General features: G+C 54.6%; 48 protein-coding genes and 1 pseudogene (1 of these 49 running past the window's edge). 16 read left to right on the forward strand and 33 right to left on the reverse strand.

Annotated elements, in window-relative coordinates; translation table 11 throughout:
- The 3 genes from AC27KL_RS22190 to AC27KL_RS22200 form a co-directional block, all read right to left on the reverse strand.
- The coding region (locus tag AC27KL_RS22190; protein WP_487171084.1) for a hypothetical protein at nucleotides 1-518 on the reverse strand (518 nt) is incomplete at its 3' end.
- A gap of 331 nt (nucleotides 519-849) precedes the next feature.
- Nucleotides 850-1,266 carry a MerR family transcriptional regulator gene (locus tag AC27KL_RS22195; RefSeq protein WP_036706279.1) on the reverse strand — a complete coding sequence of 139 codons (417 nt, stop codon included), beginning with the start codon at nucleotides 1,264-1,266 and terminating at the stop codon, nucleotides 850-852.
- A 176-nt stretch (nucleotides 1,267-1,442) separates the two neighbouring features.
- A complete protein-coding gene (locus AC27KL_RS22200) occupies nucleotides 1,443-2,384 on the reverse strand; it encodes an aldo/keto reductase family protein (RefSeq protein WP_487171203.1) in 942 nt (313 codons plus the stop codon).
- Between the two features lie 141 nt (nucleotides 2,385-2,525).
- On the opposite strand from AC27KL_RS22200, the gene AC27KL_RS22205 reads away from it, so the two are divergent.
- Nucleotides 2,526-4,082 carry an FAD-dependent oxidoreductase gene (locus tag AC27KL_RS22205; protein WP_487171085.1) on the forward strand — a complete coding sequence of 519 codons (1,557 nt, stop codon included), beginning with the start codon at nucleotides 2,526-2,528 and terminating at the stop codon, nucleotides 4,080-4,082.
- A 196-nt stretch (nucleotides 4,083-4,278) separates the two neighbouring features.
- Nucleotides 4,279-4,947 carry a hypothetical protein gene (locus tag AC27KL_RS22210; protein ID WP_487171086.1) on the forward strand — a complete coding sequence of 223 codons (669 nt, stop codon included), beginning with the start codon at nucleotides 4,279-4,281 and terminating at the stop codon, nucleotides 4,945-4,947.
- A gap of 46 nt (nucleotides 4,948-4,993) precedes the next feature.
- Here AC27KL_RS22210 and AC27KL_RS22215 read toward each other — a convergent pair whose 3' ends face one another.
- Entirely contained in the window at nucleotides 4,994-6,082 is a 1,089-nt protein-coding gene (locus AC27KL_RS22215; RefSeq protein ID WP_487171087.1) for a nitric oxide synthase oxygenase, read from the reverse strand.
- Nucleotides 6,083-6,192: 110 nt separating this feature from the next.
- Nucleotides 6,193-8,412 carry an MMPL family transporter gene (locus tag AC27KL_RS22220; protein WP_487171088.1) on the reverse strand — a complete coding sequence of 740 codons (2,220 nt, stop codon included), beginning with the start codon at nucleotides 8,410-8,412 and terminating at the stop codon, nucleotides 6,193-6,195.
- Between the two features lie 163 nt (nucleotides 8,413-8,575).
- On the opposite strand from AC27KL_RS22220, the gene AC27KL_RS22225 reads away from it, so the two are divergent.
- Both AC27KL_RS22225 and AC27KL_RS22230 read left to right on the forward strand, forming a co-directional pair.
- Nucleotides 8,576-9,235 (forward strand): TetR/AcrR family transcriptional regulator, encoded by a 660-nt coding sequence (locus AC27KL_RS22225; protein ID WP_487171089.1) that lies wholly within the window; start codon nucleotides 8,576-8,578, stop codon nucleotides 9,233-9,235.
- A gap of 82 nt (nucleotides 9,236-9,317) precedes the next feature.
- A complete protein-coding gene (locus AC27KL_RS22230) occupies nucleotides 9,318-9,755 on the forward strand; it encodes a ferritin-like domain-containing protein (RefSeq protein ID WP_339322608.1) in 438 nt (145 codons plus the stop codon).
- A 55-nt stretch (nucleotides 9,756-9,810) separates the two neighbouring features.
- Here AC27KL_RS22230 and AC27KL_RS22235 read toward each other — a convergent pair whose 3' ends face one another.
- Entirely contained in the window at nucleotides 9,811-10,281 is a 471-nt protein-coding gene (locus tag AC27KL_RS22235; RefSeq protein ID WP_487171090.1) for a hypothetical protein, read from the reverse strand.
- A gap of 87 nt (nucleotides 10,282-10,368) precedes the next feature.
- On the reverse strand, nucleotides 10,369-11,919 hold the full coding sequence (locus AC27KL_RS22240) for an MDR family MFS transporter (RefSeq protein ID WP_341000411.1): 1,551 nt from the start codon (nucleotides 11,917-11,919) through the stop codon (nucleotides 10,369-10,371).
- Between the two features lie 149 nt (nucleotides 11,920-12,068).
- On the opposite strand from AC27KL_RS22240, the pseudogene AC27KL_RS22245 reads away from it, so the two are divergent.
- Nucleotides 12,069-12,354: pseudogene (locus AC27KL_RS22245) on the forward strand (IS3 family transposase); the annotation flags it as partial.
- Nucleotides 12,355-12,766: 412 nt separating this feature from the next.
- On the opposite strand, the gene AC27KL_RS22250 reads toward AC27KL_RS22245, so the two are convergent.
- The 5 genes from AC27KL_RS22250 to cidR all read right to left on the reverse strand — a co-directional run bounded on the left by AC27KL_RS22250 (nucleotide 12,767) and on the right by cidR (nucleotide 20,550).
- The gene (locus AC27KL_RS22250; RefSeq protein ID WP_487171204.1) at nucleotides 12,767-15,067 is read right to left on the reverse strand and encodes a 5'-nucleotidase C-terminal domain-containing protein; all 2,301 of its coding nucleotides are present in this window, start codon (nucleotides 15,065-15,067) and stop codon (nucleotides 12,767-12,769) included.
- A gap of 289 nt (nucleotides 15,068-15,356) precedes the next feature.
- On the reverse strand, nucleotides 15,357-17,237 hold the full coding sequence (locus AC27KL_RS22255) for an ABC transporter ATP-binding protein (RefSeq protein ID WP_341000413.1): 1,881 nt from the start codon (nucleotides 17,235-17,237) through the stop codon (nucleotides 15,357-15,359).
- Nucleotides 17,234-18,970 carry an ABC transporter ATP-binding protein gene (locus tag AC27KL_RS22260; protein WP_487171091.1) on the reverse strand — a complete coding sequence of 579 codons (1,737 nt, stop codon included), beginning with the start codon at nucleotides 18,968-18,970 and terminating at the stop codon, nucleotides 17,234-17,236. The genes AC27KL_RS22255 and AC27KL_RS22260 overlap by 4 nt, the downstream gene beginning before the upstream one ends.
- Entirely contained in the window at nucleotides 18,964-19,506 is a 543-nt protein-coding gene (locus tag AC27KL_RS22265) for a MarR family winged helix-turn-helix transcriptional regulator (RefSeq protein ID WP_487171092.1), read from the reverse strand. Before AC27KL_RS22265 ends, AC27KL_RS22260 begins: the two co-directional genes overlap by 7 nt.
- 150 nt (nucleotides 19,507-19,656) lie before the next feature.
- The gene (gene cidR / locus AC27KL_RS22270; RefSeq protein ID WP_487171093.1) at nucleotides 19,657-20,550 is read right to left on the reverse strand and encodes a cidABC operon transcriptional activator CidR; all 894 of its coding nucleotides are present in this window, start codon (nucleotides 20,548-20,550) and stop codon (nucleotides 19,657-19,659) included.
- A gap of 178 nt (nucleotides 20,551-20,728) precedes the next feature.
- Here cidR and AC27KL_RS22275 point away from each other — a divergent pair, with 178 nt between their 5' ends.
- Together AC27KL_RS22275 and AC27KL_RS22280 are read left to right on the forward strand one after the other, a co-directional pair.
- Complete coding sequence (locus AC27KL_RS22275) at nucleotides 20,729-21,103, forward strand: CidA/LrgA family holin-like protein (RefSeq protein ID WP_487171094.1); 375 nt, start codon at nucleotides 20,729-20,731, stop codon at nucleotides 21,101-21,103.
- The gene (locus tag AC27KL_RS22280; RefSeq protein WP_036706257.1) at nucleotides 21,100-21,774 is read left to right on the forward strand and encodes a CidB/LrgB family autolysis modulator; all 675 of its coding nucleotides are present in this window, start codon (nucleotides 21,100-21,102) and stop codon (nucleotides 21,772-21,774) included. Before AC27KL_RS22275 ends, AC27KL_RS22280 begins: the two co-directional genes overlap by 4 nt.
- A gap of 23 nt (nucleotides 21,775-21,797) precedes the next feature.
- Here the strand turns inward: AC27KL_RS22280 and AC27KL_RS22285 are convergent, their stop codons facing one another.
- Together AC27KL_RS22285 and AC27KL_RS22290 are read right to left on the reverse strand one after the other, a co-directional pair.
- The gene (locus AC27KL_RS22285; RefSeq protein WP_487171095.1) at nucleotides 21,798-22,781 is read right to left on the reverse strand and encodes a Gfo/Idh/MocA family protein; all 984 of its coding nucleotides are present in this window, start codon (nucleotides 22,779-22,781) and stop codon (nucleotides 21,798-21,800) included.
- A gap of 83 nt (nucleotides 22,782-22,864) precedes the next feature.
- Nucleotides 22,865-25,159, reverse strand: coding sequence for a helicase C-terminal domain-containing protein (locus AC27KL_RS22290; RefSeq protein WP_487171096.1), 2,295 nt, complete (start codon nucleotides 25,157-25,159; stop codon nucleotides 22,865-22,867).
- A 286-nt stretch (nucleotides 25,160-25,445) separates the two neighbouring features.
- Here AC27KL_RS22290 and gdhA point away from each other — a divergent pair, with 286 nt between their 5' ends.
- Both gdhA and AC27KL_RS22300 read left to right on the forward strand, forming a co-directional pair.
- Nucleotides 25,446-26,825, forward strand: a complete 1,380-nt coding sequence (gene gdhA / locus AC27KL_RS22295; RefSeq protein WP_487171097.1) for an NADP-specific glutamate dehydrogenase — start codon at nucleotides 25,446-25,448, stop codon at nucleotides 26,823-26,825.
- 310 nt (nucleotides 26,826-27,135) lie between these two features.
- Nucleotides 27,136-28,989, forward strand: a complete 1,854-nt coding sequence (locus AC27KL_RS22300; protein WP_487171205.1) for an LTA synthase family protein — start codon at nucleotides 27,136-27,138, stop codon at nucleotides 28,987-28,989.
- A gap of 70 nt (nucleotides 28,990-29,059) precedes the next feature.
- Here the strand turns inward: AC27KL_RS22300 and allC are convergent, their stop codons facing one another.
- Complete coding sequence (allC, locus tag AC27KL_RS22305; RefSeq protein ID WP_487171098.1) at nucleotides 29,060-30,307, reverse strand: allantoate deiminase; 1,248 nt, start codon at nucleotides 30,305-30,307, stop codon at nucleotides 29,060-29,062.
- A 272-nt stretch (nucleotides 30,308-30,579) separates the two neighbouring features.
- Between allC and AC27KL_RS22310 the strand changes: the two genes are divergently transcribed.
- Nucleotides 30,580-31,902, forward strand: coding sequence for an NCS2 family permease (locus AC27KL_RS22310; protein ID WP_487171099.1), 1,323 nt, complete (start codon nucleotides 30,580-30,582; stop codon nucleotides 31,900-31,902).
- Between the two features lie 25 nt (nucleotides 31,903-31,927).
- On the forward strand, nucleotides 31,928-33,700 hold the full coding sequence (ade, locus tag AC27KL_RS22315; protein ID WP_487171100.1) for an adenine deaminase: 1,773 nt from the start codon (nucleotides 31,928-31,930) through the stop codon (nucleotides 33,698-33,700).
- A gap of 98 nt (nucleotides 33,701-33,798) precedes the next feature.
- Here ade and AC27KL_RS22320 read toward each other — a convergent pair whose 3' ends face one another.
- The 3 genes from AC27KL_RS22320 to AC27KL_RS22330 all read right to left on the reverse strand — a co-directional run bounded on the left by AC27KL_RS22320 (nucleotide 33,799) and on the right by AC27KL_RS22330 (nucleotide 35,942).
- Nucleotides 33,799-34,764 carry an alpha/beta hydrolase gene (locus AC27KL_RS22320; protein WP_487171101.1) on the reverse strand — a complete coding sequence of 322 codons (966 nt, stop codon included), beginning with the start codon at nucleotides 34,762-34,764 and terminating at the stop codon, nucleotides 33,799-33,801.
- 155 nt (nucleotides 34,765-34,919) lie between these two features.
- Nucleotides 34,920-35,375 (reverse strand): hypothetical protein, encoded by a 456-nt coding sequence (locus AC27KL_RS22325; RefSeq protein WP_487171102.1) that lies wholly within the window; start codon nucleotides 35,373-35,375, stop codon nucleotides 34,920-34,922.
- A 12-nt stretch (nucleotides 35,376-35,387) separates the two neighbouring features.
- Nucleotides 35,388-35,942: an NAD(P)H-dependent oxidoreductase gene (locus AC27KL_RS22330; protein ID WP_212951126.1), complete on the reverse strand. Its 555-nt coding sequence runs from the start codon at nucleotides 35,940-35,942 to the stop codon at nucleotides 35,388-35,390.
- Nucleotides 35,943-36,124: 182 nt separating this feature from the next.
- Between AC27KL_RS22330 and AC27KL_RS22335 the strand changes: the two genes are divergently transcribed.
- From AC27KL_RS22335 to AC27KL_RS22345, 3 genes are read left to right on the forward strand one after another with little or no spacing between them, the layout of a single operon-like run.
- Nucleotides 36,125-36,760 (forward strand): HlyD family secretion protein, encoded by a 636-nt coding sequence (locus tag AC27KL_RS22335; RefSeq protein WP_036706245.1) that lies wholly within the window; start codon nucleotides 36,125-36,127, stop codon nucleotides 36,758-36,760.
- Between the two features lie 18 nt (nucleotides 36,761-36,778).
- A complete protein-coding gene (locus tag AC27KL_RS22340) occupies nucleotides 36,779-38,323 on the forward strand; it encodes a DHA2 family efflux MFS transporter permease subunit (RefSeq protein ID WP_339322623.1) in 1,545 nt (514 codons plus the stop codon).
- Between the two features lie 20 nt (nucleotides 38,324-38,343).
- The gene (locus AC27KL_RS22345) at nucleotides 38,344-38,553 is read left to right on the forward strand and encodes a helix-turn-helix transcriptional regulator (RefSeq protein WP_487171103.1); all 210 of its coding nucleotides are present in this window, start codon (nucleotides 38,344-38,346) and stop codon (nucleotides 38,551-38,553) included.
- Nucleotides 38,554-38,604: 51 nt separating this feature from the next.
- Here AC27KL_RS22345 and AC27KL_RS22350 read toward each other — a convergent pair whose 3' ends face one another.
- Nucleotides 38,605-39,861, reverse strand: a complete 1,257-nt coding sequence (locus AC27KL_RS22350; RefSeq protein ID WP_487171104.1) for an alkaline phosphatase — start codon at nucleotides 39,859-39,861, stop codon at nucleotides 38,605-38,607.
- 253 nt (nucleotides 39,862-40,114) lie between these two features.
- Here AC27KL_RS22350 and fumC point away from each other — a divergent pair, with 253 nt between their 5' ends.
- Nucleotides 40,115-41,503 (forward strand): class II fumarate hydratase, encoded by a 1,389-nt coding sequence (gene fumC, locus AC27KL_RS22355; RefSeq protein WP_487171105.1) that lies wholly within the window; start codon nucleotides 40,115-40,117, stop codon nucleotides 41,501-41,503.
- Between the two features lie 139 nt (nucleotides 41,504-41,642).
- On the opposite strand, the gene AC27KL_RS22360 is transcribed toward fumC, so the two are convergent.
- From AC27KL_RS22360 to AC27KL_RS22415, 12 genes are all read right to left on the reverse strand, one after another.
- Nucleotides 41,643-42,863, reverse strand: coding sequence for an MFS transporter (locus AC27KL_RS22360; RefSeq protein WP_487171106.1), 1,221 nt, complete (start codon nucleotides 42,861-42,863; stop codon nucleotides 41,643-41,645).
- Between the two features lie 164 nt (nucleotides 42,864-43,027).
- Nucleotides 43,028-43,615 carry a TetR/AcrR family transcriptional regulator gene (locus AC27KL_RS22365; protein ID WP_487171107.1) on the reverse strand — a complete coding sequence of 196 codons (588 nt, stop codon included), beginning with the start codon at nucleotides 43,613-43,615 and terminating at the stop codon, nucleotides 43,028-43,030.
- A 241-nt stretch (nucleotides 43,616-43,856) separates the two neighbouring features.
- On the reverse strand, nucleotides 43,857-44,012 hold the full coding sequence (locus AC27KL_RS22370; protein WP_197069894.1) for a hypothetical protein: 156 nt from the start codon (nucleotides 44,010-44,012) through the stop codon (nucleotides 43,857-43,859).
- Nucleotides 44,013-44,086: 74 nt separating this feature from the next.
- On the reverse strand, nucleotides 44,087-45,841 hold the full coding sequence (gene cydC, locus AC27KL_RS22375) for a thiol reductant ABC exporter subunit CydC (protein WP_487171108.1): 1,755 nt from the start codon (nucleotides 45,839-45,841) through the stop codon (nucleotides 44,087-44,089).
- On the reverse strand, nucleotides 45,838-47,577 hold the full coding sequence (cydD, locus tag AC27KL_RS22380; RefSeq protein WP_487171109.1) for a thiol reductant ABC exporter subunit CydD: 1,740 nt from the start codon (nucleotides 47,575-47,577) through the stop codon (nucleotides 45,838-45,840). The genes cydC and cydD overlap by 4 nt, the downstream gene beginning before the upstream one ends.
- Nucleotides 47,577-48,596, reverse strand: coding sequence for a cytochrome d ubiquinol oxidase subunit II (gene cydB, locus AC27KL_RS22385; protein ID WP_487171110.1), 1,020 nt, complete (start codon nucleotides 48,594-48,596; stop codon nucleotides 47,577-47,579). Before cydB ends, cydD begins: the two co-directional genes overlap by 1 nt.
- Nucleotides 48,583-49,989 carry a cytochrome ubiquinol oxidase subunit I gene (locus AC27KL_RS22390; RefSeq protein WP_487171111.1) on the reverse strand — a complete coding sequence of 469 codons (1,407 nt, stop codon included), beginning with the start codon at nucleotides 49,987-49,989 and terminating at the stop codon, nucleotides 48,583-48,585. Before AC27KL_RS22390 ends, cydB begins: the two co-directional genes overlap by 14 nt.
- A 361-nt stretch (nucleotides 49,990-50,350) precedes the next feature.
- Entirely contained in the window at nucleotides 50,351-50,836 is a 486-nt protein-coding gene (locus AC27KL_RS22395) for a hypothetical protein (RefSeq protein WP_036706234.1), read from the reverse strand.
- Nucleotides 50,837-50,973: 137 nt separating this feature from the next.
- On the reverse strand, nucleotides 50,974-52,614 hold the full coding sequence (locus AC27KL_RS22400; protein ID WP_487171112.1) for a hypothetical protein: 1,641 nt from the start codon (nucleotides 52,612-52,614) through the stop codon (nucleotides 50,974-50,976).
- Between the two features lie 3 nt (nucleotides 52,615-52,617).
- Complete coding sequence (locus AC27KL_RS22405; protein ID WP_339325250.1) at nucleotides 52,618-53,361, reverse strand: ABC transporter ATP-binding protein; 744 nt, start codon at nucleotides 53,359-53,361, stop codon at nucleotides 52,618-52,620.
- Nucleotides 53,362-53,566: 205 nt separating this feature from the next.
- Nucleotides 53,567-54,388, reverse strand: coding sequence for a copper amine oxidase N-terminal domain-containing protein (locus tag AC27KL_RS22410; RefSeq protein ID WP_487171113.1), 822 nt, complete (start codon nucleotides 54,386-54,388; stop codon nucleotides 53,567-53,569).
- A 188-nt stretch (nucleotides 54,389-54,576) separates the two neighbouring features.
- A complete protein-coding gene (locus tag AC27KL_RS22415; RefSeq protein WP_487171114.1) occupies nucleotides 54,577-55,593 on the reverse strand; it encodes a S66 family peptidase in 1,017 nt (338 codons plus the stop codon).
- Nucleotides 55,594-55,671: 78 nt separating this feature from the next.
- Here AC27KL_RS22415 and AC27KL_RS22420 point away from each other — a divergent pair, with 78 nt between their 5' ends.
- Complete coding sequence (locus AC27KL_RS22420) at nucleotides 55,672-56,043, forward strand: hypothetical protein (protein ID WP_487171115.1); 372 nt, start codon at nucleotides 55,672-55,674, stop codon at nucleotides 56,041-56,043.
- Nucleotides 56,044-56,174: 131 nt separating this feature from the next.
- Here AC27KL_RS22420 and AC27KL_RS22425 read toward each other — a convergent pair whose 3' ends face one another.
- Together AC27KL_RS22425 and AC27KL_RS22430 are read right to left on the reverse strand one after the other, a co-directional pair.
- On the reverse strand, nucleotides 56,175-57,482 hold the full coding sequence (locus AC27KL_RS22425) for an MFS transporter (protein WP_487171116.1): 1,308 nt from the start codon (nucleotides 57,480-57,482) through the stop codon (nucleotides 56,175-56,177).
- A 58-nt stretch (nucleotides 57,483-57,540) separates the two neighbouring features.
- Nucleotides 57,541-57,671, reverse strand: partial view of a winged helix-turn-helix domain-containing protein gene (locus tag AC27KL_RS22430; RefSeq protein ID WP_487171117.1) — the 3' portion only. Its footprint extends 1,030 nt past the window's final position; 131 of the gene's 1,161 nt are visible here — the last part of the coding sequence; the start codon falls outside the window, past its right edge; the stop codon is at nucleotides 57,541-57,543.

A 57,671-nucleotide genomic window follows, 5' to 3' on the forward strand; every position in this document is an offset into this window, starting at 1 on the left:
CGGATATTGTCGAGATTCAGCTCGATCGAGAGAACGCCTTTCCCGGACGGAGCCGCCTGCGAGATCGACACGGCCATCTTTCCGTTGGCTGCCTGGAATACCGGCGATACGACCGGCTTGTCCCCTTGCTTTAAAGACTGGATATACCAGTTCTGCTTCGTGACGTCATATTGCTGCGGCAGAGGATCTTCGGAAGCGCGGACGAAATAACCGCCCTCGATGCCCAGAACGACGTCCTTCACGTCGGAATGCATATCCATGTATTCACGCAGCTGCAGCTTCAGTTCCCCTCCCTTTCCGAGCGGATCGCCGATGGCCCGTTCCAAATGGGGCTGCTTCAGCAGATATTCGATATCGTTCATTTTCGCCTGGATGTTCTGGGAGATGATATTGTCGGCCGATTTCGTGCTTTCGAGCGCGCTGTTCATCAATTCCTTCGCATTTGCGTTTTTGGCGGATTGGTAGGATAGAATGCCGATCATGAAGCTGGGGACGAGCAAAACGATAAGATACGTCATGAATAGCTTTCTCTTAATGGAAATTGAAAATCGTTTCACAATGGCATTTTCCTTTCTGCATCATCAGGACTTAAGGCATGTAAACAACGACATACCAAGGACATAGTTATTTGGGCACTTCTTCATAATATATCGGAAAAGTACACAAATTTTTTTCAACTATTATCCAATTCATTGAGAATATTCTATCATCTTCCGCTTCATAGGCAAAGAGGCCCAGTTTCAAAATGTGAAGCCCAACAAAATTTTCGCAAAATAACATGACCTGTGCCCCCATTGGCTTTCCCTAAACGTAAAAAAGGACAACCCTCGTCGTTGGGCTGTCCTTTTTTCAGCTGCGTTTCGCCTTCGTGATCCGTCCGCTGAGATCCGCAAGCTCCTGCCTGACCTTGGTCATCTCCGCGATTTTGTAATCGACAAGTTCGAGCTGCTTGCTTACCGCCTGGGACATCTGCTCCAGCTCGGCTTGCCGCTGCGCCTCGTCCAGGGACGAGGAGGCGTTGCTCCGGTGCTTCATCACCTGGTCGTGGATCTGCAGAAACTCTTGGATTTCCTGAAGCGAGAAACCGAGAACTTTTTTGGCAAGAACGATATTTTTAAGCTGCTGGACATCTTCTTCCGTATATAATCGGATTCCTCCATCCGACCGCTCCGGCGATTTGATGAGGCCGATTTCCTCGTAATAGCGGATGGACCGTTTCGTTAATCCCGTTTCCTTGGCGACATCGTCGATTTTAAGCCATTCCAAGCCGTTCTCCCCCTAGGTAAAGGTATACTTCAAGTATATCGTTCCGTGGAGGCGAAAGCCAATTTTTCAACTGCTCAACGGTACGAAAAACAAAAAAAGAATGGCCGCCGCAGGCCATCCTTTTCGCTGCATCCACGCTTACGGCCGAGCCGCGTGAAGCCGTCTATATAATGGATTTATTTGGAAATGATTTGCTCGATTCGCTCCAGCGCTTCGGCGGGGATTTCAACGCCCGATGCCTTCACGTTTTCGGCGACCTGTTCCGGGCGGCTCGCGCCGATCAGCGCGCTGGCCACGTTCGGCTGGCGCAGCACCCAGGCGAGCGCAAGCTGGCTCATCTTGAGGCCAAGCTCGTCCGCTATGGCGCCGAGTTCCTGCACCTTCGCGATTTTCGCTTCGCTGATCTGCTCTTCCTTCCAGTTGAGCTTGGCGGCGCGGCTGCCTTCCGGCGCTTGTCCCGCCGTTTTGTATTTTCCCGTCAGCAGGCCCTGCGCAAGCGGCGAATACACGACTTGGCCGATCCCTTTGGCTTCGCCGAGCGGAATGACTTCCTTTTCGATGTCCCGGTTGAACATATTGTACACCGGCTGGTTCACGACGATCCGGTCCAGCAGGTAACGATCGGCCGTGCCGAGCGCCGCTTCCATTTGAGCCGCCGTCCACATGCTGACGCCGATATACAGCACCTTGCCTTGGCGCACCAGGTCGTCCATGGCCCGCAGCGTTTCTTCGATCGGCGTTTCCTCATGATAACGGTGGCAGTAATACAGGTCGACGTAATCATGGCCGAGGCGCTTCAGGCTCGCATGGCATTGCTCCATGATATGTTTTCTGGACAGCCCCATGTCGTTCGGGCCATCGCCCATTTTGCCGAATACCTTCGTCGCAAGGACATAGGATTCGCGCGGATACGCTTTCAACGTGTTGCCTAGCAGCTCCTCGGCCGCGCCGCGTTCGTATACGTTGGCCGTGTCAAAAAAATTGATGCCCAGATCGTAAGCCGTCTGAATCGCCTTGACCGCGTTCTCCTGCTCCACGTACCCCCCGTACGTCAGCCAGCTGCCCAAGCTGATTTCGCTTACCTTAAGCCCGCTTTTCCCCAGTCTCCGATACTTCATCGTCACAAGCAAAACCTCCCCGTCGGATTATTCTTCCTCCCATATTGTAAACAACCGCGGTTTCGATGGAAAGCGTGTCGGTTTCATTTCTGAAAAATATGGAAATAAATATGGTGTTGAATATGATGAGGAGGATACGCCATGCGTCAATCAGATTCCTTTTCCCGGCATTTGCCGCAGTTCCCTGAATCCCTGTGGAGAGCAACGACCGAATTGCCTTCCTTCCCGCGTTTGGACGAGGATATCGAGGTCGATGTCGCGATCGTCGGCGCGGGGATCGTCGGCATAACGACCGCCTACCTGCTGTCGAAGCAGGGGGTGAAGGTGGCCGTGCTGGAGGCAGGCGTCATTTTAAACGGCACGACCGGACATACCACGGCCAAAATTTCCGCCCAGCACGGAAAAATTTATGACGAACTGCTGAACCATTTCGGCAAAGAAAATGCGCAAATGTATTACAAAGCCAATATGGATGCCAAAGCGTTTATTTTGAACACGGCGAACGAGCTCGGCATCGAATGCGATCTCAGGCCGGAAAGCGCCTATATCTACGTCGAAAAAACCGATGACCTCCAAGGGTTGCAAAAAGAGTTCGACGCCTACATCAAACTCGGCATTCCCGGACAATGGAGGGACGAGCTCCCGATTCCGCTGAAGGTCAAAGGCGCGATCGAAATGCCTGACCAGGGCCAATTCCATCCGCTGCATTACTTAAAGCCGCTGGTCGAGGAAAGCGTGAAAAACGGCGCGAAGATTTATGAGCATACGACGATTACCCGGCTTGAAGACGACGGGCCTCCGTATACGCTCAGCGCTTATCACGGCAAAGCCAAGGTGCGCTGCCGCCGGATCGTGTCGGCTTCCCATTTCCCGTTTCTGGACAAAAAAGGGCTCTATTTCGCCCGGCTGCATGCCGTCCGTTCGTATGCCGTGGCATTCAGGCCGGAACGGCCGTTTCCCGGCGGCACGTACCTGAGCGTAGGAAACGCGACGCCCAAACGTTCTTTGCGTACCGCAAGCTACAACGGCGAGGATCTGATCATTGCCGGCGGGGAAAACCATAAGACGGGTCAAAGCATCCGCACTTATGAGCGCTATGAGCAGCTCGAAAAGTTCGGCTCGGAGCTGTTCGGCATCAAGGAAATTCCGTTCCGCTGGTCGGCGCAGGATTTGGAGACGCTCGACAAAGTGCCGTACATCGGGCAGCTGACCGAAGGCGACGACGGGATTTATGTCGCAACGGGCTTCTATAAATGGGGCATGACCCAAGGCACGTTGTCGGGCATGATTCTTTCCGATCTCATTGTAGGAAAGCCCAATCCTTATGCGCTGCTCTATAATCCTTCGCGCTTCAAAGCCGATCCGTCGGTCAAAAACGTGGTCGTTCAAAACGCGGACGTCGCCAAACATTTCATCGCGGGCAAGGTCGGCCTGATTCAGCGGAAAGCGGACGAACTTAAGCCCGGCGAAGGCGGCGTCATTTCCTATGACGGCCGGCGGGCCGGCGGCTACCGGGACGACGAAGGCAATCTGTATATCGTGGACACGACGTGCTCCCATATGGGCTGCGAAGTGGAGTGGAACGAAGGCGAGCGCAGCTGGGACTGCCCGTGCCACGGCTCGCGGTATACGTATGAGGGCGAAGTCATTGAAGGGCCGGCAACCAAACCTCTGGACAAGCTGGAAAAACGAATATAAGCGGCCATTCGGTCAATGTAAAGGAAAAGCGTTCTCCCTTGCCAAACGCGGCGGTCGGGAACGCTTTTTTATATTGGACGGGCTGTCTGCGGGCATACGTTAATTTCCACAGGCAACCTTTTTAGGAAAAATCCGTTTATGATGTATAAAAAGAAAAGCAGCGTTTCCTTCTAGGCTGCCAAAAAGGAGAAATAGGATGAAAAGCACCACATTCATTTTGCGGACGGCATTCGGCATCATCGCAGCCGCAGCCGCGCTGTCTTTAACCGCCTGCTCCGGTCAAAGCGCAAGCGAACCGCCCGCCGCCAAAACTTCGGGACAGCCGGTTTCCGAGCAAAAAGGCAATGCCGAGGCCGGCACCGTTGCCGAAAAGCAGAAAACGCCGGAAGAAGCCTTCTACGCCGCATATAAGGAAAGCTCGTCCGATCAGGAAAAAATCGAAAACATGATGAGCCGCATCACCGATTTGGATTGGAAAACGTATCGCGAGCTCCAAAAAGACGTTCCTCTGATGGACGAAACGCTGGGCTATCTTTACAAAAACCGCAGCAGGATTACACCCGAACATTACAAGGCGGTGTTCTCGGCCACCCGCAATCTGGACGGTGCAGGGAGCGAAAGTTACGCCGCCCTTGCAAGCGAACTGTTTTGGACGGACAAAAAAGCCGCGATCCAAGCTTTGTCCGGCATCGACGATCCGAATCGGCGGCAATCGGTCATCGGCTTGATCGCTTATGGCTTAAGCTACAAGGATGCCACACAGGTTCAAAAAGAGATCGAGGCTTGGCAAGCCGGCGCCGAACTGACTTCGGCCGAACAGCAAATCGTTCAAAGCTTGCTCGAGGCCGTCAAAGATCCTTATTAAAGATTCCCGGCCCATACATCTGCCCCGGTTTCATCCCCGTGTCGATCTAGTACGGCCGCTCCTGATAAAAGAAATTGGGATATACGATCGTATTGTCGTAAGATTGGTGAAAAATATGGGTCGTCGCCGGGGACACCGGCGGGATGAGCCAATTCCAGTACCCCGTCAGCTTCCGGCCGCATTGGGCCTCCCGCTGCTCGAACAATTGGAACTGGGCTGCCGCGGTATGGTGATCCACCATGCTGACGCCTGCCCGTTTGTACGAATGCAGCACGGCCACGTTCATTTCGACCAGCGCGCGGTCGCGCCAAAGCGAGGTTTCGCTTGCGGTTTTTAACCCCATCACCTCGGCCACCTGCGGCAAAACGTCGTAGCGGTTCGTATCCGCAAAATTGCGGGCCCCGATCTCCGTCGCCATATACCAGCCGTTAAAAGGCGCCGCCGTATAATGAATGCCGCCGATGACCAGCTCCATATCGGAGATGAGCGGCACGGCATACCAGCGCAGTCCCAACTCCCCGAAGGCGGGGTAATCGGGATGCGTCAGCGGAATCTCCAGCACCAGCTCATCCGGGATCGAGTACAGTTCCGGCTTCCGGCCCTCCGCCTGGATAACGAGAGGAAGGACGTCAAACCGCGTGCCTTTGCCCTGCCATCCCATCTTCAGGCATACGTCCGTAAACGGCACCGAAGCGGGGTCGCCGACGATCCCGACTTCCGTCCGGTACCCCGCATACCGGATCAGCTGGTGATTCCAGATGCGCACGCCGCTTCCCATCGGCCCCGCAGGCTTGAATACCGATATCGTCGGCACGATTTTGCCGCCGTTGGTCGCGGTCTCGATATGCTCCAGCAGCGCCGAGTGGATGTCGTCCGCATAGGCCAAATGCCGCTGGTCCCGCACCACCATCGAATCCCAGAACAGTCGGCCGATGCAGCGGTTGCTGTTGCGCCAAGCCATTTTGGCCCCATGCTCCAGCTCCTCGAACGTATGCCCGTAGGTACCGGTTAAACCGATTTCCTTTTTGATTTCCTCCAGCCTGCCGTCCGCTTCCTGCTCCGTTTTTCCAAGCTCGGCATAACAAACCCTTATAAAATCCTCCGCTTCCTGCAGCAGAACGTTACGATCCGTCATTTTCCATCATCCTTATGCTCCGTCTACTATGTGTTTGTACCTATTATAGCCTTGAAGAAGGCTGCAGGACCGCGGCAAACTTGATATCTTCGTGAACTTGCATCCCCGTTTTAAGCTTCCGTACGCACGGAACGCTCCTTCGCTTCGGCCGGTCTGGACGGCCAAAACGCAAATCGTCCCAGCAGAGCCGTAATCGCCGGCACCAGGAACGGACGGACGATAAACGTATCCAGCAGCACGCCCACCGCCGTAATGATGCCGAATTGGACGAGAACCTGGATCGGCAGCGACGCCAGCACCGCAAACGTTCCCGCCAAAATGAGCCCGGCGGAGGTGATGACCGAACCGGTCTCCCCGACCCCTTCCTTGATCGCCTGCTTGAAAGGCATCTCCTTTCGCTTTTTCCAAATGCTCGAAATCATAAAGATGTTATAGTCTTCGCCGAGCGCCACCAGGAACACGAACGAATAAAGCGGAATGGCGCTTTGGATGGCATCGGCTCCAAGGCCGTAATGGATAATGATCCAGCCGAGGCCCAGCGCCGAAAAATAAGACAAAATGACCGTCAGCACAAGGTAAACGGTAGCCGTCACCGAACGCAAATAGACCAGCAGAAGCAGCGTGATCATGCCGATCACCACCGGAATGATGACCATCGTATCCCGGTCTCCCGTCTCCCTCGTGTCGTATTGGGTCGCCGTTTGGCCGCTGATCCACACGCGGTCCGCCGGCGAGGCGATTCCCGCTTCCTGCAGCGCTTGCTCCGCAATGCCGCGAAGCTCGGGGATGAGTTCGATCGCCTCCGGCGAATACGGATTCATGTTCAATTCGATATCGTAGGCGAGTATATCGGCGTTTTTTTCTCCTTGTTGCGGCTTGGACACGCTGCTGACAAAGGGCAGGCCTTTCAGTTTTTCGCCCAGCACATCCCCTTGGCCGCCGGTGTTCGCCATCAGCTTAACGGGCGCAAGCGTACCCGGGGAGAATTGTTTGCCGATCAGGTCGTATCCTTCCCGCGAAGCCATGTTTTTCGGGAAAGAAGACATGATGTCGTTGGTGAACTTCACTTGGCTTGAAAAGGCGGCGAGCCCTCCGAGGACGACCAGCGTGACGACGACGATCAGCCACGGTTTCGTGACGACCCAGCGTCCGGCAAAGCTCTCCTTTTTCGGCTTCGGAGCAGGAATAGCTCTGCCCTTCCGCCGGGCACGTGCTTCCTCCATCTCCGGCGTCCGCGGAACGAACGGATAAAACGAAGCGCGGCCAAAGACCGCCAGCAGCGCGGGAACCAGCGTCAAACTTGCGATGACCATCACCAGGATGGATACGCTGAACGGCACGGCAAAGCGGTGATAGGCGCCGTATTTGGCCAGCAATAGCGCAAACAGCGACAGCACCACGGTAAATCCGCTCATGGCGATGGCCCCGGAGGTTTCGCTAATGGCCCGGACCAGCGCCTTGCCTTTGCTTGCCTCCTCCTTCAGCAGATGGCGGAAATGAGAGATCAGGAACAGGCAGTAATCCGTCCCGGCGCCGAACAGGAGCACCGTCATGATCGACACCGCCTGCGAATCGACGGTAATCCAGCCTTTGGCCGCCATCAGGCCCAGCAGCGGGCTGATCGCTCCGTATGCAAAACCTACCGCTACGATCGGGATCAATGCCAAAATCGGAGAACGGTAAATCAGCAGCAAAATGACCAGGACCAACAGAACGGTCGCCATCATCAGCTTAAAGTCGGCGTTTTTGAACAGCCCGGACGCATCGATGGAAATGCCGACCGGACCCGTCACGCGGGCGCTGAGCTCGGTGCCAGAGTCCACCCCCGCCGCAAAGGGATCGGTTCCGAACGTTTTGGCCGCCTGCTCCTTCAGCTGCTCGGCCCCTTCCTTCAGCTGGTCGCTGCTCGCGGTGCTGCTGAAAAGAACGGGCGTCACCAGCGTGCTTCCATCTTTGGAGAGCTGCGCCGTCAGAGCCTGTGCAGGGACCTGATCCAGCGGCGGGACAAACTCTTGATAAGGGACAGGCGAAGCCCCGAGCCCGGCGTACAGCTGCTGGATCAGCCCGAGATCCTCGTTTTTGATGCCGCCTTCCCGATGCCAAACGATCAGGGCCGGAACGCTTGCGCTGCCGAATTGCTCCGCGGCGATCTTTTCCGCCTGAACGGACGGGGTGTCCTCCCGCAAATTGGCGGCGTTGTTTTTCACCTCTTTGTTGACCATCGGCCATAAAGCGCTAAGCACGACCACGACGATCATCCAAACCGCCAGCGTAACCCATTTGCTCCGTTTTCCGGCAACGAACCGCCCAAATCCCGATTTTTGTTCCATAATCTCCTCCTCACCCTGGTCCGGGCGTACATGGTATAGTGTGTGTATGTATGACCTTGAAGTGTTATGATTCATAGAGCATTCCCTTAAACCATACGCTCCTACAATAATTAAATATACCGGAAGGTTAATTATTGAACAAGCATTTTCAACGGAGGTAATCATGAACCATTCCGAGCAGCCAACCAAAACGAAACGTCCTCCCGGCCGTCCGAAACGGCAGGAACATGAAGAGGCGACCAGCGAGTTTATTTTGAAGACCGCTTCCGACCTGTTTATGGAATATGGTTATGAACCGATATCGCTGAAGCAAATTGCCGAAGCATGCGGGATCACCAAGGCAGCCATCTACTACCATTACGAAAATAAAGCGCAGCTCTTCACCGCGGCCGTCACGGCCATGATGGAGAGAGCGCGGAAGACGTCGGAGGAAATCATGCAGCAGCGGGACCTGCCGTTATACGACCGGCTTGTCATGTTGGCGGAACGCAAGCTTCGCTTCCCTCACGGCGATTTCGAGACCATCCTGCGCAAAGCGTCGGATGCGCTGACCAAAGAGCAGCTGGAACGCATCCGCCGGAGCGAGGAAAGCATTCATCACGTTCTGACGGTCAGCTTCACCGAAGCGATCCGGAAAGAAGAGGTCCGACCGCTGCATCCGCTGCTGATGGCCCATACGCTGGCCTCGATGCTGATGCTCGGCAACCGCGAGGTGGCCAATGACATTCAACCGTCGCCCCAGGAGCTTGCCCGCGACATCATCGAAATGTTCTGGAACGGCGTCGGCATGGAGCCCAAACCCCGCTCCGGCGAGCCTAAATAAAAAGCATCCGCTCAACCGAACCTCCTCCTCTTCGCTTGCATAAGGTATATTAGCCCATCAAGTTGGAGAGGAGACCAGTCCCTTGAATCTATACGGAGCCTACTACCGGCCCTCAACGAGTCCCGACGCCGCGCTGGCCGGAGATCTGATCAAAGCCATCAATGGCGAATTTAGCTCGGTAACCTGTTACGAGCAATTGGCGAAACTCGCCCCATCCGAGAATGCCAGAAAACGCATTTTGGAAATTCGCGACGACGAAGTGAGGCATCTGCGATTTTTCCAGCAAGCATACCGGCACCTGACCGGTCAAACCCATACCCCCGTTCAAACGGAGGCCTGCCCGAGGGAGTACAGGGAAGGTTTGATATCTTCGTTTCTCGATGAGCAGGAAACCGTGGATTTTTACTTGAAAATGTCCGACCGAGCACAGGATCCTGCCCTGAAGGACACGCTCCGCCGCATCGCCATGGATGAACAAAATCACGCCGTCTGGTTCCTGTACCTGTTAAATCAGGGTTAGGACGGAACCGAAAAAGAGGCTTTCCTCCGGGAAAGCCTCTTTCATTTAACATTCACTAGGCGATGTCGGCCTCCATCTCGGCCTGCTGAACCCGGCTGCGGTAAGCTTCGAGGGATTCGTCGATGATGCTGCTAAGCATGACCCTATCCGCCTCGGGAATCAGGGTCAGCGCGTAATTCCACGCATTCTCTTCAATTTGGAGAGCCGCCCGCATTCGCGTTCCTTCGCTGAGACGCATATCCTCCGTTAGTTCGCTCAACGAGGACAGATCCGGATCTGCCGCATGTCCAAGCTCATGGGCCAGCACAATCGCAAAATATTCCTCCACCCGTTCAAGGGAGCCGAACATCTGCATGCACTGCTCCTCGATCACCCCGGTATACATCGTAACGCTTCTGGAATGCATGCCGAACTTCCCGCCGACCAGACGCCCGCCATCAAAACGGGATTCAAGCCGAACGGCAACATCAACCTTCGACCGCTCCAGCAGCCGCCTAGCGATCTGATTTAAGCGTGAGATCTCCAATTCCCTATCTTTGTCCCCTTTTTCATCGAAATACACAATAGCCATTATAAGAGGAATCGGCAAGAATGCAACAAGTTAGCAAGCACTTTATGCCCCGGTTTGCAATTCCTCGGCTTCCTTAGGTTTGGAGGACAAGACCTCTTTCTTCAAAAACCAGCACAATATGAACACGATGATCATCGCGGCAAAGGAGTACATGTAGATATACTGGAACGACTCTACGAACATCGTTTTTACCGTCGTGACCAGATTTGACGGAAGATCTTTAGGGATCCCGCCTGCAGCCAAATCGTGCATATGTCCTTTGACGCTCTCAGGCAGCTGCGAGCCTAAGCTTCCTATTTTCGAAATGAGCGTCGACGATAAAAGATTGCCGAACAAACTTACCCCGATGGTAGCGCCAATCGTTTGAAATAAGGGGACAGTTGCCAAGGCAACCCCTGTGTGCTCTTTTTCAACAGATTCCTGTACAATCAAGTTATCGCTGCCGAACAGGACGCCCATGCCAAGGCCCGAGATCACGAAGAACATGATAATCTGCATGATGGTCGTATCCATATTGATATGCGAAAAGAAATAGAAGCCGATAACCGGCAGGATAAATCCGATGCCGAAAATTTCGCGGTAGCGAACCTTCGTCAACAAAAATCCGCAAACCATGGACGAAGCGACGGCGCCAACCATCATGGGCAGCTGCAAATAGCCGGATTCCGTCGGCGTGAGCCCTAACACATTTTGCCCGAAATACGGAAACGACGAGAAGGCACCCATGAGCCCAAGACCCACGATAAATACGATCATGGATAAAACCACTATATTGCGGTTCTTGAATAGATGCAGCGGAACGATCGGTTCCTTTACCTTGGACTCAACCCATACAAAGATTCCAAACAACGCAGCTCCTACGACGAGTATGCTTACAATAAGCGGTGAGTCCCAAGCATATCCGTTATTTTGAACGAGCACCGGCGTGATTAACAGCGATACGATCGAAGCGACCAATAGAATGGCCCCGCCCCAGTCGATAGCCACTTTCTTCGCCTGCTTCGACTCGCGAAGTCCGCTTGCCAAAAAGATCGCCGCAATCACTCCGACCGGGATGTTCACGAAAAAGATCCAATGCCAGCTCACTTGGTCGACGAAAAATCCGCCCATCAATGGTCCGAGCAGCATGGGAATAAACATGACCGGCCCCATCAAACCTTGCACTTTAGCACGCTGCTCCACCGGAAAGAGATCGCTTGATATCGTCATCGCTAGCGGCATCAAACCGCCGGCGCCGATCCCCTGTATGCCGCGCCCAACCAATAATAAGGTCATCGAATGCGATAAACCGCACACGATGGAGCCGCCGATAAATAAGGCCATGCATATTAAATAAACCTTTTTTCGGCCATACAGGTCCGCCAATTTCCCTAGAATCGGCATGAACGCCGACATCGCCAGCATGTAAATCCCGGCTACCCATCCATAGAGGGACAGTCCGCCGAGCTCGCGGATGATCGTCGGCATCGCGGTACTGACGACCGTTTCGTCTAATTCTGAAAATATAATTCCTATGAGTAGGCCGATCATGACAAGGACTTTGTGATTTTTCTTCTCCAGGGTCCCCTGACCGCCCTTTAACACATTTTCCATTTTGTATAGCTCCTTTCCTTTGGTACCACGATTATAAAAGAGCTATATGAACTGAATATGAACTGAAATATTTCAGAAAAAAAGGGGGCTCCCGGCTGCCCATAGACTGGACGTTTTGAAAAAAAGCTGTCTGGGCTATGGGTACTTAAGACCAGGGCAGCCACTATACAAGCGCGACCTTTCAGAAACTGCTCAAGAAATACAAGCTCGGCCAGTCGATGTCCAGACGAGATAACTGTCGGGATAACGCCCCTCAGGAATCCTTCTTCGGTCATCTTAAAGACCATGTTGACCACCAAAGCTATACAACCTTAGAGAGCCCCAAACAGAAAGTATACCGATACATACGGTACTACAATAACCACAAATATCAGTGGGGACGTAAAAAAGATGACCCCTGTACAGTACAGGAATCATCTTTTAACCGCGGCTTAAAACCACAAGCCTTTTTTATAAGTGTCCTTGAAAAAGGGGACAGTTCAGGTCTTCCTCCGTCTTTTCACATCCAATTTTTCTGACTAGCCCCGATGGCCCAAGCCTCCACAATATTCTAACGGACCTCACAACCGCTAAGCGACTAAGAAAAGCCGGTTTAAAATTCTAACGGTTATCTCTGCGCTTAATTCCTTCGAAACACTTCTAAAAAGAAGCTTTTTCAAGAAATAGCCGCACCTGTAACCGTTAAAAAACAAATTTATCGGCTTTGCCCTCAATAACGGCGACTGCAACCGTTAGAGTCGCGGGTGCGTATGATTGTTGCTGTTCCTTGAAAAAAGGTACAGTTCAGCGGGGAGTACCCTCTCTTCTTTTTGGCGATGAAATTTCACATGATGCTTGGAATGCCGCTTTAAAGAAGCGTGACGTATTTTCCGTAAACAAAGGCCGTTTTTCCTTGGTAAACGACTTTCACCCAGCCGTACGGCGCCGTTCCCGTCACTTCAAGCACGGTTCCTTTCGGAGCCGCACCCAAAATTTTCGCCTTGGCGGAAGCCCCCGCCCGAATGTTCAGGTATTCGGCCGTAATTTTCGCCTGCTTGCCGGAGGATGGCTTCGCAGCAGGTTTTGCCGGTTTTACAGGTTTAGCAGGTTTAGCAGGATTAGCAGGCGCCGGTTGCTCCGCCGGTTTGGTCGATGGCTTTTCCGCCTCCGGTTTCGCCGGCTTGCCCGGTTTTCCGGCAGGTTGCTCCGGCTTCGCAGCCGCTTTGCGCGCCTCGTTCAGCTTATGGTACAGCTCGCCGGTCGTTTTGACGCCGGCCAGCAGCGCCGGATCGACGCCCGCTTTTTCAGCCAATGAGGCTGCGTCTTCCGCCTTGACCGGATCAAGGATATTGATGGAAGCGATGTTGGTATATTTGCCGTCCGGCGTGGTCGGCACGCTCAAAATGCCTGCGTTCATCAGCTCCACCACATCCGCGCGTTCCTTTGCGGTCGTGTCGACGCCGATGATGTTCCAGTTGTTTTGCAATTTTGCTTCATATTTGCCGTTCGCGACCTCTTTCAGATAGCGGATGGAAAGGTTGCGGATCGTACCGCCGGTTTCCCCGTAGGCGCTTTCCGCTTTTGACGTCCACAGCTTTTCGAACTTGCGCCCTTCCAGCGCTCCGCCTTTGGCCACCAAGGCGTCCATGCGGTAAGCGTTCATGCCGAGCGTGAGCGTTTCATCCATTTGGATCGGCGTGCCGTCCAGATGTCTCAGGTTGGTAATCCGGCTGCCGTAAGGTTTGGACAAATCGATGACGTATTTGACGCCCCCGAAGAAATCGTTGGTGCTGTATTTGGAGGATCGGCGTTTTTCATCGAAGCTGACCGTCACGTCGCCCGGACGAGTGCTGTTGAAATAGCCTGCGGCCCATTCCATGTAGTCTTTTAAGTCCTTGCCGGTGACTTTATAGTTGGTGACCTCGCCGAGCGCGAACTGATAGTTGTAGGCGATGTCCTTTTTGCGGATCGGACCGACGTCCAGCCTTGCTTTATCATTGTCGATCTGGTGCGCGACGACGTCCGCTTTGCTGTAATGCAGCATGACTTCGCTGAAAAAGTCGGACAGCGGCGTCTCCTGGACCTGTACGGCCGGAATGCCCTTGATCTCGTTTTCAGGGACCATATTGTGCTTTCCGACCAGTTCGCCGACCACGATATTGGCGTCCTTGCGGGCGAATTCATGGTAAGGCAGCAGCTCTTTCTCCAGATCCGGGTCGGAAACCGCCGGGGTGCCGTCTTCGCCTTTGACCGGAATGGCCGTGGCCGTTTTGTCTTTCAGCACCATTTTGCCGCCTTGATTGACGAAGGTGAGATCGATTCGGGACACATGCGTTCCGTATTTGTCGGGTTCGCCGATCAAGACGCCGTTGACCGTCGCGCTTTTCACCAGCTTGTGCATATGGCCCGCAAAAATGGCGGTCAGCTCCGGCACTTCATTGGCGATATCGGTGACGCCCGTTCCCGGAAGTGCATTTTCGTTTTCCAATCCCATGTGCATCAAGCCGATCATGACGTCGACTTTGCCTTCCAGCTCTTGGACGGCTTTTTTCGTTTCGTCGATCGGATTTTTGACGACCAGCCCGTTCAGGTGATCGGTGTCTTTCTCGAAGTCGGTGATGAGCGGCGTCGTCATCCCGATGATGCCGACCTTGATGCCGCCTCTTTCGACGATCGTCGTGGCCGGAAGGAACCGCTCCCCGTTTTCTTTGTATACGTTCCCTGCCAGCTTCGCCGCTTTGAATTGCCCCGCGACTTTGTCGAAGGTATCGAGGCCGAAATTGAATTCATGATTGCCCATGGCCCAGGCATCGTATCCCATCTCGTTCATCGCGACCATCATCGGCGATTTCGGCTGGTCATTGAACAGCTCCGCGGAGTTGTCCTGAATGACGTCGCCCGCATCAAGCAGGATCGTGTTCGGGTTTTCGGCGCGAACCTTTTTGATCAGGGTGTACAGCTGGGTAAAGCTGCCGTTCGTGTTGGCCGTGTCCATCGCGTAGTCCCATGGCATAAACCGTCCATGGACGTCGGAGGTCGCCAGCAGCGTGATGTGCGTCTCCTGGTCTTCGGCGGCCTTCGCTTTTGCCGGCTGGAAACCCGCTGCGCCGGACAACGTGAGCGTGGCGGCGAGGGCCAGCCCCGTCAGCCTTTTGAAGCGGCTTTTCATGTTAAGCATGTTGGAGTCCCCTTTTCTCTTTATTCTTTTTTTGGAAAATGGTAGCGCTATCAAAAAGTTTTCCAAAGGCTCATTTTAATCTAAAAAAAACCATCCGTAAACCTTTATGCGCAAAATAACCCCTCCCGCATGCCTTGAATTCTGCGGCGGTGACTCCGTTATTTTACAGGGTTCCCAAAATGGGAATCCCTTGTAATTCGCCAAAAAAGAACGCCCCGTATATTCGGAGCGTTCATCATTTATAGATTATGCGTAAATCTGGAAATCTCTTTCTACCGCATCAGCCTACATGCTGCGCTTTTCCGCCCGTAAACTGGCTGTTGTACAGATCGGCGTAGAAGCCGCCTTTCGCCAGCAGTTCCTCGTGCGTGCCCTTTTCGATGACGCTGCCGCCGTTCATGACCAAAATCAAATCGGCGTCGCGGATCGTGGACAGGCGGTGCGCGATGACAAAGCTGGTGCGGCCTTTCATCAGCTCGTTCATCGCTTTTTGGATATAAACCTCGGTCCGGGTATCGACGCTGCTTGTCGCTTCGTCGAGAATCAGAATGGACGGATCGGCCAAAATGGCGCGGGCGATCGTCAGCAGCTGCTTCTGCCCCTGCGAAATGTTCGAAGCTTCCTCATTGAGGACCGTCTCGTAGCCGTCCGGCAGCGTCCGAATAAAGTGGTCGGCATGGGCTGCTTTCGCCGCCTCCACCACTTCCTCCTCGGTCGCGCCGCTGCGGCCGTAAGCGATATTTTCGCGGATCGTGCCGTTAAACAGCCACGTATCCTGCAGTACCATTCCGAAAATGCTCCGCAGGTTGCCGCGCTTCAGCTTCGTGATATTGACGCCGTCGATCGTAATCGCGCCGTCATTGATTTCATAGAAACGCATCAGCAGGTTGATGAGCGTCGTTTTGCCGGCGCCGGTCGGCCCGACGATCGCAATCGTCTGTCCCGGCTTGACGTCGATGTTCATGTCCTCGATCAGCGTTTCGCCTTCATTGTAGCCAAACTTCACGTGCTCGAAGGCGACCGCGCCTTTCGGGTTCTTCAGTTCGACCGCATCGGCCGCTTCCGGCACCTCCTCCTGCTCGTCGAGGAGCTCGAAGACGCGTTCCGCCGAAGCGATCGTCGATTGAATGACGTTGGCGATATTCGCCGTCTGCATGATCGGCTGCGTGAACTGTCTCGCGTATTGAATGAAGGCCTGCACGTCCCCGATGGTGATCGTTTTATGCGTGACGAAAATGCCGCCGACGACGCAGACGAGCACGTAACCGATGTTGCCGATAAAGGACATCATCGGCATGATCATGCCGGAGATGAACTGGGCTTTCCAGCCCGAATGGTACAGCTTGTCGTTGATTTCGTTGAACGTCGCCACGGATTCGTCCTCGCGGCCGAACGCCTTGATGATTTTATGGCCGGTGTACATTTCCTCGACATGCCCGTTCAGCTGGCCGAGGGAACGCTGCTGGCCCATAAAATGCTTCTGGGACCGCGATGCGATCATCCGGATCACGATAAAGCTCAGCGGCAGCGTTACGATCAGAATAAGCGTCAGCCAAGGGCTGATCGTCAGCATCATCACGATGACCCCGACCAGGGTGACGATCGACGTCATCAGCTGCGTCAAGCTCTGCTGCAGCGTCGTGCTGATGTTGTCCACGTCGTTGGTCGCGCGGCTGAGAATTTCGCCATGCGTTTTCGAATCGAAATATTTGAGCGGCAGCCGCGACAGCTTGCGGTTGATCTGCTCGCGCATGTCGTACACGACCTTTTGCGCCACGCCGGCCATCATATACTGCTGCGCATAACTGAACACGGCGCTGAACAGATACAGTCCGATCAGCCAGAGCAAGATTTCCGTAATGTAGCCGAAATCGATGGAAGCGCCCGGCACGTGTTGCGTTTTGGCCAGGATGCCTTCAAACAGCGTGGTCGTCGCCTCTCCCAAAATTTTCGGGCTGACGATGCTGAACACGGTGCTGAGGATCGCCATCAGGAAGATGACCGCCAGCGCAACGCGGCGCGGCCGCAGATAGCCAAGGAGCCTGCGCAGCGTGCCTTTAAAATCTTTGGCCTTTTCGGCCGGCATCATCTGTCCGGGGTGGCCGCCGGGATGGCGTGGGCCCGGAGGCCGGCTTCCGGGATGTTTTCTATGTTCGCTCATGCGATCTCCTCCTCCGACAGCTGCGAGGATACGATTTCACGGTATACGTCGCAGGTTTCCATCAGCTCGCGGTGTTTGCCGATGCCGGCCACGCGCCCTTCGTCCAGCACGATGATCCGGTCGGCATCCATGACCGTGCTGGCCCGCTGGGCCACGATCAGAACGGTTGCGTCCCCCGTCACTTCCTTCAGCGCTGCGCGCAGCTTGGCGTCCGTCTTGAAGTCAAGCGCGGAGAAACTGTCGTCGAACAAATAAATTTCGGGTTTTCGGACGAGCGCCCGGGCGATGGACAAACGCTGCTTCTGCCCACCGGACACGTTGGTTCCGCCTTGGGAAATCTCGGACTCGAAACCGTCCTTCATTTTGGAAATAAACTCGGTCGCCTGCGCGATGTCCGCGGCCTGGCGCAGCTCCTCGTCGGTTGCGTCGGCTTTGCCGTAGCGGAGGTTGTCCGCGATCGTGCCCGTAAACAGGACCGCATTTTGCGGGACATAACCGATTTTGGCGCGAAGCTCCTCTTGGGTCATGTCCTTGACGTCCCGGCCGTCCACCAGCACGCTGCCGCTTTCCGCATCGTAAAAACGCGGGATCAAGCTGAGCAGCGTCGATTTGCCGGAACCGGTGCCCCCAATGATCGCGGTCGTTTCGCCCGGAGCGGCGCTAAAGGAAATTTGGCGAATCGCCGGCTGCTCGGCGCCCGGGTAACTGAACGTCACATCCCGGAACTCGAGATAACCGCGTTTCTCCGTTTCTTTGCTTTCGGCGGCCGGTTCGGCAGGATCGACGATTTGCGGCTCCATGTCCAGCACCTCGTTGATCCGGGTCGCCGACGCGGATGCGCGGGGCACCATCACGAAAATGACCGATACCATGATCAGCGAAAACATGATCTGCATCGCGTACTGGATAAACGCCATTAATGCGCCGACCTGCATGTGGCCCTCGCTGATCCGGATGCCGCCGAACCAGACGATGGCGATCGTCGAGAAGTTCATGACGAGCATCATGATCGGCATCATGGCCGCCATGATTTTGTTGACTTTGACCGCCGTTTGCGTCAAATCGTAGTTGGCTTCATTAAAACGCTTCTGTTCATGTTCGATGCGGTTAAAGGAACGGATGACGCGTATGCCGGTCAAGTTCTCGCGCAAAACGCGGTTCAGCTTATCCAGCTTGACCTGCATCGCTTTAAAGAGCGGCAGCCCTTTGCCCGCAATGATGAAAATGGCCCCGGCCAGCACCGGCACGATCACGACGATCACGAGCGACAGCGTCGCATCCTTCGAAACGGCCATAATGATCCCGCCGATGCACATCATCGGGGCGCTGATCATCATCCGCAGAATCATCGTCAGCACCTGCTGCATTTGCGTAATGTCGTTGGTCGTGCGCGTGATCAGCGAGGCGGTGCCCAGCTTATCGAATTCCTGCAGCGAAAAATGCTGGACATGCCGAAAGACGCGGCTGCGCAAATTTTTGGCGAAACCGCCCGCCACCTTGGCCGACAGGTAACTGGCTCCGATGGAGCAGAAAGCCCCGCCCAAGGCCACCAGCAGCATAAAGCTGCCGATTTTCCAAATATAAGGGATATCTCCGTGCGTGATGCCTTTGTCCACGATGTCGGACATCAGCGTAGGCAAATACAGGTCCGACATCGATTGGATGAACACGAGCAAAAAAACGAACAGAATCGGCCCTCTGTAAGGCTTCAAATTCCGAAACAGCTTCAGCATGTCGGCACTTCACCTCCATCCGATGAATCATCCTTCTTTTTGCTTTCATAATACTTATAGGCCTTGTTCAGCAGCTCGGACAGCTTCTCGCTCTCCTCGATGCCCAGGTAATCGACCAGCCCCCGGAAGGAATGGATCGTCGCCTTGCGGGCTTGCAAAATCACGTCCCGCCCCTCCTCGCTGAGCTTGATCCGCACGACCCTTCGATCCGCCTCATCCGGGGTCCGCTCAATCCATTTTTTCTTCTCCAGCGCTTTGACAAACTGGGTGACGGTCGGAGAGGTGACCCGCAGCATCGAGCTGATCTCGGACACTTTAAGTCCCGGTGCGCCCGGCTCGACATGCCGCATAAGCAGAACCATCAGCCCCATCTCGCTGAGCTTCAATCCTTCGACCACCCGGTGGCGAAATTTGCCCCTGCTAAACCGCATGACCGCCTGAAGCAGCTGGACGACGGTTTCGTGATGCCGATCATGCCCCTGCAGCTCGGGATCCTCGTAGCAAGGTCCCTGCCGGTTGTTGTTATCGCCGTTCATGACGCATATCATCCTCCTTTCCTCAGGTGTGCTATGAAGAATGTTTGCCCGCGCAAAAAATAATTAGGTTACCAATTAAATAGGCAACCTAATTATATATCCGCTCCGATTTTTATGTCAATTAAAACATATGTAAAATACGAAGAGCTGCTACCCCTTGTCTTCCATCAATATCCCCTGCGTAAATGCGATCCATTCCCGCGCGGCATAGGACAGGTAACGGTCCTTGCGCCAGATCATCCCAAGCTGCCACGGAATGACCGGTTCCACCAGCGGCATAATCCGGATCCGCTCCCGGTTGATTTCCCGGCATATCGTTTCCGGCAGCAAGGCGATGCCCAAATTCGCAGCTACCATGCCGCTGATCAGGTCCCATTGGGAGCTTTCATAAACGATATGCGGCTGGAAGCCGACCTTGACGCATTCGGTGATGATCCGGTCGTGCAGCGCAAAATCCTCCCGGAACAGCACGAAGTTCTCTTCCGCCAGATCGGCGAGGCGGGCGCACTCGCGATCCGCAAGGCGGTGGGAGGGATGCACCAGCAGCATCAGGTTTTCCCTGACGAACGAAAACGAGTGGAACAGCGCGTCGTCGATCGGCAGCACCACGACGCCGATGTCGAGCAAACCGCTCTCCACGTCGACCTCTACCTTTTTGGCCCCGTCTTCAAAGATCTGCATCGTCACCTGCGGATATTTCTGATGGAACTGCCCGATCACTTCCGGGAAAAAGCTCGATCCGACCATGGGCGGCAGGCCGAGGCGGATATGCCCCTTCTTCAGGTTTTTCAAATCGCCGAGCTCGGAGGACAAGCTTTGAAACGACTTCACGATCGGCTGCGCCTGCTCGTAAATAATCCGGCCGGCATCGGTTAGAACCACCTTTTTGCCGGAGCGGTCAAACAGGGTCACGCCAAGTTCCTCCTCGATGTTGCGGATCGTTTTGCTGATGGTCGGCTGCGTGATGTACAGCGTTTCCGCCGCTTTCGTAAAGCTCTGCAGCCGGGCTACCTCCATAAAATACTGCAATTGCCTGATGTCCATCTCAAGTCTCAAACTCCTTTCAAAACGCCTGATCTGCAGCGGTATTTCCCAATTGCCCGCGTTCGGACGCGATCTTGTTTTCTATAGATAAAAGGAATGGTCATCATTCTTTTAATTCATTTTACTCATGAAAATAAGGGGTGTAAAATTTTCACGTAAATGAAAGGAGAGAATCCCTGTGAACAACATAATCAAAGGAACGGTGCAGGTTGCGGCGCTCATGGCATTCTCGCTGCTGATGAACAAGCTGGCCGGACTTTTGCATTTGCCGATTCCAGGCAGCATTCTGGGGATTGTCGTGGTGTTTGTTTTGCTGGAAACCGGCATCCTCCGCCTGGAATGGATCGAGCTCGGCGCCAATTGGCTGCTTGCGGAGCTGCTTTTGTTCTTCATTCCCGCGGCTGTCGGCATCATGAAATATATCCCGATGATGGAAAACGACGGCGTCCGCATCTTGATCGTAGTCATTTTCAGCACATTCATCGTCATGGCCAGTTCGGGGCTGCTTGCATCCCGAATCGCCAAACAAAAAGAACGGAGGGCTTCGCGATGATCGGCTTTGTCTGCCTGCTCGTTACGCTCGGCATTTATTTCGCGTCCAAGCGCGTTTACGGCAAATACCGAAAAATTTATTTATCGCCGCTCCTGGTTACGCCCATCATCCTTGTCCTTATTTTGATCTGGGCGAATATTCCTTATGAATCCTACAATTCGGGGGGCAAATGGCTGAGCACCATGCTGCAGCCGGCGACGGTCGCGTTTGCGGTGCCTTTGTACAAAAACTTCAAGGTACTCAAAAAACACGCCGTCGAAATTATCGTCAGCGTGCTTGCGGGTTCGTGCATGGCTATGGTCTCATCGGCGTTTCTCGCCAAATGGCTTCATCTCAGCGGATCGCTCGTCACGAGCATGATTCCCCGCTCCATCACGACGCCGATCGCGATGAACGTTTCGCAGGTCCTTGGCGGCGTGCCGAACATCACCGCCGTGTTCGTCATCATTTCCGGGCTTCTCGGTCCCGTGATCGGGCCGTTCGTGCTTCGCCTGTTCAAAATCGAAAGCGAGGTTGCCCGAGGCATCTTGTACGGCACCAGCTCGCACGGCGCAGGCACCTCGAAAGCCTTCGAGATGAGCGCCTTGTCCGGAACGATCTCCAGCATTTCGATGATTCTGGCCGCCTTGTTTACGCTCGGCGTGGCAACCTTCATGACGGCCATTACGTAAGAGGGGCATCAGATGGAACGATTTCACTCGTAATTGACGCGTACCGGCTTTCCGGTACCCGCCGATTCCAGCGCGGCGCAGGTGACGGCCTGCGTCTTGTACGCGTCGGCATAATCGGAACGAATCCGGGAGCGATCACCCGTGCGCAGCGCATGGAGGAACGCTTCCGTTTCTTTTTGGTAAGGATTCGAAGGCTCCCGGTATTCCGTCCGCTCGCCCGGCCTGATCCAGGATAAGCGCCGCGGATTCCAATCCAGCACTCCCCCATCGGTATAAACGGCCAGTCCCACGCCGTCCGCTTCGGTTCCCTCCGGCAGCACGCACGTATTGGAAATATTGGCGACCAGACCGCTTTTCAGCTTGAGCGTGACCGTGCCGACATCCGCGACTTCCACGCCTTCCTCCTGTTCGTGCTTGACTCGATTGCCGTACAGCGCATACACTTCCTCCACCTCGCCGGCCAAGTAACGAAGCAAATCTACCAGATGCGTGGTTTGTTCGATGAACTGCCCTCCAGAACCGTTCTGCTTCCTCCACCAGGAAACGCCGGGCATGCCGTCCATCCAGCGGCCGAGAACCATGCCCGCCTTCTGCTGACGCAAAAGTTCCTTCATTTTATCCATGTTGGACTGGTAGCGGAAATGATACCCGACCAAAGTGAGCAAACCGGCTTCCTCAACCCCTGCCAGGATGCTCCGCGGAACGTCCGTATCCAGTCCGAGCGGTTTCTCCGTCAAAAACGGGATGCGGCGCCGGATCAGCTCCCGTTCGATCGCTCCGTGCGACATCGGGGGCACGCAAACGTATGCCGCGTCCAGCCGCTCCGTTTCCAGCATTTCCGTCAGGTCCCCATATCCGGCAGCCCCGTAGGGCTGCGCCGCATGCTCCGCCTTCTCCTTGCTGGTCCCCAAAAAAGCCCGAACCTTTACGCCCTCGGCTGCGGACAGCAAATCCGCGTGTACCTTGCTGAACCAGCCTGTCCCGATGATTCCGATCTGAAGCGCCATGCCAGATCCCACCTTTTTCCGTATTTATTCCCTATCATACAGGACGTTCGGAAGGGTTGGCTACGGATTTCATCCGCTTTCGCCTAGCTCTTCCATTCCTCCGGAAGCAGCGCCCGGTAATGCGGCTGCGTAAACCGGTCGTCAATCAGCATCAAAACCCCGGTATCCCGCTCCGAGCGGATCAGCCTGCCCCCGGCCTGCAGCACTTTGTTCATGCCGGGCAGAACGTAAGCGTAATCGTAGCCGCTTTTGCCCGCACGATGAAAATGGTCCCGGATCAAGTTCCGCTCCAGCCCGAGCTGGGGCAGCCCGACGCCGACGACGGCCACGCCGATCAGGCGGTCTCCCTGCAGGTCGATGCCTTCCGAGAAAATGCCTCCGAGCACGGCAAACCCGGCCAACGTATCGCGATTATCCGCCTGGAAAGCGGACAGGAAACGCTCCCGCTCCTCTTCGGCCATGCCGGGCCCCTGCACGATCGTCCCGACGTCCGGATATTTCATGGCGAAAACTTCATACACGCTCTGCAAATATTGGTAGGAAGGGAAAAAGAGCATATAATTGCCCCGTTTTCCGGAAACCAGCCGGTAGAGCAAATCGGCCAGCGCTTCGCGCGTCCGCTCCCGGTCGCGGTACCTGGTGGACAGCGGGTGAATCTGCACGTCAAGCTGCTCCTTCTTGAAGGGCGATGGGATCGAGACGGCATAATCGTCCGCGTCCGCCCCCAGCATATCCCGATAATAGGAAAGCGGCGTCAACGTCGCCGAGAAAAATACCGTCGAACGATACCCTTTCTCCGCCTGCGCCAGCAAATAGGAAGGGTCCAGGCAAAACATCCGGATCGTGACGTCGCTGTGCAGAATCTCCGCGTAGGTCACGTACCGTTCGTCGTACAGCTTGGACGTGCGGATGAAGTTTTGGGCGGCAAAATACGTTTCCAGCAGAAGCTGCTGTTCTCCCGGGCCCGCGGCCAGTTCCCGTTCGGCCTCGCCTGCAAAGGCCTCCAGGAGACGAACCAGCTCCTCGGGAGCTTCTTCGGACACATGCGTCCGTTCGTCGCCGCAAGCCTTCCGAAATTCGATGAAGTATTTGTTGACGGCGTCCGCGGCCTGGGCAACGGCCCGGTTGCGCTGCTTGTAATCCCGTTTCAGCTGAAGAAAGCCGGCTTTGCCGATGTCGGCCGAGAACATCTCCCGTCCCCGATCGACCAGGTTATGCGCTTCGTCCACCAGCAGCACCGTACGCCGTTTTTGCTCTTCCATCAGCCTTTTGAACGACACGCGCGGATCAAAAACGTAATTGTAATCGCAAATGACCGCATCCGCCGCATATGCCGCGTCAAGCGAAAACTCGAAGGGGCAGACCCTATGCTTCCTGGCGTACCGCTCAAGCACCTCCCGCGTCATGATCGTTTCGTTTGCGAGAATGTCGAGCACCGCGCCGTTAATCCGGTCGTAATAACCGTCCGCATACGGACAGGCTTCCTTCGTGCATACGGTCTCCTCCTGAAAGCAGACCTTCTCCTTGGCGGTGATCGTGACGGACTGCAGGCGCAGCCCCTTCTCCTGCATCAGGCCTAACGCCTGCTCCGCGGCGGTCCGGGTAATGGTTCTTGCCGTCAGGTAAAAGATTTGCCCGAGCAGTCCTTCGCCAATCGCTTTCACGGACGGAAACAGGGTGGACATCGTTTTGCCGATCCCGGTCGGCGCTTTGGCCAGCAGCTTTTTCTTTTCCATGATCGCCCCGTACACCGACCCGGCCAGCTTTCTCTGCCCTTCGCGGTATGCGGGAAAAGGAAACGGCAGCGCCCGGATGCTCTCATCCCTGAGACGTGCATTTTCGAGCCGCAGGGCGGCGTAGGGGGCGTACCGCCTGACGACATCCGTCACGATTTCCGTCAGCTCGCCGAAGGTGCGGGTGCGTTTGAACCGCCTTTCCTCCCCCGTTTTGGCGTCTACGTAAGTGAGCTGAACGCCCACGCGCTCCAACCCCTGATCCTTTGCTACAATATAAGCGTATACCTCCGCCTGGGCCCAATGGACGGCTCGCCCGTCCTCAAGCATGTCCAGTCCGGCCGAGGTCGATTTGATTTCGTCGACGGTCAGTCCCTCGTCCGTGACGATCAAACCGTCGCATCTTCCTTCGATTTGATATATAATGCCGTCAAACGGGATTTCGGTTTTAAGATATACTTCTTTATGATCCCCTTCCCGGTACGCCCGCTGCACCTGCTGATGAATCCGGGTGCCCTCATGCATCGCGGCCGAGGTCCGGAAACCGGAATCGATGCTCCCGCTGCTGAATACATATTCCACGAGCGGCCTAACCGAAATATGTACGACGTTGCTTTTCGTTTCTTCGCCAGTCAATGGGATCACCCGTTCCCCTGTTTTTTTCAATATCATACCACATCGCTCTTCCCGCAGCCTACCTCTCCTTCCCATAAAAAGGGTGTTCCTTCCAAAAAGTTGTCCAAAATGTTTCCGGAAGCCAAAAAAATATTGCCTGTTTAAAGTATTAAAGGGTTGAAGATTTCCGGCACTCTCGTGTATAATTCTTGTTTAAATACAGATTCATGCTTACAGAATGCGTAAGCCTTAAGCAAGATTTTCTTAATGCTTCAGCATTCTGTAATTTTGAATCCAGGGATAAGGAGAGAAGCCAATGACATTTTTGCATGTAGAACTGCCTGCGGAAAAGAAAGCCAAAACGTATGTCAATGAAGTCTTCGAAACGGTGTGTAAAAGGAACCCGAACGAAAGCGAATTCCATCAGGCCGTCAAGGAAATCCTCGACTCGCTCGTTCCCGTGCTGGCCAAAGAGCCCAAATACATGGAGAACGGCATTCTGGAAAGACTGGTTGAGCCTGAAAGACTGATTACCTTCCGAGTTCCTTGGGTAGACGATCAAGGAATCGTGCGCGTCAACCGCGGCTACCGCGTTCAATTCAACAGCGCTATTGGCCCTTACAAGGGCGGACTTCGCTTTCACCCCTCTGTAAACTCCAGCATCATCAAATTTCTCGGTTTTGAGCAAATTTTGAAAAACTCCCTGACAGGCCAGCCGATCGGCGGCGGTAAAGGCGGTTCGGATTTTGACCCGAAAGGCAAATCGGACGCCGAAGTCATGCGCTTTACCCAAAGCTTCATGACCGAGCTGTACAAATACATCGGATCGGACGTTGACGTTCCTGCCGGCGATATCGGGGTAGGCGCCCGCGAGATCGGATTTATGTTCGGCCAGTACAAGCGCATTCGCAGCGGCAACGAAGCCGGCGTCCTGACGGGAAAAGGCATCACTTACGGCGGAAGCTTGGCTCGTCCTGAAGCGACGGGCTACGGCACGGTATATTTCGTCAACGAAATGCTGAAAGCGAAGGGCGACAGCCTCGAAGGCAAAACGGTCGTCGTTTCCGGCTCCGGCAACGTGGCTATTTACGCCATCCAGAAAGCGAACCAATTCGGCGCGAAAGTCGTGGCATGCAGCGATTCCGCCGGTTACGTGTACGATCCGGAAGGCATCGATTTCGAAACGGTGAAACAGCTGAAGGAAGTCGAAAGAAAGCGGATCAGCGAATACGTGAAGCTGCATCCGGGCGCAAAATATTTCGAAGGCTGCTCGGACATCTGGACGATCCCTTGCGACATCGCCCTGCCTTGCGCGACCCAAAACGAAATCGACGAAAACGCGGCGAAGCTGCTTGTAGCCAACGGCGTCAAAGCCGTGGCGGAAGGCGCCAACATGCCTTCGACGCTGGCCGCCATCGACGTATTCCTTGAAAACGGCGTTCTGTTCGGACCGGCCAAAGCGGCCAACGCCGGCGGCGTAGCGGTGTCCGCGCTCGAAATGTCCCAAAACAGCATCCGTACGTCCTGGACGTTCGAAGAAGTCGACGAAAAGCTGCATCAAATCATGATCAACATTTACAACAACAGCGCCCAAGCGGCCGAACAATACGGCTACCCGGGCAACCTCGTGGTCGGCGCCAACATTGCCGGCTTCGTCAAAGTGGCTGACGCAATGATCGCCCAAGGCGTCATCTAATCCGGTCTCAATCATTTTTTACAAGCATCCGTTTTCCCGGAAGAAATTTGCCCCTTACGGCAAACCTATTTTCTTCCGGAAGGCCGGATGCTTTTTGTTGTTGGCCGCGAAGCGGCTTTTTACCCCGAATTTGCCTTGAAATGTTTTGTCCTCGGTTTTGACTTCTGATCTGGCGAGGGGCATAATATTTTTATTACGATCCGGAATTTTGCAAGTTTTTTGAATCACGAAGCTCCGAAAATCCGCATCCATCACCTGCTTCGCTGCCCGTTTGGGCGGCTAGTTGTTTTTCTCAACGGAGGGAAGTCGTATCGTGTCACGTGAATCCATTGCCCAAATTTTAAAAAAGCCGTTTGCGATCTTTACGATCATTCTGCTGTTGAAAGGGTACCTTGCCTGGGCCGTAACGTTTGGAGATTGGCTGCCCTGGAGGGTGCTGATCACGGAAATCCCTTTCATATGGCTGCTGTTTTGCCTGATCGAATGGTGCGCCTCCAAGCGCAAGCTCATGGCCTATACGATCGTAAACATCATACTCACCGGCGTTTTTTTCGCAGTCATCATGTATTTCAAGTACTACGGCGTCATCGTCAACTACCATGCCTTGGCGCAGGTCAACCAGGTAACCGAGGTCAAAAGCAGCGTGTTCTCGCTGATGGACCCGTATTATCTGCTTGTGTTTGCCGATATTATCGTGCTGCTCGTGCTTTTGCTGAAAAGCCGCAAGGTCAAGGAATGGAGAATCAGCATCAAGCGCAAGCCGAAAAAAAGCGTCGTATCCGTCGTCTTCATCTTGTGCCTGGTCGTCTGCCTGTTTAACATTTTGCCGAACCGGGCCAGCATGAACGAAATCAAAAAAGCCCAGCAAATGGGCATTCTCAACTATGAGGCTTATACGATTTTTTCGCAGAAGAAAGAGCCGCTCATTCCGCTGGAAAACATCCATCAGGCCGACATCGACAAGCTGAAGGGCATTACGGTGCCGGACCATCCCAAATATTTCGGGAATGCCAAAGGGAAAAACCTGATCATCATTCAGTTGGAATCGTTCCAGAATTTCCTGATCGGCCTGAAAATCGACGGCAAAGAGATTACGCCGAACATGAACAAGCTTGCCAAGGAGCAGCTCTACTTCTCGAACTTTAACCAACAAGTCGGACAAGGAAATACGTCGGATGCGGAATTCGTGGTCAACACCTCCTTCTACATTCCGCCGGACGGAGCCGCCACCCAACGTTACGTGGACAAAAAGCTGCCAAGCCTGCCGCGTCTGTTGGAGCAAAACGGCTACAATACGCTTACGCTGCACACCAACAAGGTGCATTTCTGGAACCGGGAGGAGCTGTATTCCTCGCTTGGCTTCCAGCATTATTACGACCAGTCTTATTTCGGGGAAGACGATCTGGTATTCTTCGGCGCTTCCGACGAGGTGCTGTACGCGAAGACTGCCAAGAAGCTGCAGGAGCTCGACAGGGGGGACAAACCTTTTTACGCCCAAATCATCTCGATGTCGGCGCATCACCCGTTTACGATTCCGGCCCGAAAATACAAAATGGAACTGCCTGAACGTTACCAAGGCACTTTTGTCGGAGACTACATCCGGGCGCAAAATTATGCCGATTACGCTTTGGGGCTTTTCATCGAGGATTTGAAGCAAAAAGGGCTCTGGGACGACAGCCTGATCGTCATATACGGAGACCATATGGGACTGCCGATTTATTCCCTGGACCATGACGATAAAGAGCTCATGAAAGAAATTTACGGGCATGAATATTCGTACACCGACATGCTGAACATTCCGCTGATCATTGCCGGCAGCGGCGTTCCGCACGAGCAAATCCGCGAGGAGGTCGGCGGACAAACCGACATTATGCCGACGGTGGCCAACCTGCTCGGCGTTTCCTTGAAGGATCACATCCATTTCGGACAGGACCTGCTGAACCAGACCTATAATTTGCTCCCGCAGCGGTATTACCTGCCTTCCGGATCGTTCTTGAACGACAACGCGATGTTCATGTCCGGCAGCGGATATGAGGATGGCACACAATACCCGCTGAGCGGAAACGATTCGATCGGCAAAGGAACGACCAAAGATGAATTCAATCGCGCGCTCAAGCTGCTGAAGCTGTCCGACAGCTACGTGAACCAGCAGCCGCTGAAGTAAGCCCCGTGCGGCAAATAAAAGCCCCGCTCCTGATGTCAATCAGGGCGGGGCTTTTTCATAGGGATTATGGCTAATACGCAAGCTGGTGCAGCAAATCGGTCAGCACCTGAACGCCGGCTTCCAAATGTTCGGGTTCCGTATATTCCAGCGGCGAATGGCTGATGCCTTTTCGGCTCGGGACAAAAACCATGGCCGTCCGGCAGCAGGCCGCCAAGATTTGGGCGTCATGGCCTGCGCCGCTCGGCATCCGGCGGTACGGCAAATCCCGCGATCTGCAGATCCGCTCGATGGCATCCGTAAGCTCCGCGTCCATGGCAATCGGCGCAGTATTCATCCAACGTTCGGTCTCGATATCGACGTTGCGCCGCCCGGCAACCTCATGCAGCAGGCCGACGAAATGGGCGCAAGCCTCTTCCAGCCGTGCCCCGTCGGGATGGCGGATGTCCATGGTGAAGATGACTTCCCCCGGGATGACGTTAGGCGTGCCGGGAATCAGCTCCATGCGCCCGACCGTCGCTACAAGCGGCGCACCGATCTGATCCGCGCCGTCCATGACCGCGGCCACCATCTCGCCGGCCGCCCGCATCGCATCCCTGCGGTACGACATCGGCGTCGTCCCCGCATGGTTCGCCTCTCCTTTCACGCGGACGGTATAACGCTGCAAACCGACGATTTGCTCGACGATGCCGATCGTCTGCCCTTCCTGCTCCAAGATCGCTCCTTGCTCGATATGCAGCTCGATAAAGGCGCCGATATCCGTCCGCGCCCCGCGCCCCCGGCTTCCGGGCCCGAAGCCCGCCGCCTTCATCGCCTCCATGAAAGAAATTCCCTGCTGGTCCCGCGCATGCTCCACATCCTTGTAACCCGCAGCGCCGGTCAGAAATGTCGATCCCCAATAGTTATAAGGGAACCGGCTGCCTTCCTCTTCGCAAAAAGCCACGACCTCGATCGTTTTTTTCGGCGCTCCGTATTTCTCGCGCAGGCGAGCCAGCGCCGCGATTCCGGCCACGATCCCGTACGCTCCGTCGTATTTCCCCCCGCGCTGCACGGTGTCCACGTGCGAACCGGTCAAAATGCACTCGCTGTCCCCATCCGTGCCCTGCAGCCGTCCGAACAAATTGCCGGCATCGTCGAAAGCGGGTTCAAGCCCAAGCGATTTCATTTTTTCCGCCAATGCCTCCTGCGCTTCCTTCCAGGAACGCGTATATAAAAGACGGGTCACTCCGCCGTCCGCATCCGCCCCATAGCGGCCCAACCACTCAATAAGCTGTTCGGTCATCTGCATGTCTTCCTGCTCCAATCCTGTCTCGGTTTTCAAGCTGATGCAAAATATCCCCGCTCATACCGGATCTTCTGCATACTCTTCTTTGCTTCTATACACCATATCACTGCTGCAACAAAATTTCTATGTATACCCGTAAAGCTCTGTTCTCAGGTTTTCCCGGCTCCTTTTTTTCTGTAAATACGAACATTAATGACTATGATATTGCACAAAGTTCGCTTTTTTCTTTGACGCGTTCAAAATGTACATGGTATAGTTACAAGGCAGAAGACGAAAACACAACCAGACAAAGGAGTCCTCCAGCAATCATGAACAGCACGAGATTATCTTGGTTAGACCGCTTTTTTAAGCTCAGCCATTATAAGACGAACGTGAAAACCGAAATTCTCGCCGGTCTCACCACGTTCGTCACGATGGCATACATCATTGTCGTCCAACCGGACTTGATGAAAGCCGCAGGCATGGATCAGGGTGCCGTCATGGTCACGGTGCTGCTGGCATCCGGCCTGTTCAGCATTATTATGGGACTTTACGCGAAACGGCCGTTTGGCGTAGCGCCCGGCATGGGCGGAAACGTATTTTTTGCCTACAGCATCGTGGCCGCAGGCCTCGCGACATGGCAGCAGGGACTCGGGATGGTGTTCATCTCCGGCGTGGTGTTCCTGCTTCTCACCTTCTTGGGGCTGCGCGAAACGATATCCCGCATCATTCCTAAAAATATCAAGCATGCCATTGGCGCGGCCGTCGGCTTGTTCATCATCGGCACCGGCTTTGCCAATGCAGGCATCATCGTACAAAACAAAACCGGAACGCTCACGCTCGGCAGCTTGCATTCGCCGACCGTGCTGCTTTCCCTGATCGGGCTGGTCATCATCATCGGCCTGATGGCGCGCAAATTAAAGGCGGCCGTTTTCATCGGGATCATTATCACGTCCGCCATCGGAATACCGATGGGCATTACGAAGCTTCCGCATTCCTTCGGGGATTTATTCTCCCTGCCGCCGGATCCGTCTTCGATCATCTTTCAGGTCGATATTCCCGGGGCCTTGAAGCTTGCGTTTTTCCCGCTGATGTTTACCTTTTTCACGGGGGAATTCTTTTCCACCATGGGCACCGTGCTCGGCGTAGGAGCGAAAGCGAACCTGCTCGACAAGGAAGGGAATCTTCCGGATATCAAAAAGCCGTTTATCGTCGACGGGATCGCGACGGTGGGCGGATCCTTGCTCGGACAAACGACCATCACGACGTACATCGAATCCGCGAGCGGCGTCGAAGCCGGCGGACGCACGGGCCTCACGGCCGTCACGACGGGAGTTGTGTTCCTGCTCGCTTTGTTCGTTACGCCGCTCATCCTGCTCATTCCCAGCGCGGCTACGGCTCCGGCCCTGATCGTCATCGGCTTGTCCATGCTCGCCACACTGAAGAACATCGATATGGACGAATGGGAAGAATCCCTTCCCGCTTTGCTCACCGTCATCTCTGCGGGACTTACGTTCAGCTTGGCGAACGGTATCGTATTCGGCATTTTGTCTTACGTCGTCATCAAAGTATTCCTGGGCAAATTCCGCGATATCCATATCGGGTTATGGATTTTGTGCATTCCGCTTATCTACTACCTCTGGCTCAAATAATCTGGGATAAGGAGATCGATTCAGCATGAACCGCAAACTTATTGCCGCCGCGCGCGGCGATCATCCACTGGATTTAGCGATCAACAACATTCGGCTGGTCAACGTTTTTACCGGCGAAATTTACCCGGCTGCCATCGGCATCGCGGACGGCACCATCGTTCACGTTACCGCGCCGGGCGAAACGGAGCTTGAAGCCAACGAAACCATCGACGGGCAAGGCAAGTTCGCCGTTCCCGGACTGATCGATACGCATTTGCACATCGAAAGCAGCATGCTGACGCCGGCCCATTACGCGGAAGCCGTGCTGCCTCACGGCACGACGCTGATCGTGACCGATCCGCATGAAATCGGCAACGTCCTGGGCGAGGAAGGCGTTCGTTACATGGTCGAAGCCAGCAAAGTGCTGGACCTGCGCGTCATGACGCTGGCGCCGTCCTGCGTGCCGTCCGCCCCGGCGGTCGAAACGGGCGGGGCCGATTTCACGCCCGAGGTCATCGAACGCATGTTGACCTGGGACGGCATCGACGGCGTGGCCGAAGTGATGAACTATCACGGCGTCATTCACGAGGACCCGCGCATGATGGGCATCCTCGAAGCCAATGAACGCGCCGGTAAAATTCCGCAGGGACACGCGCCGACGGTCGTCGGCCGCGAGCTGTCGGCTTACCTCGTCGCCGGACCGGACTCCGACCATGAATGCCGCACCATGGAAGAAGCGATCGCCAAACTTCGCGCCGGCATGATCGTGGACATTCGCGAAAGCTCCTTTTCGCTGAATATGGCCGAAGTCGCCAAGGCGATCGCCGGCAAAGGGTACCTGCCGAACGTTACGCTCTGCACCGATGACGTGCTGGCATCCGACCTGATCGACCGGGGCCATATCAACCACGTCGTGGTCCGTGCCATCGAAGAAGGCATTCCAGCCGTGGACGCCATCCGATATGCGACACTGAACGCCGCAAACCGCCTGAACCGCAAGGATGTCGGAGCCATCGCCCCGGGACGCCTTGCCGACATCGTGCTGGTCGACGCGCTTGAAACGATGAACGTCTCCGACGTTTTCATCGGCGGCGAAGCGATCGTCAAAGAAGGCAAGCTGATCAAACGCCAGCAGCATCTGGAGCCGCCGCAGGCGTATTTGCAAACCGTGCACCTGCCGGAAATCCACGCCGACGATTTGCGCCTGGACGTCGACGACCCGAACGCCACCGAAGCGCGCGTACGCGTCATCGAATACGATTTTGCGCCCGGCCTTCCTACCGGATTCATCGAAACCGTGCTGCCGGTCAAAGACGGACAGCTTGTCCCGGAAGCATATGACGGACATAAAGGGCCTCTGAACCGCGTTGCCGTATGGCATCGCCATGGGCTGAACAACAATAAGGCGCTCGGGCTGACGGCAGGCTTCGGCATTATCGAAGGCGCGGTAGCGACGACGGTTGCCCATGACAGCCACCATCTGGCCGTGCTTGGCGTCAACACCGACGATATGGTCATGGCGGCCAACGAGCTGCGCAAGCGCAACGGCGGCATGATCGCCGTCAAAAACGGCAAGGTGATCGCATTCCTTCCGCTCCCGCTTGCAGGGCTGATGAGCTTGGAGGAAGGCGAAACGTTCGCGCCGAAAATCAAAGAATTCATCGAGATCATCCAGGCCGAAGTCATGCCGGGCAAAAACCCGATCCACCGCATGATCGTCGTCACGCTCCCGGTCATTCCGGCAGCCAAAATTACCGATCTTGGCTTGGTGGACGTCAACAAGCAGGAGCTTGTCCCGCTGATTATCGAAACCAAATAATCCTTTGAACCATAAAAGCCCCCGGGACCGCACCGGACGTACAACGTCCATGCGGTTCGGGGGCTTCTTTTTTGATCCGGCGCCGATTGCTGTTTTGCTTACACGACCGGCTGTTTTTCCGCTTTTTCTGGCACAGGGGACAAATAGCGCTCCACAAAACGGCTTATGCGATGCGCATATTCCTTCTTGTCCACAAAATAGGCATTCGCATGGACCGCGGCAGGCACGACATACAAATCGGTTTCCCCTCCGGCCGCCGCTGCGAGGCGATGAACCATTGAAAAAGGAACAAACGCGTCCTTATCGCCATGGATGAACAAAATGGGGAGGCGCGTTTTGGCGACCTGCTTCAAAGCCGAACCTTCACCGAAAAAATAACCTGCCCGGAGCTTGGACACCAGACTGGTTACAGGCAAAAGGGGAAACGGGGGCAGCTTGTACATCTGCTTCAGCTGGTACGTCAAAATGTCCTTGATCGAAGTGTAGGCGCAGTCGGAGACGATGCATTTTACCTGGTCGGGGAGCTGCTCGCCGCTGGCCATCAATACCGTTGCCCCGCCCATCGAGACGCCGTGCAGCGTAATCTGCATTTCGGGCCCGCTTCGCTCCAACATATAACGGATCCACTGAACGACGTCCCTGCGGTCATGCCAGCCGAAACCGATGTAATCCCCGCCGCTTTGCCCGTGTCCGCGGTTATCCGGCATCAGGACATGGAACCCCATGTCGCTGTACAGCTTGGCGAAAGCGCCCATTTCCCGTCCTTGGCTGTTATATCCGTGTACCACGATCGCCGTCCGGTTCGACGGCCGGGGCGCAGGGATGTAATATCCCGTCAGCGGCAGTCCGTCCTCTCCTTGAATATGCACGGTCTCAACAGGCTGGCTGCTCAGCCATTCCTCCGCGTGTTCCCACGGATGATCCACTTTTACCAGCGCCGGATCGGTTTCCAGGAAATCCTTCCGGCTTCGTTTAATGCCTACATTATAGAAATATATGCTTGCTCCGAAAAGAAGCAGCAGGATGACGATCACGCATAAAAAGACGATCATTGCCGCGGTCATGTTTTCCTCCTTACCGAAATTGCGATCGAACCACTGTAAATATGTACCTTTTAAAAATACCACTTGCCGCGGTCTTTCACAATGATTGCCCCAATCAAAAAAACAGCCCGCGGCTTATGTCCGCTGCGGCTGCTTTTTGAGGCTCGGAGCTCCGTTCAGGAGTCCCCTTTGTTTTGCTGTTTGCGCGCCATGGCCCGCAGCGCTTCGCGGTAAGCATCGTCGGAGCTGGGGTCCGGCTTTGCTTCCGTCTTCTCCTGCCGGACTTCTTCCGGAGCATACCCCGCAAACTTGCGCAGCGCCTCACGATAGGCCCGGTCGCCTTCGCTTGCGGACCGGTGCGCCTCCGATTCGGCTTCCGCCAGCGCCGTCCGGTCCGCGGCCCTTGGCGCGACCGTCCTTGAAGGTTCAGACGGAGCCGCGGCCGGGGGCCCGACCTCCGGAGGAAGATCCTGAATGGACATCGCAGGCGGAGCTTCGGGCGTTTTAGCCGCTTCTTGCTTTGCAGGTTCCTTTATTTCCTTGCGTTTGCCGGCCCGTTTGGCGGCACGGGAGTTATAGACGAAAAGAAAAACAAGCGCTGCAATGGCGAGCACCACGAATGCAATGACCATCGTTCATTCACCCTACCTTGAGGCCGATGAAGCAACCAGCCGTTTGGTTACCTCAGCCACCCGTCTGCCCAAAGCGCGCCCCAGAATCAAGTCGTTTTCGCTGGGCAGGTTTTTCGGATCGTCATCGGACAGCTCGACGGGGCAGGTGACGCCAACGCCATAATAAGAGCCGTAAAGGGCATTTTCCGGAATGTCGCTCGGGAGCCCGACGATGATCATGCCGTTATGAAGCATCGGCGTAATCAGGTTGATTAACGTCGACTCCAGGCCGCCGTGAACGGTAGCGGTCGTGCAAAATACGCCGCCCACTTTTCCGATCAGCTTGCCCTGGGCCCATAAATACCCCAGACGATCGATCCATGTCTTCAGCCCGGCGCTGATCGTCCCGAAATGCCCCGGGCAGCCCCAGATGATGGCGTCCATGCCTTCCAGCTTGTAAATATCCGCCTCATTGACATGGGCGATCTCCGTTTCCGCTCCTTCGACTTCGCGGGCACCTTCGGCCACGGAACGGGCAAGCGCTTCGGTATGTCCATTTTCGCTGTCATAAACCACGTATATTTTCATGCGGATGATCCCCCTTACTCATGCTTTGATTCCTTATTTATCCCCATTCCCCTTTCATTTATCCATGTGCATGGCGGCCGGATGCAAAAATCGACAACGCTGAATATGATTTCCCCATTTAGGGGATGCTCACTTTATCTGGCTGCAACCAGCTACCCAAGATTAGGAGGAGACTAACACGTATGAACTCTCGCGCACTTCTCGTCAATGTTCTTGTCGTCATCATCGTGCTCGCGTTGGGCGGTGCGGCGATCTACTATTACAACCAGACGTCGAATTACGTGAAAACCGACAATGCGCAGGTGACGGGACAGGCTGTTTCCATTAACGCGCCGGCGGCCGGAAAGCTGGCGAGCTGGAACGGGCAGGTCGGGCATTATTACCAAACGGGCGAAGTGGTGGGAAGCATCGTCGCGCAAGGAACCCGCACGGACATTACGTTTCCGCTCAGTTCCACGATCGTACAGCAGAACGCTCTTCCCCATACGTATGTCGCGCCCGGCACGACGCTGGCAAGGGCTTATAATTTGAACAATCTGTGGATCACCGCCAACATTGAAGAAACGAAGCTGGACAAAATCAAAGTCGGACAAACGGTCGACGTCTATGTCGATGCCTTTCCGGATACGACGCTGACGGGCAAAATCGATCAAATCGGACTGGCGACCGCCTCGACGTTTTCGATGTTTCCGACGACGAATTCCAACGCCAACTACACGAAAGTGACGCAAGTCGTTCCGATTATTATCACGATCGAAGGCTACAAAGGTCTCGGGCTCGTTCCCGGCATGAACGCTACCGTCCGAATCCACATTTAGCGAGGGGGCTTTCCTGCCATGGCAAACGCAAAGGAATTTCATATGGGGCGAACGCTCACCGTCCTGCTGCTGGGAGCTTTTGTCTCCATTTTGAACCAAACGCTTCTGAACGTGGCCATCCCCCATTTGATGAATGAATTCAACGTGTCGGCCACGACCGTCCAGTGGCTCTCTACCGCGTATATGCTCGTGAACGGCGTGCTCGTGCCGGTGACGGCGTTTCTAATCGAATCGTACGGAACGCGCGCCTTGTTCATGTCCGCCATGGGTCTTTTTACCGCCGGGGCGGTCATATGCGCCGTCAGCAACTCGTTCGTGATCATGCTCGTCGGGCGGATCATTCAGGCGAGCGGCGCGGGCATCATTATGCCTGTCGTCATGAACGTGTTTCTGACGGTGTTTCCCCCGGAAAAACGGGGAACCGCGATGGGGACGATGGGCATCGCCATGATGTTCGCCCCCGCCGTGGGCCCGACGCTTTCCGGTTGGATCGTGGAGCATTACACGTGGCGCATTTTGTTCATCATGGTCATCCCGCTTGCCGTGTTGGACATTTTGTTCGCTTTCCGATGGCTGACGAACGTCAACAAGCTGACCAAACCGAAGTTCGATTTTTGGGGAGTCGTCTTTTCCACGCTTGGTTTCGGCGTGCTTCTGTACGGATTCAGCTCGGCGGGAGACAAAGGCTGGACAAGCGGGATCGTGCTTGGCTCGCTGTTCGTCGGGCTCGTCTTTATCGCGTTGTTCGTCGTGCGCGAGCTGAACATGAAGGTTCCGATGCTCGATTTTCGGGTGTTCCAGTACGATATCTTTACGTTTTCCACCATTATCGGCGGCCTGGTCAACATGGCGATGTTCGGCGCGATGCTGCTGCTCCCGATTTACCTGCAAAACATCCGGGGCTTCACGCCGCTTCAGTCGGGGCTGCTATTGCTGCCCGGCGCTTTGCTGATGGGCGTCATGTCGCCGATTTCCGGCGCGATTTTCGATAAGACCGGGGCCAGGCCGCTTGCGATCGTCGGTCTCATCATCACCGCCCTGACGACGTTCGAATTCAGCAAACTGACCACGGACACCACCTTCTCCCACCTGATGCTGCTGTACACGGTGCGCAGCTTCGGCATGTCGCTGATCATGATGTCCGTGCAGACCGAAGGACTCAACCAGCTTCCTCCCCGGCTTGGGGCTCACGGCACGGCCATGTCCAACACGATGCGGCAGGTGGCCGGTTCGATCGGGACCGCGCTGCTCGTGACGGTCATGTCCACGCGCACGACGATTCACGTTGAGCAGGCCGCGGAACTGTATACGCCCAATAATCCGTTTATGGCCGAAAACTTGGCCGCGGTCAGCCAAAACATCTCCGCCACGGCCGGGGTGCCCGCCGAAACCGGATTCGCCCTGGCGCTTCAAGGCGTCATTGGCGTCGTGACCGAAAAGGCAACGATCGAAGGGATCAACGACGCCTTTATCGTGGCGACCTGGATTGCCGTCATCGCATTGGTGTTGTCCTTCTTCCTGCGCCGGGCGCGGAAAGGCAAAAGGGCCAAACCCGCGAAATAATAATCCGGACGCCGGAAGGCTTGGATGACGAAAAACGCTCCCGCATTTGGGGATACCCCCGCGTGCCGGAGCGTTTTTGTATTGCCCAAAGCGGGCGGGACGAAGCCGGTCATGCCTTCATCGACCTCGCAAATTTTATCCATAAGTTCAAAAAAAACGAGGGGCTGACTCCGATCCAATACCGGACCGTCATCCGCGCCGAACGCCCCCGCGAAGAAGCGAGTTTGTAGCGCTTGCCCCTCATACCAACCTGCATTCCGGGAAGGAACGGCAGGTTTTCTTTATTTTTTCACGCCCCATGCTTTCAGGATCGCGTCATGCACATACGTGTTTTCGTGCACGCCCGTAAAGAGCTCCGCGCCGCTTCCCATCGCCGTCAGCGGAATGTCCGCTCCGGTATGTCCGGAAGTCGTCCAATCGACGTAGAACTGCTCTTTTGAGCCGTAAATACTGAACGGTCCGTCCTCTTTTGAAATGCCGTCGCCGGATTCGTCCTTCTCGTCGACGGGCTCGAGCGAAAAGCCGCCGGTTTCATGGTCGGCCAGCACCAGCACGAGGGTGTCCGGGTGCTTTTTCGCGAATTCTTTGGCGACGCCTACCGCTTTGTCCAGCTCCTGTCCGGCTTTGATCGTCAGCTTCGCGTTGTTTTCATGCGCCATTTCGTCGGTGCCTTCCTCTTCAACCATCAGGAAAAAGCCTTTTTTGTTGGTGGACAGCGTATCCAGCGCCTTTTGCGTCATGTCTTTAAGCGAAACGACAGGGTTGTATACGTCCCCTTCGCCTTCCGGATTTTGCTGGAACATCTCCTCGTTGGCGAACAGCCCGAGGATTTTACCGTTTTTCGCCTTTTGCAACTCTTCCTTGCTCGTGACGTATTGGTAGCCGAGTTTCTTCGCATGCTCGACGAGATTGCCTTCCGTGCCTTTGCTTTCTTCCTTAGGATCTTCGGCCGGATGATCTGGGAATTTGCCCGGATTTCCTGCAGGGTACCAGAAATCTTCGCCGCCGCCGAGCAGCAGGTCGACTTTGCTGTTATCCAGATACTGCTTGGCGATTTTGCTTTGCTGCGAACGGTCTTCGACGTGGGCGCCAAACGCAGCCGGCGTGGCGTCGGTGATTTGGCTTGTCGTTACCAGGCCTGTCGATTTGCCGAGGCCTTTTGCTACTTCAAGCAGCGTTTTGGCCGGTTTTTTGTTGGCGTCGACGCCAACCGCGCCGTTATACGTCTTCACGCCGCTGGCGATCGCCGTGGCGGCTGCTGCGGAGTCGGTCACCGCGGACGTGGAGTGGGTACGCAAAAATGCGGAATAAGGCATGTCGTCCATCTGCAGCTTGCCGTTCAGTCCCACCGTGTTCAAACGAATGGCATCGCGCTGGGACGTTCCCATGCCGTCGCCGACGAACAAAATGACGTTTTTCGCTTTGGTCGGCGGCGCCGCGTTCCCTTTCGCTTGAACGGCTCCCCCGGATACGATAAGGCTGGCTGCCGCCGTCAGGCACAGCGCGGCTTGCACGATACTGCGTTTCTTTTTGCTCATCATTATTCCTCCTTCATATCGTTCCTGCTAGGGTTAGTATAGAAGGAAACTATGAAAAGAAATGAAGAGAAATGTAAACGCAATGTTTAATTGCATCCTTTTGCTCGCGTGCTTTCTTTTTTTCAATTTCAACTGGCCGGGAGATTATGATATATTTCATATGGAGACAGGTCCGTTTCTTGCGGCCGGTTTCGGCCCGGAAACGAGCCTTGGAATCGAAATGAACTCACGAGTGGTGAAGGAGGAAATGCAAGTGGAATTCAGAATCGAAAAAGACACCATCGGCGAAATTAAAGTTCCCGCGGACAAGCTGTGGGCAGCCCAAACGCAGCGGAGCTTTGAAAATTTCAAAATCGGTACGGAGAAAATGCCGCTGGAGCTGATCCGCGAATTTGCGATCCTGAAGAAAAGCGCGGCGCTCGCGAATAAAGAGCTGGGCAAGCTGAACGCCGAAAAAGCCGATGCGATCGTGGCGGCGGCCGACGAGGTGATCGAAGGCAAGCTGAACGAACACTTCCCGCTGGCCGTATGGCAAACCGGAAGCGGCACCCAATCGAACATGAACGTCAACGAGGTGATCGCAAACCGCGCCAACCAAATGCTGCAGGAAAAAGGCAGCGAGCAGCGCGTGCACCCGAACGACGACGTCAACAAATCGCAAAGCTCGAACGACACGTTCCCGACAGCGATGCATATCGCAGCCCTGATTGCCGTCGAGGATCAAGTCCTCCCCGCAATCGCGAAGCTGAAGGAAACGTTCCGCACGAAAAGCGAAGAGTTTATGGATATCATTAAAATCGGCAGAACGCATCTGCAGGACGCCACTCCACTTACGCTCGGCCAAGAAATCAGCGGCTGGCACCGGATGCTGGAAAAAAGCGAAGGCATGATCCGCGCAAGCATCGAATCGCTGCGTGAGCTGGCCATCGGCGGAACAGCCGTGGGCACGGGCATCAATGCGCATCCGAAATTCGGCGACATGACGGCGGCCAACATCAGCAAGCTGACGGGCAAAACCTTCACCTCCGCCGCAAACAAATTCCATGCCCTCACCAGCCATGACGAGCTCGTGTATGTTCACGGCGCGCTGAAAGCGCTTGCCGCCGATCTCATGAAAATCGCCAACGACGTGCGCTGGCTGGCCAGCGGTCCGCGCTGCGGCATCGGGGAACTCACCATTCCGGCCAACGAACCGGGAAGCTCCATCATGCCGGGCAAAGTGAATCCGACCCAAAGCGAAGCGATGACGATGGTCGTCTGCCAGGTGATGGGCAACGATGCGGCGATCGGTTTTGCCGCGAGCCAAGGCAATTTCGAGCTGAACGTGTTTAAGCCGGTCATCATTTACAACTTCCTGCAATCGGCGCGTTTGCTGGCGGACGCCATGGTATCCTTCAACGACCACTGCGCGGTCGGCATCGAACCGAACCGTGCCGTCATCGAGCGCAACCTGAACCAATCGTTGATGCTGGTCACGGCGCTGAACCCGCATATCGGCTACGAAAATGCCGCAGCGGTTGCCAAACTGGCGCATAAAGAAGGGCTGACCCTGAAAGAAGCGGCCCTGAAGAGCAACCTGCTCACCGAAGAGCAGTTTGACGCCGTTGTGCGACCGGAGCAAATGATTCATCCGAAAGAATAATACGTTACGGCAATAAATCAGCCCGTCCGGAAAGGACGGGCTTTTGCGGTTGGGCTAAACTTTAAGTGTTTGAAGCTCCTTGGGTATGCCTCCATTCGTTCCGAATCGCTTTGCTGCGGCTAGCCCGCCCGACAAGCGGTTACGCAGATACGCTTCGGCTCTTCCCCGTCAGCGGCTTCCCGTTTCGATTGGCGTAATATCGGGCGAACTTCACGGAGTAAGCCAGCATGTAAACGACCAGCAAGGAAGCAAGGATATTCAGGACGATCAGCGACACGTTCATATCGAAGAAATACGTCAGCACGCCGGTGCCGACGACCGGAACGATAAATCCCGAATATCCGGCGAAATAAAAGGTCGAAACGACCTTCGACCGAGCTTCCGGATTCGGCAATTCCCCGGCCAGGCGCAAACTGACCTGGAACGTCCACCCGCTGCCGAGCGCCTGAATCAAAACGCCCGCCCAGAGCAAGCCGATGCTTCCGGTCGAACCCGAAAAGACGACCAGCCAGGCCCCAAGCGACAGCAAGGCGATGCCGGCGCGCAGACGGTGGACCGGATGTTTGACGAACGGCAGCAGCTGCAGCAGAGCGCCGCCTCCAAGCAGCAGCAAAATCAACAGGCCGGATACCGACAAGTTCGACGAATGAAGGACGCCTTTCACAAATGAAGGAATCAAGGACAGGATGATGCCGTTCAGCGTAAACAATGTAAAAATCGGCAGCGCGCTGAAGGACCAGAACGGACGGCGAATATCGTCGGGAACCCCGAGGGAAATCGGTGCCGGAGGCATTTTTGCAAGCTGCTTGCGAGCCTCGAAGTCCCGGTCTTTTAACGTTTCAAGCGTGATCAGCCCGCTGAGCAAAAACAGAGTCAAGATCCAGAACGGCACCCTGAGCGGCATCAGATGGAGATATTGAATGACTAGCCCGGTTATGGCCGGTCCCAGACCAAATCCGACGGACACCGTCATTCCCGATAACATAAGCGCCTTGCCCGTTTGCTCCTTGGGGGTTTGCTGCAGCAGGAAGGCCACGGACGTTCCCGTAAAGATGCCGTACGCGATGCCTTCCAAAATTCTGGCGGCATAGACCAGCCACGCCTGCTGGCTCCCCATAAAGACAAGCGTGGCGATGATGGATAACCACATACTAAAGCGCAAAACCCTTTTAAGTCCCCAGCCGCTCCCTCTGGACCCGGAAATGAGCAGGGACGGGAGCAAAAACAGCGCATAAACCGCAAATAGAACCGTGATTTGCAGACTGCTTAACCGATAATGCTCCTGATAAAGCGGAAATAAAGGCGAAGTAAACGTCGTCCCGATGGACATCATCAGAATAACCCATAACATGCGTTTCATTGGATTCTCTCCTTTTTTGGAATGTTCGTTCAAGAAAATGAGGCAAAAAAACCGTCTATCGCCCCCACTTTCAAAGATAGACAGACGTATTTTTGCGAATTTCAGAAAAGCGTTATTGACGAAAAAAATACTTGAATGATGGTTCAAAAATTAGTTAAAAAAAATTAGAAGACCGCCGAAACCGCGACTTTGCAAAAATCCTCCATCACGCTGCGATCCGCCGCGTTCCGGGCCATCACGTGCAGCCCCTGCTTGATACCGGACAGGAAACGCGCCAGCTCCCGCGGGCTATGCTTGCCTTTCAGGCAGCCTTTATTTTGAGCGCGCATCAAGAAGCTGAAAAACAACGATTCCGTGTTCATCGCATGCGCCTCCAGGCGCCGCGCCACGTTCGGTACGTTCGCCACCGGCCCGAGCGTCGTATTCGTCATCAGGCAGCCGCGCCCGCGCGCCGCGTTGTTCATCGACACGTCGATCACCTTGGAGAAAAAGCGCTCCAGTTGTTCGCGCGGCGAATCGCTGTCCTCTTTTAAAATATAATTGTAATTTTCGTCCGCCCGCTGGCTGAACCGGTCGAGGCAGGCCAAAAACAGCTCGTGTTTATCCCCGAACGTATCGTAAAGGCTGCCCCGGTGAATGCCCAAATGATCGCATAAATCCTGGATGGAGGTGCTTTCGTAGCCTTTTTCCCAAAATAGCTCCAGCGCTTGGTCGACGGCTTTTTCCTGGTCGAATTCTTTATGTCTGCCCATGGCTTTGCCCTCCTTTTCGTGTCTTATACTATAATTTTTCTTGAACGATAAGTCAAGTATTGGACAGGGGAAGATTGATAAATGGGCTGCAATAAGAGTAGAAGGCAGCAACTGCAATGACAAACAAGGGTGTCCCATCGGTTCATCGACCGGGAGACACCCCTTGTAGCGCGATTTTGCATGTTGAAGTAAACCATGGGTTTAGAACGGCAATATATTTTTTCAAGAAGATCGCCGCCAACTACTCGGATTGCTGCTCGCCGAACGCTTCCTTCGCGTCTTCGACCATTTCCTTCGCGAATTCCTCTCTTTGCTTGTCAGGCACCGGCATTTTGTTCAGCTCGGTTCTTTGCACTTCATATTTGCTCGGCTCTTGGGAATTGTTGTTGTCAACCATTCGATCGCACCCCCTTCGCGTACCATTTTAACCATATATAGGATGCGCGGATTTGGCGATCTTATTCATTCCCTTTACCATCCAAACTCCGGCCGATCAAGCCGGTACAACCGGCGGTACCGTTCGGACGACGCCATCAGCTCCGCATGGGAGCCCCTCATTTCGATGCGGCCGTTTTCCATGAAAATGATTTCGTCCATCTGCTCCGCGCCTGTCAAATGGTGCGTCACCCAGAGAAGCGATTTGCCCTTCATCGTCTCCAGCATGGTTGCCAGCAAATCTCGTTCCGTACGTGGATCGAGCCCTACCGTCGGTTCATCCAGAATGACCACCGGGTTGTTCTGCAGGAGCACCCTGGCCAGCGCGATCCGCTGGCGCTCACCGCCGGAGAAGCGCTGCCCGGTTTCGAGCATCGGCGTTTTGTACCCAAGCGGCAGCGATTCGATCAGCCGATCCAGCTTCACCTGCGCGGCCGCGCCGCGGATTTCCTCATCGGTTGCGTCCCTATTGCCGAGGCGGATGTTGTTTGCCACCGTCGTATCGAACAGATGCGGGTTTTGATTCAGCACTGAAATGACCTGCGGCATCCGGTCGCCGATGGCATAAGCCTCGATTCCGTTCAATCGAACGCTGCCGGACGTCGGCGCCAAAGCCCCTTCGATCAGCTTGAGCAACGTCGATTTGCCTGCCCCGCTGCGCCCGATGATTGCGATCCGTTTGCCCTGCGGCAGGTCCAGGGAGATATCCTGCAGCGCCCAAGGGGAGCGGTCGTCATAACGGTAGCAGAGGTCCTGTACCTTTACATGGACATTCCCCATGTTCAAGCTGCGAATATCCTCCGCCGCCCCGGCATCTCCCTCCTCCTTCGAAGTCCCCGCATGCCAGCTTATCTCGTTCAAACGCTGCAAAGAGCTTTGATACCCCGGGATTTTTTCAATCGCCTCGGATACCGGCAGAAACGCATCCATCATTGGGAACACGACAAGCGTGAACGCGGCGATCAGCACGGCCGGGATGTGCCCGGCGGCGTATTCTCCGGCGGCCCATACCGCCATCGAAAGCACGCAAAGGCCCACCACGGCCTGCCCGATCAGCTGCCGCCAACGCGCCCAGCTTTTGAGCTGGCCGTCCACCCGCGCAGCCTCTTTCGCCGCCGCATCGTATGCGGCCAAAAACTGCCGTTCTCTCCCGCTGATCACCCAATCGCTCATGCCAAGCACGGCGTCGGTCAGCATGGCGTACAGCCCGCTGCGCTGTTTTTTCGCCAAACGGCTTTTCGCCTTGGTGACGAGCAGCGATGCCCATGGCAGGACGACGATAAGCACCAAAAGGTACAGCGCCATCACCAAAGCAAAACGAAGATCGAACCGCCCCAATGCCGCGATCGATCCTATATAAAGCACCAACGCCGCTACGCTCGGGAATACCGTTCGCAAGTATACGTCCTGCAAATATTCGATATCGTCCGCAAGCACGCCCAGCACATCTCCGGTTCGGAACCGGGATGAAATGAACAACGCTTGCGGTTCCAGGACGCGATACAATCGGGTCCGCATCCGGGAGAGGATCCGCAGCACGGCGTCATGGCTGACCAGGCGCTCCACGTAATGGGCGACCGCGCGCCCGATCCCGAACGTGCGCACAAGCACGATCGGTACGTACACCATCAAAATATTTTCCGGCTGCAGCGCCGCCTTGGAAATAAGGAAACCCGAGGTAAACATCAGCATCGCCGCGGTCAGGAGCGCCAGGCAGCCAAGAGCGATAATGACGAGAAAACGGCCAAGATACGCCCGTACATAAGGCCGAAGCCAGCTTTCTTCTCTCATGCGATTCCCTCCCTTTGCGACCGGATCAGTTCATAATAAGCTCCCTTGCGGGAGATCAGCTCCTTGTGCGTGCCGACTTCGGCGACACGTCCGTGTTCCAGCACGACGATCAGATCCATGTCTGGCATCCAGTGCAGCCGGTGCGTCGCGAGCAATACCAGCTTCCCTTCGAACAGCGGCAGCATCGTCTGCTTCAGTTCATATTCGGTCTCGATATCCAGATGCGCCGTCGGCTCATCCAGCAGAATGACGGGCCGTTTGCTGAGAAAAGCCCGGGCCAGCGCCACGCGCTGTGCCTGCCCTCCGCTCAGCTGGCGGCCGCCACCGCCGATTGTCTCCTCAAGGCCATGCGGCAGGCTCCGCACCAACTCGGTCAGCCCGGCCGCAGCGACGGCGCGCTCCACGTCTGAGCTGGATGCTTCCGGCGCATAAAAACGAATGTTATCCGCAAGCGTGCTGCTGAAAATAAACGGATGCTGCGGAATATATGCCATCAGCTTTCTCCATTCTCCCAGCGCCGGGGCATCCAAACGCCGTCCATCCACTGCCACGAACCCTTCGGACGGCTGCAAAAATCCGCCAAACACGTCGATGAACGTGGATTTGCCCGCGCCGCTGGCGCCGATGATTCCGATTTTGCCCGTCCCCCGCAGTTCCAGCGAAAGCTCCCTCAGCGAATAAGGCCCTTCCTGCTCATGCCGTACGGACACTTCCGACAACGACAGGCGGCTTTCGGCCGTCCAGTTCAGTTCTCTTTTTTCCTGACCGTCCATTGGCTCATCCGCGGTCCCGGGAAGCGGCTCCTCGATGATGCTCCGCATGGCGGCCCCGGCTTCCTTGCCGTCCAGCGTGGCATGAAAATCGGCGCCCACCATCCGCACGGGCAAAAAATACTCCGGCGCCAGAATGAGCACCGTCAATCCGGTCACCAGCGCCAGATCGCCGCTGATCAGCCGCAAGCCCAGTCCGACGGCAACGACAGCGACCGACAGCATCGTAAAAAAGTCAAGCGCAAAGGAGGATAAAAACGCCACCCGCAGCGTGCGCATCGTCGCCGACCGGTATCTATCGCTGACCCTGGCGACGCTGCCGATATGCTCCCGGCTTTGTCCAAGCAGCTTCAGCGTCTCCAATCCGCGGAGCGAATCGACGAAGTGGTTGGAGAGCGTGCGGTACGTATCCAGCTGCTTTTCCGTCGTTTTGCGCGCAGCCAGCCCGACCAGGATCAGAAACGCGATCAAGATCGGCATCGCCAGGATCAGAATAATCCCCGACGTGATGTCCTGCATGAAAATATACGCGAGGACGACCCATGGAATGAGCGCCATTCCGGCCATCCGCGGCACGATCAGCTCCAGGTAGTTCCGGAATTTCGCCGTTCCTTCCAGTATGAGCGTGACCAGGTTGCCCGTGCCCTCCTCCTTCGCGAACCTTGGCCCGAGCTGAAACAGCTTCTCCATCACTTGCCGCCGCAGGTCGGCTCCGGTCCGTTCGGCGAAGGCATGGCTCATTTTTTGCTGAACGAAGCCTATGAGATGCCGGGCCAGGAACGCTCCGAAAAACATCATCAATTTATAGTATTGGGTGTGCAGCGGTTCGCCGGCAAAAAGGGCGGAGAGCGCCTCCGCCAGCCATCTTGCCAGCAGGATGATCGACAGGCTTTGCGCAAGCGTTAATGCGAGTGAGGCGGCAAGAATTGGCTTTATCCCTTTATAGCCGAGCAAATTCCGAGCCATTAATATTCCAGATGCCCTTTCTCGTGAACCCGCTTATGGAAGACAAAATAACTCCAGATCTGGTAACCAAGCACGAACGGCAGCAGGGATAAAGCCACGATCGTCATCACTTTCAGCGAATAATGTCCGGAAGCCGCGTTGTCCACCGTCAGGTTGAAGGCGGCGTCGATCGAGCTGATCATGACGTTCGGGAACAATCCGATGAAAAACGTCGCGATCGTCATGGCGATCACCGCCCCGGTCATGCCAAACGCCCAGCCGTCTTTTTTCTTGCCGGAAAACACGACCGCGAGCACGAACGCGATGGCCAAAGTCGCAAGCACGCCCACCAAGATGCCGCCATGAGCTTCAAAAATGCCGGTGTTGAAATACGTCAGCGTAAAGAACGCGACAACGAGTACCGCAAGCGGAACCATCAGGCTGCGGGCCATGCGGCGCGCGCGGGCCTGAAGGTCGCCCGTCACCCGCAGCGTCGCGAACAGCAGGCCGTGCACAAGGCAAAGCACCACCATCGTCAGGCCGCCGACCACGGAATAGAAGTTGACGATATCGCCGAAAAACGAAGCTTTCATTTCCATCGCCCGGTCGATCGGCAAGCCTTGAATCAAATCGGCGAACACGACGCCCAGCAGAAGCGGCGGCAGCAGGCTGCCGATCAGGATGACGATGTCCCATGTTTTTTTCCAGGAAGCCTTCTCCACCTTGCCCCGGTATTCAAAGGCGACCCCCCGCCCGATGAGCGCAAGCAGGAGCAGGACAAGCGGCGTATAAAATCCGCTGAACAGCGTGGCGTACCAGTTCGGAAATGCCGCGAACATCGCGCCTCCGGCCGTCAGCAGCCACACCTCGTTGGCATCCCAGAACGGGCCGATGGAATTGATCAGCACCCGGCGTTCGGTATCGGTTTTCGCCAAAATGCCCGTCGACATCCCGATGCCGAAATCAAAACCTTCGAGGAAAAAGAACCCCGTAAACAGCACCGCGACGAGCACGAACCACAGCTCATTAAGAGATAGCATGGCGGTATTCCTCCTTATCGAATGGATCGCTGGACGTTTCCGCCTGCGTTTCGGCGGCATACGGTCCCTTTTGGATAACGCGGATAAACAGGTAGGCCATCACGACGGCCAGTATGGCATAAATGGCTACGAAGGCGATCAACGAAAACAGCACTTGGCCCGCGGTTACGCTCGGGGACACGCCGTCGGCGGTCGTCATCAGTCCGAACACGGTCCATGGCTGGCGTCCGATTTCCGTCATGATCCAGCCCGACGTATTGGCGATGATCGGCAGCGAAATCGCAAAAACCATCAGGCGCATAAACCATTTGTTGCCGTTTTCCAATCTTTTGCGCGCCGCCAAGTATACCCCGTACATGCTGAGCAGAATGAGCAGCGTACCGCTCGCCACCATGATCCGGAAGCTCCAGAAGGTCGTGCGCACCGGAGGAATATAATCGCCCGGGCCGTATTGCTGCTCATATTGCGCTTGAAGCTCTTTCATGCCCTGCACTTCGCCCGAAAACTTGCTGTAAGACAAAAAGCTGAGCAGGTAAGGGATCTGGAACTCCCCGGTATTTCGCTGGTTTTCCGTATCGATGAACGCCGTCACCGTCCAAGGCGCCGGGTCGCCGCTGTTTTCCCACAGCGCTTCGGTTGCAGCCATTTTCATCGGTTGGGTTTTGACCAGATATTGGGCCTGCTGGTGACCGACAAGCGCCACGCCGATCGAGGAAACAAGCCCGATGACGGTGGCGATCACAAACGATTTTTTGAAGAACTGCACGTCTTGTTTCTTGAGCAGCTTATACGCGCTGACCCCGGCAATGAGGAATGCGCCCGTCATAAACGCGGCCAATATCGTATGCGGGAACTCCAGCAGCAGCTGGCCGTTCGTGATCAGCGCCAAAAAGTCGTTCATTTCGGCCCGGCCGTTGTTGATCGTAAAACCGACGGGACGCTGCATGAAAGAGTTCGCCGCCAAAATCCAAAACGCGGACAGGATCGTCCCGATGGCAACCAGCCAAATGCACAGCGCATGCACTTTTTTCGAAAGCCGTTCCCAGCCGAAAATCCAAAGTCCGATAAACGTCGATTCCATAAAAAAGGCAAGCAGCGCCTCTACCGCCAGCGGAGCGCCAAATACGTCGCCGACGAACCGGGAATACGCCGACCAGTTCATGCCGAACTGGAATTCCTGCAGAATGCCCGTCACGACGCCGATCGCGAAGTTGATCAGGAACAGCTTGCCCCAGAACTTCGCCATCCGTTTGTACTCTTCTTTGCCTTTGACGACGTACATCGTCTCCATGATGGCGATCGTAAACGCCAGGCCGATGGACACGGGCACGAAGAAAAAGTGAAAAATCGTCGTTGCCGCAAACTGAATCCGCGACAGCATAATTACGTCCATTGTTCTTCCCTCTTTCTCATAGTTTTCAAGTTAGAACCCTTGGGCGATGGATTCGAATACCCCATCCTTTTGTTTTCCTCGGCATTTTGCAAAAACCCGGCTTTCGCGCTTCCGGGCTGCAAAATCCCCTTCTTCCTGTATTCTGGCAGAGCATCGGGATTCTAAATGTGATAAATGTCACAATCTTAGGTCCAAAAGCCCACTTATGTGAATTATGTCACAAAATATTAAAAATTTTAGGCATCGCCCCAAACAAAAGGGACCGTCCCAAGCCGCACGCGGCCCGAAAGCAGTCCCTTAATGGTTCGGATTTCCTCTATATCTTCTCGCCCGGACGGCGGGCGTTTCGCGCAAATTCCTGCTAGTCTCTTGCTACGTAATACTTGTTCGTCATGTACCAGGCATCGCCTTTGTCCGTAGCCACTTTGCCCTTCTTCTTGTCCAAAAACACGATCTCGTTGCATTTGGAACAATACCATTTGGTCGTGTAGTACTGGGAATAGGTCGTGTAAGTCGTGCCGCATTTGCAGTCGACTTTGAAGTACACGCGGTTCTCTTCATACGCTTTGGACAGCTGATCGGTATTATCCGATTCCGTGGGGCGGTTGCCTACGGGCTTGATGACTTCGGCGTAGTTGGAGAAACGGTTATGCACTTTGAAATCCGCGACCAGCTCTGGATTAAGGCCGAAAAACTCCTTGCCAATAGCTGTAATGAATTTCGCATCGGTGCGATAGCACTCGATCCATTCCTGAATTTGCTTATTCGATAAAGGTACAGTTCCTTTAATGCCACTATTCAAGGTGTAGGTCATGATGGTCAGGTTCTCATTGTCTTCATAGAACATTAATTCAGAAACCTCCTTATGATTTCATCTATTAATGTACTACTTCTTTGTACCATAATCAAAGTGTGAAATATAGGCAGGAAAGTGCAAATTTTTTTCGCCGGAGCAAGAACGGGTAATTTTACCTATTCAGGTACTTAAGACGCAGGCAGCTCGCGGAAAGCCAGCTTCCAAGCCAGGAGATTCAGAACGAGCAGAAGCAGCATATATAAATACTCGCCGTAAGGTAAAAATGTAAAGCCAAAATGCGCACCCGCGAAGACGCCGAGCAGCACTAAAAGCCCAAAAATGACGAACCCGCTGCCGGATTGCGAGCCTTGAAACGGCTGCGAAAACGGCAGTCCCTTCTCCAGCGCCATAAAGCTGACGACCGCGTAAAGCAGCACCCCGAGCAGAATGACGATGAGTTCCGGAATAATCCTTGCGCCGAAAATAATCAGAAAGATGACGGCCTGCAAAATAAACACCGGAGCAAACAGCCGGACGATCATGGCTTTCAGCGCGCCTTTGTAGACGGGCGCGGTATCCGTCAGCGGCGCGGTTCGGTAGATCCAGGCCCCTTTATAGTTGCCCGAATATTTGAGCATCATGATGATGCTCGGGATCATCAGCGCGCAGAAGTACAGGAACAGGAACCCTTTGCCCGTCCTCATGGCGGCAAAACCGCCTTCCGAACGCAGCATGTTGAACATGAAAATGAACGGAAAGACGATCGAAAAGCCAAGCTGCGGATACACCTTGAGTTTAAAGTCCCGTTCCCGGCCCATCATGTCCCAGGAAAAGCGGAAAAAGAGCCTTTCGAGCTGCCCCCGGCAAAAGAGCTTGCCCAGACCTTCCTGCAGGCGGAAACCTCCCGACTTGCCCCGCCCGTGATGGCTGGCGAGCTTCTGCAAATTCCGTTCGAATGAAGGCATCAACAGCGAATACAACCCCCAGGCAGCCAATGTCCCGATGACCGAAAGGACGGAAAAGACGATAACCAGCGGCGACTTCCCTTCGCCAAGCAGCCATTCGAACGGGGAGGCGAACCAAGCCGGAAATATGAATATCTCCCACCATTGCGGCCTAAATGCGACCTTCAGATCGATGAAGTTAAACAATCTGGAGATAAACTGATAGCCCACCGTCATGACGATGGTCAGCCCGATCTGAACGTAATTGATGATGTCCTTCAGCTTCTCCCCGTCGAAAAAACGCAGTACAAGCCAGTAAAGCGCCGCCGTCAGCGCGACGATAAAAAAGTCCATCAGCACGATTTCCACAAGGAAAAGTAGAAAAAACAAGACGCCCTGCCTAAATAAACTGACCAAAAGCGGCACCACGGTCAACGATCCGGTCAACAGCAGCAGGTAAATCATCACGTGCAGCATCTTCGCCATACTGATCGTTCGGCGCTGCACCGGCTTGGAAAACAAAATGTTCCGGTCACGCACGTCCAGCATTACGGATGAAAAGTCAGAGATCATGGAAGTCGTGATCATGAACATTAGGATGCCGAACACCAGGCTCATCTGAAACATGTAATTCGTCTTCATAACGATAAACGGCACCAAGATGACACTGATAATGACGTAAAACCACAGCGACTTGATAAATTGGTTGGACTGCTTGTCAGGGTCAGCCGTTTTGGAGGATTTCTGAATAAGCGTCGGCACCCTGCGGCCGTCCATCAACAGCTTGACCTCCAATATGCGGCGCATCATTTCGTAGTCGACTCCCGATCTTTCAAACAGCCCCCGCAGCGGATCCAGAATTCGCAGCCATTTCACGCTACCCATCCGCTACACCTCCTGAACGATCGACACGAACGAAGACGCCACATCCTTGTATTCGTGAAATCCGGTCAAATCATTAAAAATTTGCTCCAACGACCGTTCATGCGACTGCTCCCGCAGCTCCTCGAAGCTGCCGTCGGCGACGATCTGCCCCCCGTTAAGCAGCAAAATGCGGCTGCTGATCTTCTCGACGACGTCCATAATATGCGAGGAATAAAAAATCGTTTTGCCTTCGGCAGCCAGCGCCGCCAAAATCTCTTTTACGATCATGACGCTGTTGGCGTCCAGCCCGCTCAGCGGCTCGTCGAGGAACAGGATGTCCGGGTTATGCAGCAGGCTGGAGATGAGAAGCACTTTTTGCCGCATCCCTTTGCTGTACGAGGAAATCCGGTCGAAATAAACCTCCTCGAGCCCGAATTTGGCCATCAGCCGTCTCGCTTTATGATCCGCCTTCCGCTGCGCAAGCCCGTACAGCTCCCCGACAAACACCAAATACTCCTGTGCGGTCAAGCTGTCGTACAGCTCCGCCACCTCCGGCACATAACCGATACGCCGCTTGTATTCGATGTCCCCGTCCGCGATGTCCCTGCCGAAAATACGCACCTCGCCCCGGTACCCCTCGACCAGGCCGAGCATGATTTTGACCGTCGTGCTTTTGCCCGCGCCGTTCGGGCCGATATAACCGATGATTTGCCCCTTGTGCACGTCCAGGTCGATGCCCTGCAAAATCGGCTTGCTTCCATAACTCATTTCCAGATTGCGGATCGATATGACCGGCTCCTGCCGATTTCCCGCCGTTTCAATCAATTCGTATCACTCCCTATGTTGCTTTATGTATTTTTGAAACCTTCATACATGCAAGTGGGCGATTCGATGATGGATCGCCCTTCCAAATGCCGTTTCTCTTCCAAATAATAACATATGACTGCCTAATGTGCTGGTTAAAAAAGTCAGATCATTTAAAGACCCTTCCAACAGCTAAGATATACCTCAATTTCTCATCATCATTACTCGCTGTAAAACTCACAGTTCTAGTAAAGATTTGGTTCAATCCGAGTTTTGGGCGTGGTCGTTCATTGTTCTGATCCGTCGTATTCGAGTCTGCTTCCATTTGAAATGCTTTATCAAACAGGAATATTACATGAAGATCCTCTTTTCCTTCGGCTATGACTTTTCCGCTTATATTTTTCGATTGGATATAGATCTTTCCATTTTGCAATTCACCGCTGCCGTTATTATTTAATGTCAAATCGTAGAAAAGTGGAAGAATTGCATTATGATCCGCAATATCGGCAGGGGAAAGATCTGACTCTTTCATTAATTCAATCATTTGGTTTTTGTCCATGGATTCGCTGCTTATATGAACGAACCCTGTTTTTGGGTCTATAATTGCCGGAAGATCCAAGTTATCGATCAAGGCACGAACCGGGACCGTATCCATCATTCGGGGGACATTATTCACTTGGATACTCTTCGATCCGGCTGTAATCTGGAGATCTTTGTCATTCATTTGAATTAATGCTGTCTTTTGGGTTGGATTATAACTTACTTTACCACCGATTAATTCGCTTACAGCGCGTAACGGTACCATTAATCTATTGTTTTTATCGAGGTATGGCTGCTTCGGGTAGGTGTATAATACATCAAATTCATTGATCTGCAGCAGCACCGGAACCTTCTTTTCGATCATGGAAGCAGATGCATAGCCGCCCTTCGGGAATCCTAAAAACAATGCCAAAGCAGCAACTGCCATAAGAAAACGTTTTGTTTTTCGCACATGAACCCCCCAGTAGTTTTTTTTGGTTAGTTTAGCAAAGTTTTTTTTGAAAAGGAGAATAAGAAGTCGGCCTGCTATTCCTATTTGCGACATATTCATAAAAACAGATAAAAAAGTAAAAAGTTACATATTAGGTGAAAAAACAAAGCCACTTGGAGTCCAAGTGGCGAATTCTTTTGGGAAAATTTTTACGGCCTAAAATGCTGCACAACCCTCCCGCGTCCGTCCTCCGCCTCCACCTCGGCGTATGCGCCGTTGATGAAGGTAATCTGCGGAGGCACATGCCCGCAGTCGATGTCATGGATAACAGGCACCTGCAGTTCTTCCGCAAGCTCGCGGTATATATCCTCGGCGGTGTAATTTTCGACCGGACGGTTGGCCGGACTTCGTCCGAACATCAGGCCGGAACAATGATCGAACCAGCCCGCCAGCTTCATCTGCACGAGCGACCGGCGCAAATCGGCCGTGTTCAGCTCGCAGTTTTCGAGATACCACAGGATCGGTTCCCCGCCAATCCGTTCCCGCTGAAAGCGGCGGACATCGCCAAACGGCGTGCCGATCAGATGCCGGATCACGTCGACGCAGCCCCCGAGGAGGCGGCCCTGGATGGCGGTTTTCCCTCCGGATACGGTCTTCCATGCCGTCGGTTCCGTCAATTGGAAGACGCATGGCGACGGGTTGGCATGATCCCATTGTTTCTGAAACTTTGGCGACGAATGCTGCACGACGGATTCCCCTGATTTCGTAGACAGTACGGTACGCCACATGGCCGTCGTCTCATCGGAAAATTCGCCCCTTAAGTCCACCAGGTTCGTGCCGTGGGCGGTGGCCAGCCCTGTTGTGAGCGTCACGGCAAGCAGCAGCACGCTGATGTCCGAATAGCCGAGCAGCCATTTTTCCGGCAGCTCTTCGAAATCGAGATACTCCAGAATCTCGACCAGCAGTTCCCCGCCCCAAGGGGGCACGATCAAGTCTATGCCCTCGTCCCGGACCATCCGGTTCAGTTCGGCGGCACGCACCTTGGCCGGGGCGGATTTTGCCTTGTTTTGCGTCCATACGGTTTCCCCGGCAACGACCCGAAAGCCATCCTTCTCCAAACGTCGGGTCGCTTCCCGAATCAAACCATGCATGCTTTCCGGGACGCCGGATGACGGCGCTGTCGTGCCGATGACGGCACCTTCTTTTAAAATGGGATAACGTATCATTGCCGACCCTCCGTTTTTACTTTACTTTTTAAGGTAATGGTAAATGGTGAAAAATTTATAACCAATGGGGTGAATCCATTGAAACTAATTAAATTGATTATTATTTGTGCGTTTATTTTGACGACAGGCTGTTCAAGTAAAAGCAAGCAAAGTGTGCTTGAATATTTATCCTCAGATTCTAGTAACAGATATAAAATCCACTTATTCTACGATAATCAAACTCAATTAGATGATAAGCTGCTTGAATATATGAATTCAAAAAAAGAACTGTTGGAACGAATTCAAGGTATCCAGCTATACGATGTTGAAGTCAAGAAAAACAAAAAAATGGCTGGTGCCATTGGAATAGACGAATTCCCTGCTATAATCGTGACTGACAACAAAGAAATCACCCTTAAGACACAGGATTTAAACGATATTAAAAATTATTTCAACAAATTAAGCCAATAGGACTATTCAAAAAGAAAAAAACATTACACTTAGATGACAAGCGTTTAAGTAACGAATAGGCTGCGATGGCTCGCAGCCTTTTTACTTCATCAGAGAGTTCAACTAACTTTCCAAAGGAATGCATAAAGAACTTACCCGAAAACCTCCCGCATCTCCTCCGACAGAGTCGCGGCTTGCTTGGACGGCCATAACACCGCCTGAAAAACGAGGCAGGCTATTCCGATTATCAATACCACGGCCCCCAACAGGAGAAATACCCTGCTTACGCCCCATCCATGAATAAGAACCCCGCCAATTAACGGAGCGGCGACCATCAGGGTGCTGGCGGACATGTTTTGGATGCCGAAAATGCGTCCGGTCATGCCCTCCGGCGTTTCTTTCTGCAGAACATAGTTATACGTTACGATAAACAGCCCGTTGCCAATGCCGATGACGAAGCCCAAAGCGATGCTCCATATGTCCGGCGAGCCCGGTACCAGCAGCCCCATGAAGCCGAAGGCGGCTCCAACCAGCGCTACGCCTCCCCCGATGCCGAGGCCGTATCTTACTCTGCCGAGACGGTTCAGCAGCAAGATGGTGACCACCGCGCCTACCCCGGTCGCCGACAGCACCCAACCGAGCAGCGATTCATTATGGGGTGCGATTTCCCGGTACAACGTCGGAAACTGAAAATCGATCATCAGGATGACCAGCATCACGGACATGTTGACGAGAAAGCTGCTGAGCAAAATCCGGCGCTGCAGCAGCGCGCCCCATCCTTGCTTCCACGATCTGACAAAGCCTTGTTTTTGCCCCTCATCGTCCAAATGGCCGCCGTGCGCCTTCCGCTCTACGGCCTCGTTTTGATCGATATGCCGCAGCGTAAACAGCAGTGCGCAGGAAAGCAGCCGCGTGACCGCATTGACCAGAATGCAAAGCTGCGGGGAAAAGACCGTCAAAGCCACGGCCCCGAGCAGGGGACCCGCGATTTTGGAAAACTGGTTGACGAGTCCGTTGTAAGAGGTCGCCTTCAGCAGCTGGTTTTCATGGACCACTTGGCGGGTCAGCGCCTGATGCGCCGGGACGCGGAATACGCCCATGGCGGCGCGCAGCGCAAGAAGCGGCAGCAGCCAGTACATCCCCGGGACAAAAAGCAGCAGCACGGTAAGGACCGTCTCGGCCGCATCGGCGATCAGCATTAAATTGACCTTCTTCCACCGGTCGGCGATGACGCCGGCAAAAGAACCGAGCAGGATGCCCGGAAGAGCCATCATGACGGGAATGAGGGCAATCATAAACGGATCGGCATGCCAGCGGTAAGCGACCAGGATTTCAATCGCAAAGGCGTCGAACCATTCGCCGAAAGACGCCATGGCGTAGGCCGCAAACATTTTCGAATACGTCCGGTTGGCCCAAACCGATGCCGGGCGGTTGCCGGACGCAGTTGATACGGTTGACATCAGAATTCCTCCACCAATCAGAATACACTTACTTTAATGGAGGAATATCAGAAGAATATCAGACGGAATCAAGAATCCGCTCGATCATCCGTTCAAGCGGCTGTTTATGCGGCAAAAACCCGTACCTTCGGTCGAATTCATCATAACGCGCCTGAAACTGCCGCTGGAGAGGAGGATCGTGATGCACCG

This window comes from Paenibacillus sp. YAE3 (assembly GCF_057546105.1).

Coding starts and splice junctions, on each gene's coding strand:
- AC27KL_RS22210 (WP_487171086.1), top strand. CDS start 4,279: ATGAAAAGCACCACATTCATTTTGCGGACGGCATTCGGCATCATCGCA.
- AC27KL_RS22310 (WP_487171099.1), top strand. CDS start 30,580: ATGAACAGCACGAGATTATCTTGGTTAGACCGCTTTTTTAAGCTCAGC.
- AC27KL_RS22325 (WP_487171102.1), bottom strand. CDS start 35,375: ATGGTCATTGCATTCGTGGTGCTCGCCATTGCAGCGCTTGTTTTTCTT.
- AC27KL_RS22370 (WP_197069894.1), bottom strand. CDS start 44,012: ATGGTTGACAACAACAATTCCCAAGAGCCGAGCAAATATGAAGTGCAA.
- AC27KL_RS22250 (WP_487171204.1), bottom strand. CDS start 15,067: ATGAAAAGCCGCTTCAAAAGGCTGACGGGGCTGGCCCTCGCCGCCACG.
- AC27KL_RS22255 (WP_341000413.1), bottom strand. CDS start 17,237: ATGAGCGAACATAGAAAACATCCCGGAAGCCGGCCTCCGGGCCCACGC.
- cydB (WP_487171110.1), bottom strand. CDS start 48,596: ATGCTATCTCTTAATGAGCTGTGGTTCGTGCTCGTCGCGGTGCTGTTT.
- AC27KL_RS22205 (WP_487171085.1), top strand. CDS start 2,526: ATGCGTCAATCAGATTCCTTTTCCCGGCATTTGCCGCAGTTCCCTGAA.
- AC27KL_RS22335 (WP_036706245.1), top strand. CDS start 36,125: ATGAACTCTCGCGCACTTCTCGTCAATGTTCTTGTCGTCATCATCGTG.
- AC27KL_RS22415 (WP_487171114.1), bottom strand. CDS start 55,593: ATGATACGTTATCCCATTTTAAAAGAAGGTGCCGTCATCGGCACGACA.
- AC27KL_RS22215 (WP_487171087.1), bottom strand. CDS start 6,082: ATGACGGATCGTAACGTTCTGCTGCAGGAAGCGGAGGATTTTATAAGG.
- AC27KL_RS22390 (WP_487171111.1), bottom strand. CDS start 49,989: ATGGACGTAATTATGCTGTCGCGGATTCAGTTTGCGGCAACGACGATT.
- ade (WP_487171100.1), top strand. CDS start 31,928: ATGAACCGCAAACTTATTGCCGCCGCGCGCGGCGATCATCCACTGGAT.
- AC27KL_RS22400 (WP_487171112.1), bottom strand. CDS start 52,614: ATGGGTAGCGTGAAATGGCTGCGAATTCTGGATCCGCTGCGGGGGCTG.
- AC27KL_RS22425 (WP_487171116.1), bottom strand. CDS start 57,482: ATGTCAACCGTATCAACTGCGTCCGGCAACCGCCCGGCATCGGTTTGG.
- AC27KL_RS22360 (WP_487171106.1), bottom strand. CDS start 42,863: ATGAAACGCATGTTATGGGTTATTCTGATGATGTCCATCGGGACGACG.
- AC27KL_RS22405 (WP_339325250.1), bottom strand. CDS start 53,361: ATGAGTTATGGAAGCAAGCCGATTTTGCAGGGCATCGACCTGGACGTG.
- AC27KL_RS22260 (WP_487171091.1), bottom strand. CDS start 18,970: ATGCTGAAGCTGTTTCGGAATTTGAAGCCTTACAGAGGGCCGATTCTG.
- AC27KL_RS22365 (WP_487171107.1), bottom strand. CDS start 43,615: ATGGGCAGACATAAAGAATTCGACCAGGAAAAAGCCGTCGACCAAGCG.
- gdhA (WP_487171097.1), top strand. CDS start 25,446: ATGACATTTTTGCATGTAGAACTGCCTGCGGAAAAGAAAGCCAAAACG.
- AC27KL_RS22280 (WP_036706257.1), top strand. CDS start 21,100: ATGATCGGCTTTGTCTGCCTGCTCGTTACGCTCGGCATTTATTTCGCG.
- AC27KL_RS22220 (WP_487171088.1), bottom strand. CDS start 8,412: ATGGAACAAAAATCGGGATTTGGGCGGTTCGTTGCCGGAAAACGGAGC.
- AC27KL_RS22285 (WP_487171095.1), bottom strand. CDS start 22,781: ATGGCGCTTCAGATCGGAATCATCGGGACAGGCTGGTTCAGCAAGGTA.
- AC27KL_RS22350 (WP_487171104.1), bottom strand. CDS start 39,861: ATGAGCAAAAAGAAACGCAGTATCGTGCAAGCCGCGCTGTGCCTGACG.
- cidR (WP_487171093.1), bottom strand. CDS start 20,550: ATGGACATCAGGCAATTGCAGTATTTTATGGAGGTAGCCCGGCTGCAG.
- AC27KL_RS22240 (WP_341000411.1), bottom strand. CDS start 11,919: ATGGAAAATGTGTTAAAGGGCGGTCAGGGGACCCTGGAGAAGAAAAAT.
- AC27KL_RS22340 (WP_339322623.1), top strand. CDS start 36,779: ATGGCAAACGCAAAGGAATTTCATATGGGGCGAACGCTCACCGTCCTG.
- AC27KL_RS22200 (WP_487171203.1), bottom strand. CDS start 2,384: ATGAAGTATCGGAGACTGGGGAAAAGCGGGCTTAAGGTAAGCGAAATC.
- cydC (WP_487171108.1), bottom strand. CDS start 45,841: ATGAGAGAAGAAAGCTGGCTTCGGCCTTATGTACGGGCGTATCTTGGC.
- AC27KL_RS22330 (WP_212951126.1), bottom strand. CDS start 35,942: ATGAAAATATACGTGGTTTATGACAGCGAAAATGGACATACCGAAGCG.
- AC27KL_RS22225 (WP_487171089.1), top strand. CDS start 8,576: ATGAACCATTCCGAGCAGCCAACCAAAACGAAACGTCCTCCCGGCCGT.
- AC27KL_RS22395 (WP_036706234.1), bottom strand. CDS start 50,836: ATGTTCTATGAAGACAATGAGAACCTGACCATCATGACCTACACCTTG.
- AC27KL_RS22320 (WP_487171101.1), bottom strand. CDS start 34,764: ATGACCGCGGCAATGATCGTCTTTTTATGCGTGATCGTCATCCTGCTG.
- cydD (WP_487171109.1), bottom strand. CDS start 47,577: ATGGCTCGGAATTTGCTCGGCTATAAAGGGATAAAGCCAATTCTTGCC.
- AC27KL_RS22265 (WP_487171092.1), bottom strand. CDS start 19,506: ATGAACGGCGATAACAACAACCGGCAGGGACCTTGCTACGAGGATCCC.